Origin of the sequence: Actinocatenispora rupis (assembly GCF_016861975.1) — a bacterium.
Lineage (GTDB): Bacteria > Actinomycetota > Actinomycetes > Mycobacteriales > Micromonosporaceae > Actinocatenispora > Actinocatenispora rupis.
Genome location: NZ_BOMB01000041.1, coordinates 57,672 through 113,264, shown reverse-complemented (window position 1 = coordinate 113,264; position 55,593 = coordinate 57,672). Strand labels below are relative to the sequence as shown.

At 70.9% G+C, this 55,593-nt stretch carries 57 protein-coding genes and 1 pseudogene (2 of these 58 running past the window's edge); 30 read left to right on the top strand and 28 right to left on the bottom strand.

Features of this window, described 5'->3' with window-relative positions; translation table 11 throughout:
- The 4 genes from Aru02nite_RS31255 to Aru02nite_RS31240 form a co-directional block, all read left to right on the top strand.
- Positions 1–56 carry the 3' portion of a hypothetical protein gene (locus Aru02nite_RS31255; protein WP_203663700.1) on the top strand. It extends 1,078 nt beyond the left edge of the window, so 56 of the gene's 1,134 nt are visible here — the last part of the coding sequence; the start codon falls outside the window, past its left edge; it ends in the stop codon at positions 54–56.
- Between the two features lie 304 nt (positions 57–360).
- On the top strand, positions 361–1,344 hold the full coding sequence (locus Aru02nite_RS31250) for an endonuclease/exonuclease/phosphatase family protein (protein ID WP_239077064.1): 984 nt from the start codon (positions 361–363) through the stop codon (positions 1,342–1,344).
- Between the two features lie 196 nt (positions 1,345–1,540).
- Positions 1,541–2,002, top strand: coding sequence for a hypothetical protein (locus tag Aru02nite_RS31245; RefSeq protein WP_203663698.1), 462 nt, complete (start codon positions 1,541–1,543; stop codon positions 2,000–2,002).
- A gap of 151 nt (positions 2,003–2,153) precedes the next feature.
- Positions 2,154–3,107: a phosphotransferase family protein gene (locus Aru02nite_RS31240; protein WP_203663697.1), complete on the top strand. Its 954-nt coding sequence runs from the start codon at positions 2,154–2,156 to the stop codon at positions 3,105–3,107.
- Between the two features lie 31 nt (positions 3,108–3,138).
- On the opposite strand, the gene Aru02nite_RS31235 is transcribed toward Aru02nite_RS31240, so the two are convergent.
- A complete protein-coding gene (locus tag Aru02nite_RS31235) occupies positions 3,139–4,155 on the bottom strand; it encodes a zinc-binding dehydrogenase (RefSeq protein WP_203663696.1) in 1,017 nt (338 codons plus the stop codon).
- 35 nt (positions 4,156–4,190) lie between these two features.
- Positions 4,191–4,565 carry a MerR family transcriptional regulator gene (locus Aru02nite_RS31230; RefSeq protein ID WP_203663695.1) on the bottom strand — a complete coding sequence of 125 codons (375 nt, stop codon included), beginning with the start codon at positions 4,563–4,565 and terminating at the stop codon, positions 4,191–4,193.
- 256 nt (positions 4,566–4,821) lie between these two features.
- Here Aru02nite_RS31230 and Aru02nite_RS31225 point away from each other — a divergent pair, with 256 nt between their 5' ends.
- The 3 genes from Aru02nite_RS31225 to Aru02nite_RS31215 all read left to right on the top strand — a co-directional run bounded on the left by Aru02nite_RS31225 (position 4,822) and on the right by Aru02nite_RS31215 (position 7,686).
- Positions 4,822–6,387: an Hsp70 family protein gene (locus Aru02nite_RS31225; protein ID WP_203663694.1), complete on the top strand. Its 1,566-nt coding sequence runs from the start codon at positions 4,822–4,824 to the stop codon at positions 6,385–6,387.
- A 196-nt stretch (positions 6,388–6,583) separates the two neighbouring features.
- Positions 6,584–7,240 carry a sensor histidine kinase gene (locus Aru02nite_RS31220; protein ID WP_203663693.1) on the top strand — a complete coding sequence of 219 codons (657 nt, stop codon included), beginning with the start codon at positions 6,584–6,586 and terminating at the stop codon, positions 7,238–7,240.
- Between the two features lie 89 nt (positions 7,241–7,329).
- On the top strand, positions 7,330–7,686 hold the full coding sequence (locus tag Aru02nite_RS31215) for a hypothetical protein (protein ID WP_203663692.1): 357 nt from the start codon (positions 7,330–7,332) through the stop codon (positions 7,684–7,686).
- A gap of 378 nt (positions 7,687–8,064) precedes the next feature.
- Here Aru02nite_RS31215 and Aru02nite_RS31210 read toward each other — a convergent pair whose 3' ends face one another.
- Positions 8,065–8,718, bottom strand: a complete 654-nt coding sequence (locus tag Aru02nite_RS31210) for a LysE family translocator (RefSeq protein ID WP_203663691.1) — start codon at positions 8,716–8,718, stop codon at positions 8,065–8,067.
- Between the two features lie 99 nt (positions 8,719–8,817).
- On the opposite strand from Aru02nite_RS31210, the gene Aru02nite_RS31205 reads away from it, so the two are divergent.
- Positions 8,818–9,345 carry a CGNR zinc finger domain-containing protein gene (locus Aru02nite_RS31205; protein ID WP_203663690.1) on the top strand — a complete coding sequence of 176 codons (528 nt, stop codon included), beginning with the start codon at positions 8,818–8,820 and terminating at the stop codon, positions 9,343–9,345.
- 225 nt (positions 9,346–9,570) lie between these two features.
- On the opposite strand, the gene Aru02nite_RS31200 is transcribed toward Aru02nite_RS31205, so the two are convergent.
- A complete protein-coding gene (locus Aru02nite_RS31200; protein ID WP_203663689.1) occupies positions 9,571–10,494 on the bottom strand; it encodes an aldo/keto reductase in 924 nt (307 codons plus the stop codon).
- Here Aru02nite_RS31200 and Aru02nite_RS37360 point away from each other — a divergent pair.
- Together Aru02nite_RS37360 and Aru02nite_RS31190 are read left to right on the top strand one after the other, a co-directional pair.
- Positions 10,436–10,915 (top strand): Lrp/AsnC ligand binding domain-containing protein, encoded by a 480-nt coding sequence (locus tag Aru02nite_RS37360; RefSeq protein WP_308446285.1) that lies wholly within the window; start codon positions 10,436–10,438, stop codon positions 10,913–10,915. The genes Aru02nite_RS31200 and Aru02nite_RS37360 overlap by 59 nt on opposite strands.
- Positions 10,916–11,032: 117 nt before the next feature.
- A complete protein-coding gene (locus Aru02nite_RS31190) occupies positions 11,033–11,920 on the top strand; it encodes an aminoglycoside phosphotransferase family protein (protein ID WP_203663687.1) in 888 nt (295 codons plus the stop codon).
- Between the two features lie 399 nt (positions 11,921–12,319).
- Here Aru02nite_RS31190 and Aru02nite_RS31185 read toward each other — a convergent pair whose 3' ends face one another.
- Positions 12,320–13,345, bottom strand: a complete 1,026-nt coding sequence (locus Aru02nite_RS31185; RefSeq protein ID WP_203663686.1) for a hypothetical protein — start codon at positions 13,343–13,345, stop codon at positions 12,320–12,322.
- Positions 13,346–13,438: 93 nt separating this feature from the next.
- Complete coding sequence (locus Aru02nite_RS31180) at positions 13,439–15,409, bottom strand: elongation factor G (protein ID WP_203663684.1); 1,971 nt, start codon at positions 15,407–15,409, stop codon at positions 13,439–13,441.
- A gap of 646 nt (positions 15,410–16,055) precedes the next feature.
- Here Aru02nite_RS31180 and Aru02nite_RS31175 point away from each other — a divergent pair.
- Both Aru02nite_RS31175 and Aru02nite_RS37355 read left to right on the top strand, forming a co-directional pair.
- Complete coding sequence (locus tag Aru02nite_RS31175; RefSeq protein ID WP_203663682.1) at positions 16,056–16,763, top strand: GntR family transcriptional regulator; 708 nt, start codon at positions 16,056–16,058, stop codon at positions 16,761–16,763.
- Positions 16,756–17,568, top strand: coding sequence for an arginase family protein (locus Aru02nite_RS37355; protein WP_203663680.1), 813 nt, complete (start codon positions 16,756–16,758; stop codon positions 17,566–17,568). Before Aru02nite_RS31175 ends, Aru02nite_RS37355 begins: the two co-directional genes overlap by 8 nt.
- 262 nt (positions 17,569–17,830) lie before the next feature.
- Here Aru02nite_RS37355 and Aru02nite_RS31165 read toward each other — a convergent pair whose 3' ends face one another.
- Complete coding sequence (locus tag Aru02nite_RS31165) at positions 17,831–18,466, bottom strand: TetR/AcrR family transcriptional regulator (protein WP_203663678.1); 636 nt, start codon at positions 18,464–18,466, stop codon at positions 17,831–17,833.
- Positions 18,467–18,582: 116 nt separating this feature from the next.
- On the opposite strand from Aru02nite_RS31165, the gene Aru02nite_RS31160 reads away from it, so the two are divergent.
- Positions 18,583–19,152: an NADPH-dependent FMN reductase gene (locus Aru02nite_RS31160; RefSeq protein ID WP_203663676.1), complete on the top strand. Its 570-nt coding sequence runs from the start codon at positions 18,583–18,585 to the stop codon at positions 19,150–19,152.
- Positions 19,149–20,324, top strand: coding sequence for a serine hydrolase domain-containing protein (locus Aru02nite_RS31155; RefSeq protein ID WP_203663674.1), 1,176 nt, complete (start codon positions 19,149–19,151; stop codon positions 20,322–20,324). The genes Aru02nite_RS31160 and Aru02nite_RS31155 overlap by 4 nt, the downstream gene beginning before the upstream one ends.
- 340 nt (positions 20,325–20,664) lie before the next feature.
- Here Aru02nite_RS31155 and Aru02nite_RS31150 read toward each other — a convergent pair whose 3' ends face one another.
- Entirely contained in the window at positions 20,665–21,135 is a 471-nt protein-coding gene (locus tag Aru02nite_RS31150; protein ID WP_203663672.1) for an SgcJ/EcaC family oxidoreductase, read from the bottom strand.
- 145 nt (positions 21,136–21,280) lie between these two features.
- Here Aru02nite_RS31150 and Aru02nite_RS31145 point away from each other — a divergent pair, with 145 nt between their 5' ends.
- Positions 21,281–22,249, top strand: a complete 969-nt coding sequence (locus Aru02nite_RS31145) for an Lrp/AsnC family transcriptional regulator (protein ID WP_239077061.1) — start codon at positions 21,281–21,283, stop codon at positions 22,247–22,249.
- Between the two features lie 57 nt (positions 22,250–22,306).
- On the top strand, positions 22,307–23,104 hold the full coding sequence (locus tag Aru02nite_RS37665; protein ID WP_373325027.1) for a response regulator transcription factor: 798 nt from the start codon (positions 22,307–22,309) through the stop codon (positions 23,102–23,104).
- Here the strand turns inward: Aru02nite_RS37665 and Aru02nite_RS31135 are convergent.
- Positions 23,101–24,504: a DUF7824 domain-containing protein gene (locus tag Aru02nite_RS31135; RefSeq protein WP_203663668.1), complete on the bottom strand. Its 1,404-nt coding sequence runs from the start codon at positions 24,502–24,504 to the stop codon at positions 23,101–23,103. The genes Aru02nite_RS37665 and Aru02nite_RS31135 overlap by 4 nt on opposite strands.
- Positions 24,505–25,173: 669 nt before the next feature.
- Here Aru02nite_RS31135 and Aru02nite_RS31130 point away from each other — a divergent pair.
- The 3 genes from Aru02nite_RS31130 to Aru02nite_RS31120 all read left to right on the top strand — a co-directional run bounded on the left by Aru02nite_RS31130 (position 25,174) and on the right by Aru02nite_RS31120 (position 27,062).
- Positions 25,174–25,506 (top strand): PadR family transcriptional regulator, encoded by a 333-nt coding sequence (locus Aru02nite_RS31130; protein WP_203663666.1) that lies wholly within the window; start codon positions 25,174–25,176, stop codon positions 25,504–25,506.
- Entirely contained in the window at positions 25,503–26,219 is a 717-nt protein-coding gene (locus Aru02nite_RS31125; protein ID WP_203663664.1) for a permease prefix domain 1-containing protein, read from the top strand. The genes Aru02nite_RS31130 and Aru02nite_RS31125 overlap by 4 nt, the downstream gene beginning before the upstream one ends.
- A 225-nt stretch (positions 26,220–26,444) precedes the next feature.
- On the top strand, positions 26,445–27,062 hold the full coding sequence (locus Aru02nite_RS31120; protein ID WP_203663663.1) for a dihydrofolate reductase family protein: 618 nt from the start codon (positions 26,445–26,447) through the stop codon (positions 27,060–27,062).
- A 581-nt stretch (positions 27,063–27,643) separates the two neighbouring features.
- On the opposite strand, the gene Aru02nite_RS31115 is transcribed toward Aru02nite_RS31120, so the two are convergent.
- The 3 genes from Aru02nite_RS31115 to Aru02nite_RS31105 form a co-directional block, all read right to left on the bottom strand.
- Complete coding sequence (locus Aru02nite_RS31115) at positions 27,644–28,129, bottom strand: RICIN domain-containing protein (RefSeq protein WP_203663662.1); 486 nt, start codon at positions 28,127–28,129, stop codon at positions 27,644–27,646.
- 97 nt (positions 28,130–28,226) lie between these two features.
- Positions 28,227–28,556, bottom strand: a complete 330-nt coding sequence (locus Aru02nite_RS31110; RefSeq protein WP_203663661.1) for an SH3 domain-containing protein — start codon at positions 28,554–28,556, stop codon at positions 28,227–28,229.
- Between the two features lie 623 nt (positions 28,557–29,179).
- A complete protein-coding gene (locus Aru02nite_RS31105; RefSeq protein ID WP_203663660.1) occupies positions 29,180–30,010 on the bottom strand; it encodes a class I SAM-dependent methyltransferase in 831 nt (276 codons plus the stop codon).
- Positions 30,011–30,218: 208 nt separating this feature from the next.
- On the opposite strand from Aru02nite_RS31105, the gene Aru02nite_RS31100 reads away from it, so the two are divergent.
- Entirely contained in the window at positions 30,219–30,602 is a 384-nt protein-coding gene (locus Aru02nite_RS31100; protein ID WP_203663659.1) for a hypothetical protein, read from the top strand.
- Positions 30,603–30,802: 200 nt separating this feature from the next.
- Positions 30,803–31,087, top strand: coding sequence for a hypothetical protein (locus Aru02nite_RS31095; protein WP_203663657.1), 285 nt, complete (start codon positions 30,803–30,805; stop codon positions 31,085–31,087).
- A gap of 228 nt (positions 31,088–31,315) precedes the next feature.
- On the opposite strand, the gene Aru02nite_RS31090 is transcribed toward Aru02nite_RS31095, so the two are convergent.
- The 10 genes from Aru02nite_RS31090 to Aru02nite_RS37350 all read right to left on the bottom strand — a co-directional run bounded on the left by Aru02nite_RS31090 (position 31,316) and on the right by Aru02nite_RS37350 (position 42,015).
- Positions 31,316–31,615 (bottom strand): hypothetical protein, encoded by a 300-nt coding sequence (locus tag Aru02nite_RS31090; protein WP_203663655.1) that lies wholly within the window; start codon positions 31,613–31,615, stop codon positions 31,316–31,318.
- A 490-nt stretch (positions 31,616–32,105) separates the two neighbouring features.
- Positions 32,106–33,422 carry an oligopeptide/dipeptide ABC transporter ATP-binding protein gene (locus Aru02nite_RS31085; RefSeq protein WP_203663653.1) on the bottom strand — a complete coding sequence of 439 codons (1,317 nt, stop codon included), beginning with the start codon at positions 33,420–33,422 and terminating at the stop codon, positions 32,106–32,108.
- A complete protein-coding gene (locus Aru02nite_RS31080; RefSeq protein WP_203663651.1) occupies positions 33,406–34,509 on the bottom strand; it encodes an ABC transporter ATP-binding protein in 1,104 nt (367 codons plus the stop codon). Before Aru02nite_RS31080 ends, Aru02nite_RS31085 begins: the two co-directional genes overlap by 17 nt.
- The gene (locus Aru02nite_RS31075; RefSeq protein WP_203663649.1) at positions 34,506–35,519 is read right to left on the bottom strand and encodes an ABC transporter permease; all 1,014 of its coding nucleotides are present in this window, start codon (positions 35,517–35,519) and stop codon (positions 34,506–34,508) included. The genes Aru02nite_RS31080 and Aru02nite_RS31075 overlap by 4 nt, the downstream gene beginning before the upstream one ends.
- Entirely contained in the window at positions 35,519–36,526 is a 1,008-nt protein-coding gene (locus Aru02nite_RS31070) for an ABC transporter permease (protein WP_203663648.1), read from the bottom strand. Before Aru02nite_RS31070 ends, Aru02nite_RS31075 begins: the two co-directional genes overlap by 1 nt.
- Positions 36,527–36,552: 26 nt before the next feature.
- Positions 36,553–38,124, bottom strand: a complete 1,572-nt coding sequence (locus Aru02nite_RS31065; protein ID WP_203663646.1) for an ABC transporter substrate-binding protein — start codon at positions 38,122–38,124, stop codon at positions 36,553–36,555.
- A gap of 232 nt (positions 38,125–38,356) precedes the next feature.
- Positions 38,357–38,563, bottom strand: a complete 207-nt coding sequence (locus Aru02nite_RS37660) for a helix-turn-helix domain-containing protein (RefSeq protein ID WP_373325026.1) — start codon at positions 38,561–38,563, stop codon at positions 38,357–38,359.
- 133 nt (positions 38,564–38,696) lie between these two features.
- The gene (locus tag Aru02nite_RS31055; RefSeq protein WP_203663642.1) at positions 38,697–39,647 is read right to left on the bottom strand and encodes an endonuclease/exonuclease/phosphatase family protein; all 951 of its coding nucleotides are present in this window, start codon (positions 39,645–39,647) and stop codon (positions 38,697–38,699) included.
- A gap of 343 nt (positions 39,648–39,990) precedes the next feature.
- On the bottom strand, positions 39,991–40,371 hold the full coding sequence (locus Aru02nite_RS31050) for a cupin domain-containing protein (protein WP_203663640.1): 381 nt from the start codon (positions 40,369–40,371) through the stop codon (positions 39,991–39,993).
- A gap of 69 nt (positions 40,372–40,440) precedes the next feature.
- A complete protein-coding gene (locus tag Aru02nite_RS37350; protein WP_203663638.1) occupies positions 40,441–42,015 on the bottom strand; it encodes an HD domain-containing phosphohydrolase in 1,575 nt (524 codons plus the stop codon).
- Positions 42,016–42,997: 982 nt separating this feature from the next.
- Between Aru02nite_RS37350 and Aru02nite_RS37700 the strand changes: the two are divergent.
- Positions 42,998–43,222, top strand: a pseudogene (locus Aru02nite_RS37700) (IS3 family transposase); the annotation flags it as partial.
- A gap of 77 nt (positions 43,223–43,299) precedes the next feature.
- Here Aru02nite_RS37700 and Aru02nite_RS31040 read toward each other — a convergent pair.
- From Aru02nite_RS31040 to Aru02nite_RS31030, 3 genes are read right to left on the bottom strand one after another with little or no spacing between them, the layout of a single operon-like run.
- Positions 43,300–43,668 (bottom strand): cupin domain-containing protein, encoded by a 369-nt coding sequence (locus Aru02nite_RS31040; protein WP_203663637.1) that lies wholly within the window; start codon positions 43,666–43,668, stop codon positions 43,300–43,302.
- Between the two features lie 3 nt (positions 43,669–43,671).
- Positions 43,672–44,163: a YbaK/EbsC family protein gene (locus Aru02nite_RS31035; RefSeq protein ID WP_239077060.1), complete on the bottom strand. Its 492-nt coding sequence runs from the start codon at positions 44,161–44,163 to the stop codon at positions 43,672–43,674.
- On the bottom strand, positions 44,150–44,458 hold the full coding sequence (locus Aru02nite_RS31030; protein WP_203663636.1) for an ArsR/SmtB family transcription factor: 309 nt from the start codon (positions 44,456–44,458) through the stop codon (positions 44,150–44,152). The genes Aru02nite_RS31035 and Aru02nite_RS31030 overlap by 14 nt, the downstream gene beginning before the upstream one ends.
- A 288-nt stretch (positions 44,459–44,746) precedes the next feature.
- Between Aru02nite_RS31030 and Aru02nite_RS31025 the strand changes: the two genes are divergently transcribed.
- Entirely contained in the window at positions 44,747–45,331 is a 585-nt protein-coding gene (locus tag Aru02nite_RS31025) for a TetR/AcrR family transcriptional regulator (protein WP_203663635.1), read from the top strand.
- Between the two features lie 338 nt (positions 45,332–45,669).
- Here the strand turns inward: Aru02nite_RS31025 and Aru02nite_RS31020 are convergent, their stop codons facing one another.
- Positions 45,670–46,383 carry a type 1 glutamine amidotransferase domain-containing protein gene (locus tag Aru02nite_RS31020; protein ID WP_203663634.1) on the bottom strand — a complete coding sequence of 238 codons (714 nt, stop codon included), beginning with the start codon at positions 46,381–46,383 and terminating at the stop codon, positions 45,670–45,672.
- 28 nt (positions 46,384–46,411) lie between these two features.
- On the bottom strand, positions 46,412–47,191 hold the full coding sequence (locus Aru02nite_RS31015; RefSeq protein ID WP_203663633.1) for an acetoacetate decarboxylase family protein: 780 nt from the start codon (positions 47,189–47,191) through the stop codon (positions 46,412–46,414).
- Positions 47,192–47,544: 353 nt separating this feature from the next.
- On the opposite strand from Aru02nite_RS31015, the gene Aru02nite_RS31010 reads away from it, so the two are divergent.
- Positions 47,545–48,495, top strand: a complete 951-nt coding sequence (locus tag Aru02nite_RS31010; RefSeq protein ID WP_203663632.1) for an NAD-dependent epimerase/dehydratase family protein — start codon at positions 47,545–47,547, stop codon at positions 48,493–48,495.
- A 183-nt stretch (positions 48,496–48,678) separates the two neighbouring features.
- Here the strand turns inward: Aru02nite_RS31010 and Aru02nite_RS31005 are convergent, their stop codons facing one another.
- Positions 48,679–49,560 carry a LysR family transcriptional regulator gene (locus Aru02nite_RS31005; protein WP_203663631.1) on the bottom strand — a complete coding sequence of 294 codons (882 nt, stop codon included), beginning with the start codon at positions 49,558–49,560 and terminating at the stop codon, positions 48,679–48,681.
- 284 nt (positions 49,561–49,844) lie between these two features.
- On the opposite strand from Aru02nite_RS31005, the gene Aru02nite_RS31000 reads away from it, so the two are divergent.
- The 6 genes from Aru02nite_RS31000 to Aru02nite_RS30975 form a co-directional block, all read left to right on the top strand.
- Entirely contained in the window at positions 49,845–50,438 is a 594-nt protein-coding gene (locus tag Aru02nite_RS31000; RefSeq protein ID WP_203663629.1) for a maleate cis-trans isomerase family protein, read from the top strand.
- A gap of 3 nt (positions 50,439–50,441) precedes the next feature.
- On the top strand, positions 50,442–50,996 hold the full coding sequence (locus Aru02nite_RS30995) for a dihydrofolate reductase family protein (protein WP_203663628.1): 555 nt from the start codon (positions 50,442–50,444) through the stop codon (positions 50,994–50,996).
- Between the two features lie 121 nt (positions 50,997–51,117).
- Positions 51,118–51,681: a dihydrofolate reductase family protein gene (locus Aru02nite_RS30990; RefSeq protein WP_203663627.1), complete on the top strand. Its 564-nt coding sequence runs from the start codon at positions 51,118–51,120 to the stop codon at positions 51,679–51,681.
- A gap of 371 nt (positions 51,682–52,052) precedes the next feature.
- Entirely contained in the window at positions 52,053–52,910 is an 858-nt protein-coding gene (locus Aru02nite_RS30985) for a ZIP family metal transporter (RefSeq protein ID WP_203663626.1), read from the top strand.
- A gap of 605 nt (positions 52,911–53,515) precedes the next feature.
- Entirely contained in the window at positions 53,516–54,817 is a 1,302-nt protein-coding gene (locus Aru02nite_RS30980) for an MFS transporter (RefSeq protein ID WP_203663625.1), read from the top strand.
- A protein-coding gene (locus Aru02nite_RS30975) for a carboxypeptidase-like regulatory domain-containing protein (RefSeq protein WP_203663624.1) crosses the window boundary here: on the top strand, positions 54,814–55,593 show its 5' end (the start). 795 nt of this gene lie beyond the right edge of the window; the window shows 780 of its 1,575 coding nt (coding positions 1–780); the start codon lies at positions 54,814–54,816; its stop codon lies off the right edge, out of view. The genes Aru02nite_RS30980 and Aru02nite_RS30975 overlap by 4 nt, the downstream gene beginning before the upstream one ends.

The following is a 55,593-nucleotide window of genomic DNA, read 5'->3' as shown; positions in this document are numbered from 1 at the left end:
GGTGCATCGGGCTCGCCGTGACCCTGTTGGTCGCCGCCCGCCGACGCCGCAGCTGACCTCGGGCCGGGTGTGGCCCGGCACCACGTTCGGGCGAGGACTCGCCGGTAAGTGACCGTTGAGGCCCACGGGCGACTGCCGACGCGGAGGCACTCCTCGCGGCGCTGTCGCTCGCGCGGGTCGAGCCGTGCGGTGGCGAGGATCCCGAGTACGAGGCGGTGGTCGACTGCGTGCAGCCGTACGTCAGCGTCGGCCACGGCGGCGCCGTCGACACGATCACCACGCGGGGGACCGCCGGACCTGTCATCGGCGTATCGACAACCGCATACGTTCCGGCAACATCGGGGCGCGTTGACTGGCCGCATGTCCACGACCCTGCCCCGCCTGACCTCACCCGCACCGCCGCACCGGTACCGACGTACCCGCGTCGGTCCCTGGCGCCGCGGCCTGGTGCTCGCGGCGCTGGCGCTGCTGCTCGGCCTGCTCCTGGTGGGACACACGTGGATCCCGAACCGGAACGGGCACCTCGGCAGCCTCGTCGAGACGTTCCTGCCGTGGTACGGCCTGGTCGTGCCGGTGCTGCTCGTCGGGGCGCTGTGCCGCCGCTCCGCCACGGCGGCGGTCGCGGTGCTGGTGCCGGCGCTGGTGTGGCTGAGCCTGTTCGGCGGGCTGCTCGTCGACAAGGCCGGGCCGGGCTCCCAGCTCACCGTGGTCAGTCACAACGTGGGCGCCGGCAACCCGGACCCGGCGCACACCGCTCGCGTACTGGCCGCGTCCGGCGCGGACCTGGTGGCGCTGGAGGAGCTGACCCCGCAGGCCACGGCCACGTACGAGGCGACGCTGGCCGGGACGTACCGGTACCACGTGGTGCGGGGGACGGTCGGGATGTGGAGCAGGCTGCCGTTGTCGGACGACGGGCCGCCCGGCCAGATGGACCCGTCCCGGGCGATGCGCGCGACGGTGACCACGGACCACGGGCGGCTCGCGGTGTACGTGGTCCACCTGTGGTCGGTACGCGTCAGCCCGGGCGAAGGATTCTCGGCCGGCGGGCGGGATGCCGGCGCGGACGCACTTGGCGCGGCGCTCGCCGCCGATCCGGCCGAGCGCGTCCTGGTGCTCGGCGACCTGAACGGCACGCTGAACGACCGGGCGTTCGCCGGCCTCACCGCGCAGCTGCGTTCGGCCCAGGCGGTCGCCGGTCACGGGTTCGGCTTCAGTTGGCCGGCCACGTTCCCCGTGGCCCGGATCGACCAGATCCTGGTACGCGGCGTTCAGCCGACACGCTCGTGGACGCTCCCGGCCACCGGCAGCGACCACCTGCCCGTGGCGGCCGGGATCCGCTGGTGACGTCCCGCCGCGGCGCATCAGCGCCGGAGCGAACGAGGGCCATCGGCACGCGGTACACCATGATCGTCTGTCCGACAGCTTCCGTGAGCGTTTCGGTTCAACGACCGGCGACTGGTGAGGTGACGGTCCCGTCCAGGTGTTTCACACCGGCTCATCGGCGGATGTGGCGGGGTGCGGCCGCTGCTAAACCGGTCTGGTGACCACCGACCAGTACGGCGTTCCGCACGCCATGTTCGGATACATCGATCCTGACTTCGACTTCTTCGGTCTCATCGGCCGCGTTACAGCTCTCACCGCTCTGGTCGAGCTTCGGCTGTGGCATCTCACCACCGCTCTTCACCAGAAACCGCAGGAGGAGTTCGCGACCAGGTCCGCGAGCGACCTCGTTCGCCTGTCGAGAGACGCCCTCGCCACGGAGGATCCGGCGTCGCGAGCCCTCGGCGAAGCCGTGTTGGAGCGCGTACGCGCCGCCCTCGATCGTCGCAACGCTGTCGTGCACAGCGTCTACCCGTCGCCAACTCCGAACCTCGTGTACGGCTGGCGGGGCTGGCAACCGGTCGCGGAGATCAGGACGAGCGAGCGCGAACTGCGCGGGCTGATCACCGAACTGGTGGCGCTCGGCGGTGATCTCGGCGACCTGATGGTCCGGGTGTGGTGACACGTACGCCGGCGCAGCGCGTCGAACCCGTGTGCCCGGGGTGGTGCCCGCCGCGTCGGCACACGGCTGGGTCACGGCACTCGCACCGCACACGTCGACCGTCCCGGGGAACTCCGGTGCATCGACGCTTCGCGGGCTCTAGGTTCGTGGGATGAGTGCGGACGAGGACGTGCCCTTCAGCCTGTCGTACCTCGGCGCGCCGACCGGTCCGATGGTCCGTGTCCACGGCGGGTACGCCAACCGGACGTACCGGCTCGACACGGACCAGGGGTCGTTCGCGGTGAAGGAGCTGAACGTTCTCGACCGCCGCTGGACGTACCGCGCCGAGGACGTGTTCGGGTTCGAGCGGGCGGCCTTCGCCGCCGGAATCCCCATGCCGGAGCCGATCTCGGCCAGCCATCACACGCTCGTCCACCGGTGGGTCGAGGGCGAAAGGGTGCCCGAGGCGCCCGTGCCGCCGGCGTACGCGTTCGAGATCGGTGAGATCCTCGCGCGCGTCCACGCGCTCGACGTCGCGTGGCGGCATGTCCCGACCGAGGAACCGGTGGCACGGGACTGGCCCGAACTCGCCGCGCGGGCGACCGCGACCGGACAGCCGTGGGCCGACGAACTCGCCACCCAGGTCGGGACGTTCCTCGCGATGGCCGACTTCGTCGACACCTGCGAGCGGCCCGGACCGGTCGTGCTGACGCACCGGGACATCCAGCCGTGGAACCTGCTTGCTCGACAGGGGCGGCCGGTGGTGCTCGACTGGGAGCTGTCGGGGATGCTCGACCTGGCCGGCGAACTCGGCTCGACCGCGCTGAGCCTCGCGAAGGGGCCCGGCTTCGACGATGTCCGGCCCGCCATCTTCCGCACGGTACTCGACGGCTACGTGGCAGGCGGCGGAGCGCTGCCGCCGTGGGGCCCCAGTTGGTTCGCGTACGTGATCGGCGGGTGGCTGGGGCACACCCGGTGGAACGTCCTTCGCTGCCTCGCCGGCGTCGAGCCGGGCACCGGCCCGGATCTCGCGCTGTCGCACCGGTCCGTACGCGACGGGGTGCGCGGCCTCCCCGACCTGTTCGGCCAACTTCCCGAACTCGACGCGCTGCTCCGGTGCCAGTGACCGCTCACCCGCCGCTGACGTCGGACAGGCGTCAGCGCCAGGGGTCGAGCGCGAGCTTTCCCCGAGTACGGCCGGATTCGAGTCGCTGCAGCACCGTCGCCCCCTCGGCCAGGGGGTGTACCTGCGCAGCGGACGGCGCGTACACGCCGCGGGCGACGAGGGCCTCGATCTCGCTGAGCAACGACCGGTAGAGCGCCGGTGCCGCGGCGGCGAGTGCACCGATGTGCAGTCCCTTGAGCTGTACCTGGTGGGTGAAGACCAGCTCGTGGGTGGTCAGGGTGGCGTCGCCGGACGCGGCGCCGTACACGACGATGCGTCCGGTGAAGGGCTTGGTGACGGCCAGGCTGGCGGCGAACGTGGCCCGTCCCACCGATTCCAGGACCAGGTCGACGCCGCCGGTCCGGCGGGTGATCTCGGCAGCCAGGTCGGGCCGTCGGCTGTCCAGTACCTCGTCGGCGCCGAGAGCCGTGACGGTGTCGTGCTTCTCCGGCGAGGCGGTGGCGACCACGCGCGCGCCGTAGTGACGGGCGAGACGGACGGCGGCCTGCCCCACGCCGCCGGCCGCGGCATGGATGAGGACGACGTCACCGGATCTGAGGCCACCCAGCGGTTTCAGCGCCGCCAGGGCGGTGATCCAGTTCAGTACCAGGCCGAGGGTTTCGGCGTCGCTCCAGCCGGACGGTACGGGAAGTGCACCCGCGGCCGGCATCGTCATGAACTGCGCGAAGGCGCCCGGGCCGGCGCCGACCACGTGGGTGCCGGGCGGCAGCGGGTTCTCGATGCCCGCGCCGGCCCCGACGATCTCGCCGGCGGCCTCGAAACCCGCCACGTACGGGGTTTCCGGACCTCCGCCGTACGTTCCCCGCGTCTGCATGACGTCGGCGAAGTTGACCCCGGCGGCACCGACACGGATCAGGTAATCGTCAGGCCCCGCGGTGGGGCGCGGTCGATCGGTCGTGAGGGTCAGGTCCTCCGGTCCCCGATGTGTCCGCTGGACCAGCGCCCGCATCGTCTGCCCGCTGGTGTTCCGCCGCCCGTTGGTGTCCATGCGGCGACCGTAGGACCCTGACACTTACGTCAAGGTCAAGTACGGTCCGCGCTCGGCACCGTGCGCCCGCGCAGGTACGCGTCGAGCGCCGACTGCTGGGCGCTGAGCGTCGCGATGCGGGCGGCGAGCCGATCGCGGAAGCCCTGCACCTCCCGCAGGAACTCGGCGCACACCGGATCCGTGCCGGTGGTGGACCCGTCGCCGAGGTGGGGGAGCAGTGTCCTGATCAGCCGCACGGGCAACCCGGACTCCAGCAGCGTACGGATGACGAGTACCCGGTCGATCGTGGACTGGCAGTAGTCGCGGAACCCGTTGCCGCACCGGCCCGGGACGATCAGCCCCTCATCCTCGTAGTGCCGCAACGATCTCGCACTCACACCGCTGGCCCTGGACGCGTCGCCGATCTTCATACCCGGAGCCAACGCCGGAATGCACCGCAGGCTTCCGCCCACACCGTCGACGGGGACGATCCGGCGTCGGCAGCATGCCGCCCGGCCGCCGTCGCCGCCCACATCGTCGGAACGCCGTCACCGCACCACTTCCCGGCGGTACCACGTCCATCCCGGGCGACGGCGCCAGTGTGTCGGCGGCGCCGGGAAGTATCGCCATGGACGCCGGGAGCCGGCGCGCACCGGGTGCGATGCGGCTCGTTGGTAGGTTGCGGCCGTGACGGATGCGGCGCTGGCGATCGACCTGGGTACGTCGAACACGGTCGCCGCGGTGCGTCGACCGGGCGGGCGTACCGAGCAGGTGTTGTTCGACGGCTCGCCGGTACTGCCGTCCGCGGTGTTCGGGCAGGACGACGGGACGCTGCTGGTCGGGCGCGACGCGCTGCACGCCGCTGCCTCGGCACCGGAGCGGTTGGAACCGAACCCGAAGCTGCGGATCGACGACGGCACCGTCCTGCTCGGTACCGAGATGCCGGTGCCGGAGCTGTTCGCCGCGGTGCTTCGCCGGGTCGCCGAGGACGCCGACCGGTGCACGCCCGGCGACATCGGCACCGTCGTGCTCACCCATCCCGTCACCTGGGGCACCCGACGCCAGCAGACCCTCGTACGGGCGGCGGAACTCGCCGGGCTGCCGGAGCCGATCCTGCTCGCCGAGCCGATCGCCGCCGCACGCCACCACCTGTCCGACCACGCCGTCGACCACACGGCCCCGCTGATCGTGTACGACCTGGGCGGTGGAACGCACGACGTGTCCGTCGTCCACCGCGACCAGGTCCTCGCCTCCGACGGTCTGCCCGACACCGGCGGGCTCGACATCGACGCCGCCATCCTGGCCCACCTGGACGCCACCTACCGCCACCGGAACCCCGACGCCTGGGCACGCCTCCGTCACCCGGCGACCGCCGCCGACCAGCGGCACCGACGTCACCTCCTCGACCAGGTACGTACGGCCAAGGAACTGCTGTCCCGATCCGCGCAGACCTTCGTGCACATCCCGCTGCTGGACATCGACGCGCCGCTCGGCCGCGAACAGCTCGACGCCATCGCCCAGCCAGTCGTCGACCGCACCGTCCGCGCGACCCGTGCCGCCCTGGCCGCCGCGGGGCTCGATGTTCCCCCACGCGCCGCGCTGTACCTGACCGGAGGCGCCAGCCGCATGCCGCTGGTGGCCAGCACGCTGCACCGGGCGCTGCGCGTCCCGCCGGCCGTCACCGAGCAGCCGGAACTCGCCGTCGCCCGCGGCGCGCTGGTGGCGCTCGCTCCCAACGCCGGGCCTCGCGAGCCGGCCGCGCATCGGGTCGCCGTCCGACCGGATCCGCGCTCCGCTCCCCACGCCGACGGAGCCGCGCGCTCCTCTCCCCACGACGACGGAGCCGCGCGCCCCTCCCCACACGACGACGGAGCCGCGCGGTCCTCGGCCGCTGATCGAGCCCGTACCCCACCGGAACCATCGCTCCTGGTGCCACAGCCGACCATCCGACCGAGCCGCGCCGAGACCGCGAACCAGGACGCCGAGCATCTTCCGGTACTGCTCTGCGTGACCACGCTCGCCGGCGGCCTGCTCATCACGTCCGGATTGATCTACGCATCCGACCTCGCGTGGTGGGCGGCAATCCTCTGCGCCGTGTTCAACACGATGAGCGCCGTCATCGTCTGGGCTGGCGCCGACGCCCTCATACAGCGGTTCCTGCGCCACGACGACAGCTCGAATCGCGCAGCCATCGTGATCGCAGCGGCCTACTACCTCGTCACGACGGTGGCGCTGCTGATCCGCGCGAGCTGAAGCGGCCCAGTGTGTGACCAGCCTCAACTGTCGGCCGTGTGGTGCGGGCACTGGCGCGGGTCGCCAGGGTTGAGCGTGACGGCGTCCGCGTCGGTGACGCCGTACTGGCGGTCGTCCTGGCTGTGCTGTCGGTGGTGGCCGAGGACCCGTCCGCGGGGGTGCGCCACCTGGACCCGGCCGGGTACGCGTTGACGGTGTGCTGCGCGCTGGCGGTGTCGCTGCGGCGGCGGTGGCCGAGGCGCAGCGCCGACGCGTCGCCGCGGAGGAACGGCTCCGGCTGGCCCGGGAACTGCACGATGTCGTCGGGCACAGCATGGCGAGCATCGCGGTGCTGTCCGGCGCGGCGCTGCACGTGCTGGATGCGGACCCGTCGCCGGTGCGTACGGCGCTCACCTCGATCCGTACCACCAGTCGGGACGCGGTGGCCGAGCTGCGGGTGGCACTGGGGCCGCGGACCGAGGGCGGTCCCGATGTGCGGCCAGCCGAGCGGGTCACCGGGCTGGACCGGTTGGACGACCTGCTTGCCGCCGTACGGGCCGCCGGTGTCTCCGTCGACGTGATCCGTACCGGCTCGGCGACGTTGGTGCCGGCGGTCGATCACGCGGCGTACCGGATCGTGCAGGAGTCGCTCACCAACGTACTGAAGCACGCCGGTCTCGGTGCCGCCGCCACGGTGCGCATCACGTACCGGGACGGCCTGGTCGAGATCGAGGTGTCCAACGTCGGCGACGTGCCCGCGCTCGACGCCGGTGGAGCCGTACGGGATCGAGGGCAGGGACTGACCGGGATGCCGGGTCCGGTCTGGTCCGGCCGCGCCTACTCCCGACGGAGTCGCCCGCGCCGGACGGCGTAGCCGGCAGACCCTTCCGCGGGCCGAGGAACGGACCGGCATCGAGCACGAGGCTCGGGGTGAGTACACACGCCCCGAGAACGATCGACACGGTGCGGCGCTGGCCCGCCATCGCCGCGCTGACCTGGGCGATCGGATACACCCTGGTACGCCTGTACTGGGCGGTCGGCGGCCGGACCGGCTACCCCGGGCCGGGCGGCGTGCCGCACGGCATCGACGACCCGGGCGTACCGACCGGCGTGCCTGGACCGTTCGACTGGCGTGGTGTGGCCGCCGGGCTGGTGCTGGTCGTGCTCGCACTGGCGATGCTGCCGCCGCCCACCGGCCCGGCGTTCCTGCGGACGTACCGGCGCCTCCGACTGCCGAGGCCGGTGGCGATCGCCGGGTCGTGGGCGGCGGCGATGCTGTACTTCGCGATGCCGATGTTGATACTCGACCTTTGCGGCTGACCCCGTTGGCGTCCGTCGCCGTCGACCCGGTCCGGTTCGCCGCCCGGATCGTGCTTGCTGTCGACGCAGCATCCCGTTCGTGTTCGTGGCCCCGCAGGCGCTGTACGACATGTTGCGCGGTGCACCCGCCCAAGGCTTGTCGAACTGGGTTTTCGCGTGGCGTACGGGTCGTTCGCCGCCTGGGGCGTGGCACTCGCGGCGGCGACCCGCCAGTACTCCCGCACCACCGGCCGCGCCTGCGTCGCGGTGCCGGCCGGTGACCGGTGCGGGGACGCCGCAGGGTACCCGCGCTGAGATGGTCCCCGGCTACGCCCTGCCTGCGGTACGCCGGGAAAGGTTGGTACGCAAGGGATCGGGCCGCAGCGGCTGCGGCGTGCCCTAGCTCGGCCGCCACCCGGTCCCGGTGGACGTGACCACGTCGGCGACCAGGAGCGCGGAGAGCACCGCGAACGTGAGGCCGGCGAGGACGGTACGCACCTGGCCGGCTCGCGTACCCGGTGCCAGCGCGGCGCCGAGTCGCCCGGCGGTGAGCCCGATCGTGCTGTCGACGGCGAGCCCGACGAGCAGGAACAGCACGCCGAGCAGCAGGAACTGTGCGGTCACCGAGGCGTGACCGGGGCGTACGAAATGGGGCAGGAAGGCGGCGAAGAACAGGATCACCTTCGGGTTGGTCAGGTTGGTGAGCGCCGCGCGCACCAGCAGGCGGCCGTCTCCGGGGGCAGGGGCGGCGGCGGGCGCCGCGGCGCGGGCGGATCGCAGCGTGCCGACCGCGAGCCAGGCGAGGAAGCCGGCGCCGGCCAGGCGTACCACGACGAGCGTCCAGGGTGCTGCGGCGACGACCGCGGCGAGACCGAGCGCTGCGGCCGTCACGTGTACGACCATGCCGAGCGCCATGCCCGTCGCGGACAGCACGCCGGCCCGCGCGCCGCGCGCGGTCGCGGCGGCCACGATGTACGCCATGTCCGGTCCCGGCGCGATCGTCACGAGGAGCACCGCGAGCAGGTAGCCCGGGAGTACCGCGGGGTCGATCATCATCCGCTCCGTAACGCACTGACTTCACTTAGCACCGTACGCCCGGCGGACCGCGCCGCGCAACGTACTTCGGGATTCCAGTGCGTTACACTGAGAGGCATGTCGGTGATCGTCGAACCGATGCCGCTCGCGTCGCTGGTCACGCTCGTGAACGAGTGGGGCACCCGGCCACGCGAGGTCGCCGGCGAGCAGACCCGGCCGTACCCGGCGGTCGCCGGGCTCGACCTCGGCGTGCCGTCCGGGATCGACAGCGACGACCGGGCGCTGACCCGCCTCGCCGACCGGATATACCCGGTCTTCGCCGCCACCGGCGGGCGGGAGCGGACCGAACTGCTGACCGCGCTGCTGCGCGCCTCCGGCGTACGCCCGGTCGTGCATCTCGCCGACGGGCGGCCGGCCGCCGGCTGGTCGGTCACCGCCCCGCGGTACGCGATCGCCGCCGCGGCCACGCTGGCCCTGCGCGACCACCTCGCCCGTTACGGCGGCGCCCGTCTCGGTACGTGCGCCGGCCGGGACTGCGCCGACGTCTACGTCGACGCCTCGCCCACCCAGGACCGGCGGTACTGCTCGGTCACCTGCCAGAACCGGGCCCGAGTCGCGGCGTACCGGGCGCGGCAGCGCGGCTGACCCCGCGGTGAAGGGCGCTGGTACCGCTCGTGGCCTGCGCCCTGGTACCGGTGTCGTTGGTGCTGTCCAACGGCACCGGCCGCGGCAGGTCGCCCCCGCCGACGGGCGCGACACCGAGTCTCGTCGGCCAGCGTGCCTACCTACGCCACGCTGGCCGGTCCGGAGACGCACCGACTGTCGTCGAGTTGTCGACCTGCACCATTCACGTTCGCTGGGGGCGTCCCTTCACGCCGCGTCCAAGGTGGCCATGTCGTCCTCGGTGAGCGTGGTGGTCACGCCGGCCCAGCCCTGCTCCAGCTGTTCGATGGTGCTCACTCCGACGATCGGGGTCAGCCGCGGCCGGCCGGATGCGAGCCAGGCGAGGACGACCTGCCCGGGGCGCAGGCCCCGCTCGCGTGCGACGGCGGTCAGGGCGTGCCGGCGTCGCTCGTTGCCGGAGTGCTGGTACTCCTCGCTCAGCGGTCGATCGGTTCGGTCGTAACCGCCGAGCAGTGTCGCGGTGTAGACCCAGCCGGAGATGTCCGGGTTCCTCCGCAGGAAGTCCAGGCCGTCGTCGCTCAGCATTCCGAGCGGAATCGGCTGACCCTCGACCGGTTGCCTCGGCAGCGGTTGGAAGTAGGAGTAGCGCTGCTGGTACGCACTCGGTTGCGTGAAGCCGTCTCGTTCGGCTGTGGACCGGATGCGTTCGAGCAGCCACGACGGATGGTTGGAGATCCCGTAGCGGCCCACCAACCCGTCGGCCACCAGACCGCCGAACGTTGCCACCAGCTCGTCGACCGACACGGTGGGATCCTCCACGTGGGCCCAGTAGAGATCGACCGCGTCGACCCCGAGTCGCTCCAGGCTCGCCTCAAGGGACCTGCGTACCGCGTCTCGACCGAGTCCTTCCAGGTGGTCGGGGAAGCCGCCGCGGCGGGTCGGCTGCGCGCCGACCTTGGTACTGATGCGTACGTCGACTCCCGGGTTGGCGCGGAGCCACCGTCCCAGCAGCGCCTCGCTCTGACCGCCGAAGCCCGTGTCGGAGGTCCAGAAGCTGTAGTTGTTGGACGTGTCGAGCCACCGACCGCCGAGCTCGGCGTACCGGTCGAGGATGGCAAAGGCCGACCGCTCGTCGACCCGGGTGCCGAAGTACATCGTTCCGAGAGCCATGGTTGCTGCGTGCATGGACGCACGTTCGCACCTGGACCGCGCTCCAGGTCAAGTACCAGCAGACGGGGTGCGAGTCGTAGCTCGGGAGCGCCCTACTGCGTCCCGACGACGCTCCGGCGCGCAGTCGACGGGTCCCCCGATCGCACCGGTCGCTGTGCAGCCGCGCCCGCCGGACCGTGCGGTGATCGAAGCGTTCCAGACGTTCGTGGCGAGTCTGCCGGAGGTGGTGTCGTACTTCGTCATGTCCGGCAGCGACGACTTCCTGCTGCACGTCGCGGTCGCCGACAACGATCAGCTCAGCGCCTTCATCCTGGATCGGCTGACGCAGCGGCGGGAGATCGTGCACGTGCGTACCTCGGTGATCTTCAGCCACGTCCGGCGGCCCGTCGTCGTACCGCTGCGGAGCGGCGAGGATTCCTGACCCGTCGGTACGCGGCAGCCAGGCCGAGCCGCGTGCTGCTGCTCGGGGCCTGCGATCCGCGGCCCGGTCCGGTTTTCGGGTTGACCAGCGACCTCGACCTCCATCTAGGCTGGCGGCTTGAGCTTCGAGATTCCCGACCAGGTCCGCAGGACGGTCGTCGCCGACGGGAACGAATCCTGGCTGGACGAGCTGCCGGGTGTGGTCGAGTCGCTGGCCCGGGAGTGGTCCCTGAGGATCGGGTCCAGCCTTCCGGGCGGCCACGCCGCCCTGGTCGTCGGCGTCACGCTGGTCGACGGGACGCAGGCGATCCTCAAGATCGGTGTACCAGGCCGGGACGTCGGGCCCGAAGCCACGGCGCTGCGCATCGCGAACGGAGAAGGCTGCGCCCAGCTGTTGCGCGAGGACCTGGGCCGACGGGCCCTCCTGCTGGAACGCCTCGGGGCCCCGATGTACGACACCGTGACCGATCCTGCCAGCCGCCACACCTTGCTGTGCGATGCGGCGGTACGCCTGTGGCGCCCGATCGGTCCCGACGTCGACCTGCCCACCGGCGCGAGACTGGCCGAGCAGTACGCCGATCGGCTGCCGAGGCTGTGGGAGCAGGCGGGGCGACCGTGCTCGCCGGCCACGGTGGCGGACGCGCTGGAGTGCATGGATCGTCGGCGTCGTGCCCACGACGATCGCACCGCGGTACTGGTCCACGGTGACGTTCACGAGATGAACGCGCTGCAGGCGGATGACGGCAGCTACAAGCTCGTGGATCCGGCCGGGTTGCGGGCCGAGCCGGCGTGCGATCTCGGCACCATCGTGCGCTGCAACCCCGACCTCGGCGACGACCTCTGGGCGCGAACCGAGCAGCTGGCGTCCCGTACGGGCGTGGATGCCACTGCCATCTGGGAATGGGGAACCATCCACCGGGTCGTCAGCGGCGTCTACGCCTGCAGTATCGGCTTGCAACCCTTCGGCGACCTGTTGCTCGCCGAAGCGGACCGCCGCACGGCGTAGCCCCTCCGTCTGTCCACTGTCGACACTGAGCAGGCCACCGCGCACGGTCTCCACATCGCGCAGCAGTCTCCACTGTGGGAACCGGTGCGCGTCGACACCCGGTACGACACGACGCTGTTCGCGGCCGGCGGGGTTCGCCTCCCGGATCGTCGCGTTCCTCGACGAGCTGCACGAACGGCCGCCCGTCGCCTGTCCGACGGACGGTGAGCCGCCCGCGTGGCGGCCGCCGCGTGGTTCGAGGCGGCACGGGATTCCCTTCGGTGCCAAGGGTTTCCGGCTTCGTAGCCCGGCCGAGCATGCGGTACGCGAGCGGGTCGAGCGCGGCGACGGCGCGCGTGCGCCGCTGCGTCGCCGAGTGCGGACCAACGCCACCGCACCGCAGGCGGGACAGTCTCGCGGTCAGCTCACCTGGACCAGTGGAACTGCCTGGCGGGCGAGTGAGGTGGCGAGCCGCTCGCCATCGGTACCGGTCGCTTCGATCGTGACGATCGCGTCAGCCCGCCGTACCAGGACCGTGTGGTCGTCGGGATCCTCCTTGGTGCCGGCGCACGCCTCGTCGCCGAGGTGCTGTACGGCGACGGCGTTGAGGTCGGCGCACGCGGTGGCGAAGTCCCGCATCGTGACCGCGACCGGGGAGGAGAACAGGATGCCGTGGTCGTGGTCGACGGTGGCGCTCAGATAGCTGACCGGCTGCCCGTCGCTCCGGTCCTTCGACCAGAACTCGCAGTCTTCGTAGTGCGACATCGTGGTGGAGCCCGACGGGCCGTACCGCACGGACTGGTACTCCTTGAGCGCGGGTTGGAGGAGCGCGCACGCGTGGGGCGTCGACGTCGCGGTGGCCGTCCACGGGCCCACGACGCCCCCGGACAGCGTTGCCGTCATCCCCAGCGCAGCCAGCAGGACGGGCACCCACAGCAGGTACGCCAGGGAGACGGCGGGCCGCAGCGCCGGCCTGGTCGCCCCGACCGGCAGCCAGGCTTGAATCTCGGCCAGCTCGCGCCGGAACCGCTGGTCCGGCCACCACGGCGGCGCCACCGGCCCGGCGAGCGTCACCGCGCGCCCGTGTCGTCGGGACAGCCGTACGTTCCACCCGACCGGCGTCCACCGTGCCCGTACACCGGTGACCTCGGGCCATGGGACCGCGACGGTCGACCGGGCCGGTCCGAACGGCACGTTCGTGATGCCGCCGGGGCCGACCAGGACCCGGCTGCGGTCGGTCGCTGCGACGAGTACCGCGGCCAGCACCACCACGAAACCCATCAGCGCCAGTACGAACAGCAGCAGCGTCACGTCCAGCGGCCCCGCGTCCTGCCCGGTCAGGAGATGCAGGATCGCGGTGAGCGTGAGCACCATCGGCAGTACGCCAAGCGCAAGCAGGGCGTACCGCCCGCGGTGGTTCCGGTACTCGGTGGGGGCAGGCGTCATGGCGGCCATCGTCTCGGGCCGACGCAAACGCCACAGCCACCGCTGTCCGCTTCGCCCAGCGCCGGCGCCGACCAACCACGTGAGCGCGGCCGGTCAGGCGTGGTGCCGGACGTGCAGCAGGTACTCCTTGCGGTTGAGCGGATTGTGGTCGGTACGCTCCCGGGTCGGCACGGTGCCGGTAACGGGCTGGTAGTGGTCGAAGGAGGACTCCAGGTCCGCCTCGCCGCGGGTCACGGCCGGCAGCCGCTGGCCGAGCGCGTGCACCGATCCGGCGGGGATCTCGCCGGTCACGACGCCGATCCGGTCGTACGTCTCGGTGCTCAGCGGTACCGACCGCAGGCGGGACAGTACCGGCAGGACGGCGGGGATCGTGTCGGCCGGCGCCTCGATCCGGAACAGGTGCACCGGCTCGTACACCTGGGTGCCGGCGCGGGCCAGGGCGCTCATGAGTACCAGCGGGGTCAGGGCACGGAAGTCGCCCGCCGAACTCGACCACACGCTCCAGCCGTACGGCGGGGGCGGCACGAAGCCGGAGTGCGTCATGGTCACCAGGCAGTCGACGACCTGCCAGCCGTACAGTCCCTGGTCGAGCGCGGCCCGTGCGGACTCCTCGACCGCCCGGAAGAACGAGTACGGCAGCGAGCCGAGTTCCACGCCGAGCCGGAACCGTACGCCGGAGTCGACCGGGCCGGGCTCGACGCGCAGCCCGACCGTGGCCCGGAACGGGTTGCCGTCCTGCCCCATGACCTCGACGGCGCTGCCGACACCGACCGGCCGCTCCACCCGGATCGTGGTGGTCTCCCGGAACGTCACCGCCAGCCCGTACTCGGCGGCCAGGGTGGCCTGCAGGACCTCCTTCTGCACCTCGCCGTAGAGCGAGACGACGACCTCGTGGTGTACGTCGTCGCGGCGCAGTCCGATCAGCGGATCCTGCTCGGCCAGCTCCGTCAGCGCGGCGTACAGCGCGCCCCGCTGCGCGGACTCGCGCGGCCTGACGGCGGTCTCCAGCGTCGGCGGCGCGAAGTGCGCACCGTCGCCGTCGGCCCCCGGTACGCCGAGCGTGTCGCCGATGCGCGCGCCGGCCAGCCCGGTCAGCGTGGCGATCTGGCCGGCCGACACCGACTCCCGCGGTTGCGCCGGTCCGCCGTCGTACACGCGGATCGCCGTGACCCGCTCGACGAGCGTCCGGCCCTGCACGTCGCTGCCGTACCGCAGGCGGTCGCGTCGGCGGATCGTGCCGGACCGCATCCGGACGTACGCGATCTTCTCGCCGGCCGGCCCACGGTCGATCTTGAACACGCTGCCGGACACCGGCCCGTCGGCGGTACCGCCCGCGGCCGGCAGCAGATCGCGGAGGGCGGCGACCAGGTCGGGCACGCCGGCGCCGGTGACCGCCGAACCGAACACGACCGGGTGCACCAGACCCCGACCGGTCTGCTCCGCCAGGGCACGACGCAGCACCGACTCGGGCACCGGCTCGTCCTCCAGGTACGCGGTGAGCAGCGCGTCGTCGTGCTCGGCGAGCGGCTCCACGAGCCGACCGACCGGGTACGGCTCGTACCGGGCGGCGCGGGTGCCGGCGCCGTGCACGGTGCCCAGCGCGACGGCTCCCGGCGCCAGCCTGTCGGTGACGGCGGCGAGTACCCGGTCGGGATCCGCGCCACCGCGGTCGATCTTGTTGACGAACAGCAGCGTCGGCACGCGTAGCCGGCGCAGCGCGCGCATCAGTACGCGGGTCTGCGCCTGGACGCCCTCCACGGCCGAGACCACCAGCACCGCACCGTCGAGTACGCCGAGCGCCCGCTCGACCTCCGCGATGAAGTCCGGGTGACCCGGGGTGTCGATCAGGTTCACGGTGCGCCCGTCCAGAGCGAACGACACCACCGCCGACCGGATCGTGATGCCGCGCTGCCGCTCCAGTACGAGCGTGTCGGTCTGGGTGTTGCCGTCGTCGACGCGACCGATCTCGTCGATGACGCCGGCCGAATACAGCAGCCGCTCGGTCAGGCTGGTCTTACCGGCATCGACGTGCGCCAGGATGCCGAGGTTGAGCGTGTTTGACACGTGTCATGTCCTTGCGGAGAGCGAACGGTACCGGACGGGTGGACACGGCAGCGGCTCGCATGTCGTTCTCCTGACGCTCGAATGGTTCCCGGACGGCCCCACCGGCCGACCGGGGTCGGCGGGTGGCCGTGCGTCGATTCTGCCCGGGTAAACGGTCGCGGCACATCGTGATATCTCGGTATTCACGGCGCCGCGCCGACCGTGCGACCAGCCGGACCTGGTACGGGTCGACGGACTGCCGCGGGGCGCCCGCTGACTCCTCGACCGCCGCGGGCCGAGTCGCCCATGCCTCCTCTGTACGCAACGGCGCATGACCTTGGCAGGGCCCGGCTGTCGCGGCCCTGCCGACGCCTTGTCTGATTGTCGGGCAATATGGCAATCTGATGATCGCTACGTCGGGTGTCAGAAGCGAGGAGGCTTTGGTGATTGTTCGGCTCGTTGCCGGCGCTGACCTCCGGGGCGACGCTGGACGCCGGACTGCTGAAGGTTCGGTGTTCGGCGGGTCGACTGCCGTGGCGCCGGGCCTGCCGTACGGCCGTGCCGCGGAAGGCGCACCTGTCGACCGGCCCGTCTCGGGCGTCCAGGACGCACCCTCGGACGACGAGTACGGCGCAGGCAAGGACGCGGTACCTGGGGGAGTGGTGAGGTGACGAGCCCGATCTCCGGCCTCGGCGCGGGTATCCAGCGGCAGAGCACCGCAGCGCAGGCCACCGACGCCGTCCGGAACGCCATCCTGTCCGGACGGCTGCCACCCGGCACTCCCTTGCGTGAAGCCGCTCTTGCTGCCGAACTCGGTGTCTCCCGCAGTACGGTGCGCGAGGCCGCGCGGATCCTCGAAAGCGAGAGTCTGGTTCGCTACCAGATGAACCGCGGCATCGTCGTCGCGGACATCACCGGGCCGGACGTCGCCGACATCTACGCGGCGCGCGCCAGCGTGGAACTGGCCGCGGTCGACGCCCTCACCGAGCATCGCGACCCGGTGATCTACCAGAAGCTGGCCGACCTGGTTGAGCGGATAGAACGGGCCTTCGAACGCGGCGACACCACCGACGCGCTCGACGGCGACCGGCTCTTCCACGCCACCCTGGTCGCGGCCACCGGTAGCCCCCGGCTGCGCCGCTTCCACGCGGCACTCCAGCAGGAACAGCGCCTCGCTCTGGCGTTGGCCGAGCGCTCCCGCCGGGAACTCGGCCGTACCGCCGACGACCACCGCCAGCTGCTGGACGCGCTGCACCGCAGTCCCGAACACGCCAGGGCGGAACTCACCGCGCACCTGCAGTCCGGTGCCGCGGAACTGCGACGGCTACTCGACCTGCTCGCCGACCGGAACGAAAGAGGGACACCCCGTGGCTGACGACAACACCGGCGGCGCATGGGATCCGATCGTCACGCCCTGGCACCTCGACGAGCACATCCCGGCGTTCCCGATCCCCGCCACCGCCTCCGAAGTACTCCGCCCGGATCTGCCCGCCGGCCCCGTCGCCGCCCGGATGAGCCGGTTGCACCGGGCCGCCCTCGACGCGGTGACGCCCGCCGCCAGGCCCCTGGTACTTTCCGGCGACTGTCCCACCACCCGCGCGGCGGTAGCCGGACTGCAACGCCGCCACCACGACCTGGCCGTACTGTGGCTGGACGCCCACGGCGACTTCAACACCCCCGCCATCTCGACCAGCGGCTACCTCGGGGGCATGGCACTGGCCATGCTGACCGGCCGTACACCCGGCCTGTTCGACGACACGCTCGGCCTGCGGCCCATCCCCGACACCAGCGTCGTACTCGCCGACGCCCGCGACCTCGATCCCGCCGAGCGCGACGCGTTGAGCGCCAGTCACGTCCACCGCGTGCCCGCCGACCCCGCCGCGGTGGCCGCCGCCCTCGACCGGCTCGGCCCCGTCCCCGTCTACCTCCACCTCGACATCGACGTCATCCACGGCGCCGAACTGCCCGGCGCGCGTTTCCCCTCCGGGCCCGGCCCCTCCCTCGCCCAGATCGAGGACTGCCTGGCCGCCGCCTGCGCCACCGCCACCATCACCGCCGCGTACCTCGCCTGCGCCTGGCTCCCCGACCACGTCAACGACCACGCCACCCGTACGACCATCACCCGTCTCACCACGGCACTCGGCGCCAACCTGGCATGGCCCTCGCACGCCGGTACCTGAGCGTCCGACGAGACACTGGCGGGTTGGGTCCGGGAGCCGACGGCACCGGCATCTCTGCTGGCGCCGCGGGCCGGCGCGTCGAGGGAGACGTCCGCGCCGACATCGGACGCCGCCTTTGCGTTGGCGTTCAACGGAAGTACCGATCCGCCGAAGTCCCCGGCAGCCGGATCTCCGATGGCGACCCGCGCCGATGTGTCCCGGCCCGGTGACTTCCGCGCGGGACGGCACCAGCTCGTACCAGGAGATGGGGTAGCGGTGTGAGTCAGGGCCGGGGTGCGGTGCGGTAGTAGGTGAGGAACATGTCGACGCCGGTGGTGATGAGCCGGTCGGTGAGGTCGGCGTCGAGGCGGTCGCCGTACGCGGCGTGGACGATGTGCGGGTAGAGCACGAGCGAGTAGTACTGCATGACCGCGAGGTCGGGGTCGGGGATGCTGAGGTCGGGTTGCCGGGACAGCGCCTCCGCGAGGGGTTTGGCGAACCGGTCCGGGCCGTGGGCGCGCCAGGCGCGGCCGAGGTGGGGGAACCGCCGTGACTCGGCGGCGATCAGTGCCCGCAGCGCCGGTAGGTCGGAGCGCGTGATGCCGTCGACCCAGCCGCGCGCGGTGCGTACCAGCACGGCGCGGATGTCGTCGCTGTCGTGCAGGCGTTCCAGCATGGCCTGCATGGTCTGCCCGAGCGCCTGCTCCAGCGCGTCGGTGACCACCTCGGTGAACAGCTCGTCCTTGTTGCTGAAGTGGTTGTAGACGGTCACCTTGGAGACGCCGGCGGTGGCCGCGATCTGGTCCATCCCCGAGGCGAAGCCCTGGTCGAGGAACACCGAACGGGCGGCGCGGACGATGGCGGCCCGCTTGCGGGCGGCGCGCTCACCGGTGGGGACGTGTTTGGCGCTTGGGCTCATGCGAGAACCCTACCGCAATCTGAACTGAACAGTTGAGTTCAGATGTACTGTCCTGTACAGTTCAGCTCGAACCCCGGGGCTGGCGAGAAGGCCCCGAACGACGAAGGCGGATCACCATGCGCACCATCCTCGGCATCTCCGGCAGCCTGCGGGCCGACTCCCACAACAGCGCCCTGCTGCGAGCCGCCCAGCGGCTCGCACCGCCCGGGGTGGCCGTCCAGATCTACGACGGCCTGGGCGACATCCCGCCGTACGACATGGATCTCGACACGCCGCAGGCGCGGCCCGCCGCCGTGCAGGCGCTGCGCGACCGCGTGACCGCCAGCGACGGTCTGCTCATCGCCACACCCGAGTTCAACTACTCGATCCCCGGCGTACTCAAGAACGCGATCGACTGGGTCAGTACCGACTGGACCGGGCGGGAAGGCGAGCCGCTGCGCCGCAAGCCGGTCGCCGTGGTCGGGGCCGCCCCGACCAACTTCGGCTCGGTCCGCGCGCAGCTCGCGCTGCGGCAGGTGCTGCTGTGGACCGACTCCGACGTGGTCGTCAAGCCCGAAGTCATCGTCTTCCGGTCGCACGAACGGATCGACGCGAACGGCGATCTGGTCGACCCCACCACCGTCGACCTGCTCGGCCGACTGCTTGCCGCGCTCGTGGCCAAGACCGGCGCGGCGGTCGCCGCATGAAGCCGTACGAAGGGCCGGACGTGCAGGGCAGCGTCGCGGCCGGCTTCGAACCGGTACGCGACGAGTTCGCCGCGGTCGCCACCGCGGAACCCGATCCCGGCGCGCAGCTGGCCGTGTACCTCGACGGCCGCCTGGTGGTCGACCTGAGCGTCGGCGACGAGGTGCAGGCCGACTCGCTGCTGCCGCTGTACTCCTCGGGCAAAGGTGCGGCACACCTCGTCGTGGCGCTACTGGTCCAGGACGGCACGCTCGAACTCGACCGCCCGGTCGTGACGTACTGGCCCGAGTTCGGCGCGGCCGGCAAGGGCGGGCTGACGGTGCGGGATCTGCTGACCCATCGGGCGGGGCTGGTCGGTGTCGACGGCGGGTTCACCACCGCGGAGCTTGCCGACGACAGGATCATCGCCGAACGGCTCGCCCCGCAGCGTCCCCACTGGCGACCCGGCTCCGCGTACGGCTACCACGCGTTCGTCGTCGGGGCGCTCACCGGGGAGGTGGTCCGCCGCGCCACCGGGCACTCCATCCAGCAGCTGTACGACCGGCACATCCGCGCGCCGTACGGGCTGGACTTCCACCTTGGGCTGCCCGCGTCGGCCGAGGACCGCTACGTGCCGGCCCGGCCGATGCCGCCCGAGCAACTGGCCACGGTCACGCCACCGGCCCCGCACAGCCTGGCCGGTATCGCCTTCAACCTGAACGCCACGCCACCCACCGACCTGGTCGAGTTCGCCAACACGCGCGCCGTACGGGCGCTCGGGCCCACCTCGTCCGGCAGCGTCGGCACCGCGCGCGGACTCGCCCGTATGTACGCCGCGTGTATCTCCACAGTGGACGGACGCGCGCCGCTGCTGGGCCCGGCCACGCGCGCCGCGTTCACCGACCGCACCACCGCCGGTGTCGATCTGGTCACCGGGGAACACGACCACTTCCTGGTCGGCTTCGAGGCGCAGGGCGTCCGGTACGCGATGCTCGGCCGCGACGCGTTCGGCCACAGCGGCGCCATCGGCGCCCAGTCGTTCGCCGACCCCGCCAGCGGCATCGCGTACAGCTACACGCGTCGGCGCTTCGTGGCCGGTGGAGGCGGCGGGGCGCCGGAGAACACCCGCCTCATCACCGCCGTACTGCGGGCCGTGCACGACCTGCCCGGCAGTACCGCCAGCGGCGACAAGTAGCTGGTCGGGTGTGCGGTCGAGGTGGTGGGCCAGCGATCGTCGGCGTTCCCGTCGCGGTGCATCGCCGAGAGAGGTCAGCAGGTCGACCGCGACGGGAAGCCATGCTGTGCGGCAGCGCCCGGCGACCGGATGTCGTTGTGGCGCTTCGAGATCCGTGCGCCGCCGCGCCACCGACCAGGCGGCCACCGCGCCGTCGGTCGCCGCCGCGATCTCCGCCGCCACCTCCTGGGTACGGCGGTGTCGTCGATCGTCCGGCGGATTTCCGCGATGGCCTCCGCGTCCAGCCCGCTGAGCAGCTTGCCGACCACCGGTGCCACCACCCGCCGGCACGCGGTTGTCGTCACGCACCACCCGTCCGGTACATGGATGCCGTCGATGTGGGCCGGGGCGCCGAACTGCCGCCCTTGCCGACGTCGTCAGCGTTCGGAGCTCGGCGCCACCACCGTGTTGTGGAACGACGCGAACCGCCAGCCACCTTCTCGTACCGCGGTGAGGGTGATGGCCAGCGCCTCGGGCAGGGCGTCGACCGTACGCCGACGGCGACGACCAGCGCCACATCCGGCGCCAGGTACGTGACCTCATACGGGGCCGGGTCAAGGTCCATCCGGGCACCCCGGAGCGGTCCGGCGAACAGGTCCCGATGCCGGGCCTCGATCGCCGCCCGGCCGGTGACGCGCCGCCCCCGCCAGCTGACAAACTCGGCGCCGTCGGTGAAGCACTCGGCGAAGGCGGCGGCGTCGCCCCCGTTCCACGCCTCGATCATGTCGTGTAACAGCCGTCGGACCTCGCCGTCGCCCTGCCGTGCAGCCATTGTGCCACCTTCCTCGTACCGATGACTTCCGTTGCGGGACACCGGAATCGGCCGCGTCCCGCCCTCCTACGATGGGGCAGTGGCGGCGTATGCAACGAGCCGGCGACGCAACCGTGGCGGTAACCGCCAGGCAAGGGGCGCACCAGTGGCGGGATCCGACACCATCGACAGTCTCGACCGGAAGCTGCTGCACGCGCTCCAGACGGACGGCCGCGCCCGGTTCAGCCGGATCGCCGCCGTGCTCGGCGTCTCTGACCAGACCGTCGCCCGCCGGTACGCGAGCCTGCGCGCACACCACGGCGTACGGGTGCTGGGGCAGGTGGACGAGACGCGCGTCGGGCGTACCCGGTGGATCCTGCGGCTGAGCTGCACGCCGGACGCCGCGGCCGGATTCGCCACCGCCCTCGCCCGGCGCGCCGACACCCGCTACGTCGGCCTCACCTCCGGTGGTACGGAGGTGCTGTGCGTGATGGCCGCACGTACGCCGGCGGCACGCGACACGCTGCTGCTCGACAAGCTCCAGCACACGCCCCGGGTCACCGCGGTCGACGCGCACTGCGTGTTGCACACGTTCTACGGCGGGCCGTCCGGCTGGTTCAGCAAGTCCGCAGCGCTGACACCCGAGCAAGTCGACGCGCTCGCGCCGCCGCCGCTCCATCCGCCCGACGATCCCGTCTCCCTCGACGATGTCGACGAGCGCCTGATCGACCTGCTCGGCCGGGACGGTCGCGCTCCCGTCAGCGCGCTCGCCGTCGCCGCCGAACAGTCCGAGTCCTCCGTACGCCGACGGCTCGACCGGCTCCGCCGCACCGGCGCCGCGTACTACGACCTCGACGTGGGGACCGAGCTGACCGGCCAGTACCTCCGGGTCGGTCTGTGGCTCGCCGTCGCACCGGGAGACCTCGCCGCGGTCGGCGCCGCGCTCGCCGGGCACAAGGAGATCGTCTTCGCCGCCGCCACCACCGGCGCCCCCAACCTCGTCGCGGTCGCCCTCTGCCGCGACGCCGCCCACCTGTACCGCTACCTGACGGCGACGCTCGGCCCGCTGCCCGTACGTGCGGTCGAGACGGCGCCGATCCTGCGCGAGGTCAAGCACCTGGCGACACGCCGGTAGCCGGCATGGAAAGGGGTCGCGCGGGCCCTGTGCGGGGCTTGCGGCCAGGCCCGGGTGATGCCGCAGTGTTGCCGGCCGGGACCGACACGTACGCGAGTCGGATCGGTGGCGTCCGTACGGGGACCTCGCCGTGCTCGACCGGACCCGAGACGTTGCCGACCAGGCGCGCCGGATCGCCGGGGCGGTCGGTTACATGACGAAGGCGGCGACCGGGGACGAGATCGGGCGCGCGGTGCACGCGGCGGCGGCCGGGCAGACGGTGATGGACCTTGCGGTGCAACGGAAGTTGCTCGCCGCGGCACGACGCGCGCCCGGCTCGGTCACGCCGCCCGACGTGGGGCTGACCGGCGGGAGGCCGAGGTGCTGGCACTCATCGGCGCCGGGCGTACCAACCGCGAGATCGCCCGCGAGCTGTACGTCACCGAAGCCACCGTGAAGACGCACGTCAACCGGGTGTTCGCGAAGACGGGCTGCGACACACGTGCCCGCGCCGTCCGGTACGCCCACGACCACGGCTACACCGCCCCGGCCGACCGTGGCCCGGGACGCCAGATCCCTTGGTACGTCGGCAGATCGCGCAGGCTCCGTCGAGTGCGCAGGCACGTACGGCCACACCGGTCGCGCCAGACCAGTCGGACGAGGAGGCCACAGAGGGGCTCCAGAACGCTCGGGTCGAGTCTCGCCCTTCAGGCACGCATCCGGGCCGAGGTCTTGATGCGATCGGCGCGGCGGGAAGGTTCCGACCCAGCTTCCATGGCGGGCTTCCACGTTGCTTGCCAAACAACTGTGGTCGTGCGCCGGGTGGACCGGTTCGGGTCCGTCCGCCGCCCCTGCAGGGCGTTTCCGCCTGGCTAGCTGGCCGAGGTGAGGATGGTGTGGAGGCGATGCGCTTCCCTCTTGAGCCGGCCGGTGGAGTGCGCGGAGAGCTGGGCGACCTGTGGGATCACGCCGCGGGCGCCGCAGAGTTCTGCGTTGTGGGAGGCGATCGCGACCAGCCCAGCGAGGCCGGGCGCTGGGGCACCGCTGAGCAGGCCGGGGAGCGCCGCGGCGAGCAGGTCCCACACGAGGTCGTGGGCGCCGGCGTGGGTGAGGTCGGTGAGCGCGGTGGCGAGCCGGGTGGGTTTGACACCCTTGAGGCCGACCAGGTCGGCCAACTGTCGGCCCAGCATCGCCGGGTCGAGTTCGCCCCGGTCGGACAGCAGCAGCGTTGCGTCGACGGCGCCGGCGCGGTCGTCCGGGCTCTGGGCGCCGAGTGCGTAGCCGACGGCCAGGTGGACGGCGCTGCCGGCGGGTCCGCGTGACCTGACCAGAGCGGTGAGCAAAGGGCTGGTGCCGGACCGGTTGTGTATGGTGTTCACGGCGATGCGGCTGAGGCACCAGGTCGCGACCAGATCCGGCTGGGTGGGGATCACTGCCGGCCAGTGCTCGGTGCTCTCGGTACCTGCGGCGAGTTCGGGTACTCCGTCGCCGGCGTGCAGGGTTTTCAGGAGTCGGTTGAGCGGCCTGGAGACCGGAGTGGGCACCGTCGTCGCGGCGACCGCGGCCAGGAGCCGTCTCACGCCCAGCCAGGTTGGCGACAGGCCGCTACGTCCGGGGCCGGTGATGGTCGGCGTCGGCCGTGGGAAGGCCGGCCCGCCGGCGTGCAGCCAGTGCGCGAGTCGGTGGCCGTGGTCGGAGCGCAACGCGTTGGCGGCGGCGATCGTCTGTTCGGATGCGGTCCCGTGCAGGCGAAGGAGTGCCTGGCTGAAGTCGATGTCGCCGGGCTCGACCCGGGCGTGTTCGTAGGCGCTGAGTCTGGCGACGAGGTCGGCGGGTTCGATCGTGCCGTCGAGGTGGCTCGGTGTGGCGAGAAGGAACGGCGGTGGTCCGGTGACCAGCTGGTGAGCGGCCTCGACGAACCGTGCCGCCAGTACGGTTCCGAACGGGGTGAGGTCCTTGCCGCCCAACGGGGAGCGGGGGTCGCGGTAGGCGTGGGTGATGTCAGCGGCAGTGAACGTGCCGAGGGCGGCCTGAGCCACGTATCCGAGATGGGCGGGGATGCCGTCGTCGGCGGTGTCGGTACGTGCCCAGGTGTGGCTTGCCAGCATCGGTTTGAGCGCGCCGGCCAGCGCTTCCCGGTCGTGGTGTGCATGGCGGACCAGGCCGTCCAGCGCCTGTTCGAGGGTGGGCACGTCGGTCGGGCCGACCAGGATCGTCGAGACCCGTTCGACGAGCTCGGCGAGGCTGGCTGCGGCCGACGGCATCCGCTCCGGCATCAGGACTCCTGTCGTGGGTGAGCTGTCCAGTCGACCACGGGTGCCGCACGCCTCGGAACGCGGCCTGGGCGGTGGCGCGGGGCACGGTAGCCCGGCCGCGACGAGGGCGAGGATACGGGATCGGTGCAGCCGGCCTGGCCGCCGACCGGCCGTCGTCTCCTGCCGGTAACTCTCCAGCGCGGGCGACGCATCGGTTGCTGTCACCCTGTCTCGGGTCTCCCTGCGTCCCTCGGTCGGACTCATCGGTTGGTGTTGCGGGGCATGGATCGGCCGCGGAACGGCGACGTGATCCGTAATGTCGTCGCTCGGTTCGCAGCGCAGCCCGGTGCGGCGTTGCCATGTTCTGGTCGGCGTCTGGCGACGCAGGTGCAGCGGTCGGCCGTTCGAGCTGGGCGCCATCGCCATCAGCCACCAATGCGCGACGGCTGGGCCTGCCCCGTGTGACCCCCACGCCGCGGGCGGGCGTCCTGCGGACGCCCAGGTGAGTGTCGGTGGCGTCGTACACGCACGTGCAGGTGCGGCGTCGATGTCCCGGCGATCGCACCGGTCCGCACGGTCGCAACCACCACCGACCCACGTACGACGGTGCGCGTCTCCGCCCGATCACGGTCGAGCCACGAACGCGAGCGTGCGTTGACGACGCGAACACCAATACCTAGCTTGTTAGGTATGGAGCTTCGAGGGCACCTGGACCTGATGCTGTTGAACAGCGTGCGACAACTGGGATCCGCCCACGGGTACGCGATCATCGTCGCGCTACGGGACGGGTCCGACGGGGTCTTCGATCTACCGGAAGGCACGGTGTACCCGGCGCTGCACCGGTTGGAGCGCGCGGGCCTCGTGGACAGCGACTGGGACACCAGCGGCCCCCGACGCCGTCGCGTCTACCGGCTGACGCCGGACGGCTCGGCGGCGCTTGCCGCGAAACGTCGCGAGTGGCAGGCGTTCGCACACGGGATGCGGGCGCTGATCGGACCGATGACCGCGGAGGGACTGGCATGACCGACAGCGATGTGGACCGGTACCTGGACCGCCTCTTCGACCGACTCGCCGGTACCGGTGGGGCCGGCCGTCGCGCCCTGATCGAGGTCGAGGATCACCTCCGTACCGCCGTTTCCGACCGCGTCGAGGGCGGCATGTCGCGCGAGGACGCCGAACACGCGGCCGTGGCGAGCTTCGGGGACGTCCGGATGGTTGCGCGACGGCTCCGCGCCGGGTACCGGCGGGCACAGTTCGCCGTGGCGGCGTCGAGTGCCTGGCTTGTCGGCGGTCTCGCGTGCGCGGTGGCGGCGGCATCCGTACTGCTGACCGTGGCCGACCGATGGTGGGAGGCAATGCAGGGGCCGGCCTGGGGTGACTGCCTGGAGTCCTCGCCGTGCGACCCGGCCGGCGAAACCGCCTTCCTCCTGCCAGTCGGCATCGCACTCGCCGTGGTGTCGGCAGTGCTGCTCCTGAGCCGTCGCGTACTTCAGCGGCGTGCGCTGCTCGCGCCGAGCGCCCGCCGGTTGCCGGCGCTCCTCGCCGTACTGTGCGCCCTGCTCACGCCGGCGCTGCTGACCGGCTTCGGCAACCCGCTCGGGGTGAACCACGCCGTCGTTGGAGGCTCCGGACCCGGGCTCTTCCTGACGGTCGTCGCCTCGGCCGTGACCACAACGGCAACCGTCGCCGCACTCGGCTGGGCGCTGCTCCGTCGGCGGCGCCGGGTACAAGCCTGACCCCGGCCGCACTGGTCCGCGGCCGCCGCAACCGACTCACCGTGTAGTCGACACGCTGCCGGCGGGCGGCCCGGCGGTGCCGGTCTCCCGCCCGGAGGTTCAGGAACGAACAACCGCATGAGGCCCCGGGGCGAGCCGCGCCGCGCGCCGCCGATGAGTTTGGCGCTGTGGTTCCGTCTGACCAGGTAACGACCGACCGGGACGGTTGACCAGGGAGTTGTGACGATGAAGCTGACGACCATCACGCAGATCTCGACCGACGGCGTGATGCAGGGGAACGGCCCGTCGGAGGTGGACCGCAAGGCAGGGTTCGAACGGGACGGATGGGCGATGAGGTACTTCGACGACGAGGCGACGACGTTCGTCGAGCAGGTGTGCCGGCGCGCCGACGCGTTCCTGTTCGGCCGGCGTACCTACGAGATCTTCGCCCCGTACTGGGGTGCGATGGGGCCGGGCAGTGGACCCATCGCGGACTCCTTCAACAGCAGACCCAAGTACCTGGCGTCGAACACGCTCACCGAAGCGCAGTGGGCGGACACGACCATCCTGTCCGGTGACCTCGCGGCCGCCATCCGCGAACTGAAGGCGACACCGGCAGGTGAGCTCCAGGTCCACGGCAGCGGCGCGCTGGTCCGGTGGCTGCTCGCCAACGACCTCGTCGACGAGATGATCCTGCTCGTGTGCCCGGTGGTCGTCGGGCAGGGCACCCGCCTGTTCCCCGACAACGGCACCGACATCGCGCTCGACCTGGTCGAGACGCGAGCGTTCCCGAAGGGCATCGTTCTCCAGGTGTACCGTCCGGCGGGCCGCCCGCAGTACACGAGCGCCGCACCGACCACGTGACAGGGGAGCGGCACGACCATGCGCGTCAGTACGCGGCAGTGCATCAGACGTTGTCGGGACGGGGTCGCATCGAGGCTTCTCCCTGCCGCGCACCGAATCTCTACGACTGCGGCAGCGTCCGCGCATCCGGCCGAGGCATGGAAATGCGGCGGGTTGGGGCTTGTTCGAGCCGGACGGTGTCGTCGGCGCTGGCGTAGGCGAGTTCCGTGCGGCACCGCCCGGCGCCCACGTCCGTCGTCGCGTACGCCGGTGGTCGAGTGCCGCGCGACCCGAGTGCTGGAACGCTTCCGGCGGTCCACCTGCTGCGTTCTCGCCGTCTCTCCTGGCCGCGTTTGCGCGCCTCACGGTGCGGCCGCGCTCTGGGGCGGTCCCGTCGGTGCGACGCAGCTGTGCGCCTGAGATGTGGCCACCGTGCAGGAACTCGGCGTGTGTCCCCGCGTTCGATGACCACCGGGCGCAGACATGCTCGTGTTCCCGGCGATCGGGCCAAGTCGGCGTGCAGCGCCGGGCTTGCTGGGCCCTGGCGCTGGCCCGGCATCGGGCGCGGCGCTGCCGGATCCTGTGCCCGATGCCGAGGTACGTCACAGGTGCCAACGCTGATAGTTCGTGCCGTTGCAGGCGATCGCGCGCAGCCCGTGTGCGCGGCTGTCGTCCAGGCACCGGCCCGTGTTGAGGTTCTTCAGCTCCGCCCACGCACCGTGCCAGATCACCCGCCACCGCTGGTACGACTGCCCGTTGCAGGAGTACGCGCGAAGGTTGTAGGTGATGCTGTCGTCGACGCAGAGCCCGGTGATGTAGCTGCTGAACTCGTCCACTCCGGTGCTCCAGGTGTGCGCGATCCAGAGCTGGTAGCCGGAACCGTCGCACGACCTCGACTGCAACGCCTGGTTGGGCCGGTCATCCAGACATCGCCCGGTGTTGGCGTCGCGGAGGATCCGCGTGGAGTTCGCGTGGGCCACGTCGGTGGTCACCACGGTCATCGCGACGAGCGCGAGTGCCGTCACCATCATCAACCTGGTCAGTCGGATGCCGACCCCGTCCAGGGCGTGTCCCGACGCTGCTCGCATGTCCTTCTCCTTCCGTACCAACGCATCTCGTGTTCGGCGTTGGACCACCGGGCCGGCGCGGTGGATCGCAGTGGTGCCAACGGTTTCGCTGCTGTGGTCAGTTCGGCGAGCACCACGCCACGTACCTCGCCGCGATGTAGGCGGTGGGCCTGCCGGAGCGGATGTACGTCTCCCACTCGTCGTTCGGGTTGCTGGGCTGGTGGAGACCGTTGCTCTGGAACAGGAAGCCCTTGTTGACCTGGCCGAGCGACGGGTACTTCACGCCCGGTCCGGTGCGGTAGTTGACGTTGTTCGCGTCCACCTCGCAGGTGTACGCGGCGGCTGGATGCACGGTCACGTCGGCGTAGGCCGGCTGGGCGAGCGCGAGGCCGGTGACCCCTGCTGCCGCTGTCGTGGCGACCAGTGCGATCGCGGTTCTGGTACGCATGTGCGGGATCCCCTCAAGGATGTGTGGCCGGATCGGTCAGCCCGTCGGACGGCGGGCAGGTGGCCGCCAACGTAGGTCGGTCCCGGATTCGTACGCCAGCGATGGGCCGTGACGTGACGGACCCGGTACCCGTCTGTCAGCCCGGCCGCGCCGTGACAGCGGCTCGGCGAGGCCACGGGCTGGGCGGTGGGCCGTGGCCGGGGCGCTCTGGTGGCTGATCTTGACGCCCAAGCGGTCGGTCGGCCGAGCTCCGGAAGTCGGCCGCACATGTCGGGAGGCCGGGTTCGGTGTGCGCGCAACGAGGGCTCGTTCGACCTGGTACGGGAGCGTCCTGGATGCGGTCACCACACCCGCCCAGCACCTCGGCGCCAGGTGCGGCCACGCCATGACCCGAGCCCACCGCGGCCCTGGATCCTCACCGCCACAACGATTCTGGTGTCGGCCTGATCGCGAAGTCCCGCACCGCGCCGGCCGGACCGACGGGCGACATCGTCCTCGGCGCCGCGACCCTCCTGCGGATCATCAGCGCCGCACTGCTGGTCCGCGTCCTCCGCTGCCGCAAGCGATGTTGACCGCACACGTTCCTTGCCTGCCAGCTGCCGCACAGTCGCAGGACGGCCCACTCAGCGGTGGGCGGTGACGAGCCATGCCGCGGCGCCCAGGCGTACGCCGTCTGGGCCCTGGTGCGGGCGCAGCGCGCTTTCCAGCGCTGCCGCCGCGGCGCCGGCCGTGGCGTCGTTGGCATCGGCCAGGAGCCCCCGGGCGGCGGGCGTGCCGAGGTAGTACGCGATGGTGTCGGTGGTGTCGGTGCCGATGAGGAGCTGTTCGGTCAGGCCGGTGACGGTGATGTCGGTGAAGCCGGCGCCGGTCAGCAGCTCGCGGATGTGGTCGGGGTCGGCCAGCGAGAACGGGCCGGGCTCGCCGGGTGCGGCCAACTGCGGTGGCTGGGTGATCGAGGCGACCGCCCCGATCGGAACGGCGAGGAAGTCGTTGCGGGCCGCGTCCTGCCAGCACAGGAACGCCAGTCGGCCGCCGGGGCGCAGCGTCGCGGCCAGAGCGGCGAACGCGGTCTGTGGATCGTCGAAGAACATCACGCCGAAGCTGGACACCACCACGTCGTACGCGGTCTCGAGCGGGTCGGTCTGCGCGTCGGCGTGCCGGAACTCGACGTTCGTGACGCCGGCCAGCTTCGCCAGCCGCCGGGCCTCGGCGAGCATCGGTTCGGACAGGTCGACACCGAGCGCGTGCCCGTCGGGCGCGGCTGTGGCCGCCGCGATCGTCGTGTCGCCGCATCCGCACCCGACGTCCAGGACGGAGTCGGTACGGGTGATGCGGGAAGCGGCGAGTAGCGCGGCGGTCAGCGGGGCGCGCATTCGCTCGTGTCGGGCACGTTCGGCGATGAAGTGCTGCCCGCTGTTGCCGTTCCACGCCCGTGCCTGTTCGGTGTTGGCCACTGTCCGAACCTCCAGGTTCCTACGATGATGTCCATCTCTACCGGAACTGCTCGCCACGGTCACCGACCCGCACAGCCGGACCGAGCTCTCGTGGATCAGTACGAGACTCATACAGGCTGCACCACAGGTCCTGGTGACGGACTGAGATCACCGCAGGCGGGTGTGCGTCGAGGCGCAACGGCGCGCCGACACAGTAGTGTCTCTCCCCATGACCGCCGCTGGCCGCCACCTCCAGGCTCTTCTCTCGGCGGCCGACGATCCCGCGGAAGCTCTGGCCGCGCTCCTTGCCGCAGGCGGCTGGGAGGCCCTGGGTGAGGCGGACCGGCGCCTGGTGGCCCGCAGCATCGACGAGCGGCGACGCGCCGAGCCGGCCGCACCGGTCGAGTCCGACGGCTGGTACGCCGTCCGCACCGCCGACCCGGCCGCGGTGGCCGACGAGTTCGGCCTCGCCGTCCGGTTCCCGGTGACCCTGCGCTGGGGCACGGCGGCGCTGTACGGCGATCCCGACTCGTTGGTGTTCATCTCGCCGGTACTGGACGGCTGGACCCTGGTGTTCGACGCGCTCAGCCCCGGTACCGCGTCGAGTCCCTGAGCGGCCGCTTCGGCCAGGGCCAGTACTACTACCGGTTCGAGAGTTTCACCCGCTGGGTACTCGCCGAACACGGCCACGTCGTCCGCGACTACAACAACGAAAACCCCGACGCCCGGCGCGGAGATCCCCACCCCGCCGAGGCCGGCTTCCGCCTGCCCCACGAACTGCCCGGCGATCCCCGGCTGGACCGGCTGCGCGAGGTGGGTGCCGCCCTCCGCGCCGACCTCCCCGACGTTCCCGAGGACGCGGTACGCGCCTGGTACGCCCACGTCCGCCGGGCAGCCAAGCTCCCCCCGCAGGACCTGCCCCGTGCGGCTCTCACCGACCCGGCCGCCTTCGACCACCTGCCCGGTCTCGACCGCCTCGGCCGGGGCACCTGCACCGTGAGTACGGTGGCCGCACGAGCCTCGGTCGATCCGTTCGCCCTCAACGACCGCACCACCGTGTACGGCAGCGGCCTGCTGTGCCGCCGCCCTTCAGCCTGAATCCGTGGCTTGGCTTGCGGTGCTTCAGGCGGGCCCTCGTTGCCATATTCATGTCACCGACCGCAGAACGCGCGCGCAGCAAGCCAGTTCGGGAGCAGTCGTGTCAGGTCTGCTCGTGGTGATGCAGTTCGCCCACAACGGGGTGCTCGTCTGTGCCGGACAACGCGCGGCGATGGAGTCGTTCTTCGGCCTGCTGTCGAACAATGTGCTCAACCCATGCCTCGCTGATCAGTGCGCGCGGAGGTGCAGGACCCAGTGGCGTCGGCGGCGGTGCCAGCCGTCGGCATCCGGCCCGGACCGTCTGAGCTGTCGGACTCGGCTGACGGCCGTGACGGCCAAACGAGCCGCGCTCGCCTGGCTGATCCGCGGGTTCAGAAACAGCGTGGCCGTCTTCCTGTCCGCCACCAACAGCGCGTCCCACTGCTCGAACAACTGGTGCGGCCACCACTCGAAATACATGTCGACGGTCCCGTTGACGCTCGGAAACTGGTCCAGGGGTGTTGGCGCCATGCTCGTGGATTGCTTCACGATGGTCCCTCTTCGCCCAAGCGGTCGGCTGCCTCCCCAGGTGACTGCATCGAGAGCGATAAATCTGTCTATCCCCATTGGACAGACTGGGCCATCCATCGTTCGGCCGGAGAGGACTCGGCCAACAGTGGCCGGTCGGCGCCAGAGCACGCCGCGGCGTCGGCTTCTCTTGCACTTGGCCACGTGAGGTCCGGTCCGACCGCCGGGCATCCGGTAACACCGCGATGTTGTCCGGCGACTCCGACCGCGCGCCGAGGACTCGTACGGGTAGGTAGGCAGCAGGTCGGGGCAAGAAACGACTTCTCGCCCGGCAGGTGTTGCCCGGACGCGAGGGCAGGCACCCACAGCGCACCCCTGCCGTCCACTGTCAACAGTTGTTGTCGGGGAACTGGCTCGCACCAACGTGCGGCGAACAAACCCGAGCGGGTCAACGGCGTTGGAGAAGTCGCCTCGTCGACGACATCGTCCTCGTCAAGGGCGGGACGGCCGGTCACGGGGTACGGTCCGACACCTGTGCGTCGGGGGAGAGGTTGGCGTCGTAGAGGTGGCAGGACACCGCGACCTCGTCCATTGGCAGCAGGTGGGGCTCCACCGGGGGCGCGAACTCGATGACGACGCGGTCGCCGTCGATCTGGATGTCGGTGACGCCGCGCCAGAACGGTTCGGCCGGATCGACCGCGCGCATCTCGGTCAACAGATCCAGGAGGCCCTGGGCGTTGGCCGCGGCGCGGATCTGTATCCGCCGGCCCGGCGTGTCCAACTCGGCGAGGTCGGCGAACAGCGACTGTTCGGCGCGGTACCGGTCGTCGCCGATGCGGGTCCACCGCGACTCCAGCAGCGCACGCAGGTCGCGGGCCTCCCACCCGCACGGGCCGAACGCGTGCGGGCAGCGGGGATGGAAGGCGCATCCGGTCGGCGGGCGGGCGGCGTCGGGAATCTCGCCGCGTGGCAGATCCCGCATCACCGTACGCGAGGGATCGGGCTCCGGGATCGCGGCGAGCAGCGCCCGGGTGTACGGGTGACGTGGCTCTGCGAAGATCTGTGTGGTGGGCCCGATCTCGACGATTTTGCCGAGGTAGCAGATGGCCACCCGGTCGCAGAAGAACTTCGCGGTGGCCAGGTCGTGGGTGATGTACAGGTAGGTCAGGCCGAGGTCGCGGCGCAACTCCAGCATCAGATCGAGGATCTTCGCCCGGACGCTCATGTCCAGCATCGACACCGGTTCGTCGGCCACCAGGAGGCTGGGCCCGCTGATGATGGCGCGAGCGATGACGGCGCGTTGTTTCTGCCCGCCGGACAGGTCCGCCGGGTACTTGCCGAGGAACTGCTCGACGGGGACCAGCCCGACGCGTTCCAGTGCCTCGACGACGCGGCGGTGCCGGGCGGCGGGCGTGGCGGCCAGACGGTGTATGCGTAGTGGGTGGCCGATCGCGGTACCGAGGTCCATGGCCGGGTTCAGCGCGGCGTGCGGATCCTGGAAGATCATCTGGAGGTCGCGGCGCAGCCGGCGGAGGTCGCGTTCGCGGGCCGCGCCGATGTCGCGCCCTCGGTACAGGATCCGGCCGCTGGTGGGGCGTACCAGCCCGAGCATGGCCCGGCCAAGGGTCGTCTTGCCGCTGCCGGATTCCCCAACCAGTCCCAGTACCTCGCCCCGGCGCAGCACGAACGACACGCCGTCGACCGCGCGTACGGCGCCGGTGTCGCGGCCGAGCAGCCGGGCCGCGGCGGACCCGCCGAGCCGGTAGTGCACGGACAGGTCACGTACCTCGATCAGCGCGTCGTCGGTGGGGTCAGGCTTCGTCGGCAACGCCGATCGCCCCTTGCGTCAGCCGGGCGTCCATGCCGGGCGGTACCAGCGATTCCGGTCCGTGCAGCCAGCACGCCGCTCGGTGCCCGACGTCGACCTCGACATCGACGGGGTCGCGTGCCGGGCACACCCGCATCGCCTCGGGGCAGCGCGGGTGGAACCGGCAGCCGGGCGGCGGATCGACCAGATCCGGTGGGGCGCCCGGGATGTAGTGCAGTTCGGTGGTGGCGAGCGAGATCGTGGAGGCCAGCAACTCCCGGGTGTACGGGTGGGCCGGCGCGCCGAACACCTGCCGAACGTCGCCCTCTTCGACGATGCGACCGGCGTACATGACGGCGACGCGGTCGCACGACTCGGCGACGATACCGAGGTTGTGTGTGATCAGCAGCAGCGCGGTGGCGAAGTTGCGGCGCAGGTCGGCCAGGATCCTGACGATCTGTGCCTCGACCAGGACGTCCAGCGCGGTGGTCGGCTCGTCGGCCACCACGAACGCCGGCCGCAGTACCAGGGTGAGCGCGATCATGATCCGCTGTCGCATCCCGCCGGAGAACTCGTGCGGGTACGACCGGTAGCGGGTCGGTGGGATCCCCATGCCTCGGAGGGCGGACAGCGCGCGGTGGCGCGCCTCGTCCCGAGTCAGGTCGGGCTGGTGGGTGTGCAGGGTTTCCTCGAAGTGCTCGCTGACGCGCATCAGGGGATCGAGTCGGGTCAGCGGTTCCTGGAAGATCATCCCGTGTGCCGGGCCGTGCAGGCTACGCAGCCGGGCCGGTGACATGCCGATCAGGTTGCGGCCCTGGAAGCGGATCTCGCCGTCGGTGGCGGCGGCTGGTGGGAGCATCCCGAGCAGCCCGCGGCCGAGCGTGGACTTCCCGCAGCCGGATTCGCCGACAAGACCGAGCGCCTGGCCCGGAGCCAGGTCGAGGCTCACCCGGTCCACGGCACGGACCGGTCCGCGGTCGGTGCCGTACCAGATCCGCAGGTCGCGTACGGCCAGCAGTTCGGTGCTGGTCCGTGCCGAGGATTCGCTCCGGCTGTCAGCGGGTGGTGCGTCTTCGGGTTCAGGCGGTCGATCCCGGTCTGCGCTCATGGCCGGTCCCGGTGGGTGCGGGGGGCCAGGGTGGCGGGCAGGGGCGGCAGGAGGACCCGGCGCAAGGGTCGGGTGCGCAGGGTCGGGTTGAGGGTTTCGTTGAGTCCTTCACCGGCGAGGGTCAGGCCGGTGACGAGCAGGACGATCGCGAGCCCCGGGTACAGGCCGGTCCACCAGATCCCGGCGCCGGCGTCGGCGACCGCGCGCTGCAGGTCGTAGCCCCATTCGGCGGCCTGGGTGGGCTGCACCCCGTAGCCGAGGAAGCCGAGGGCGGCGAGAGTGAGGATCGCGTCGGCGGCGTTGAGGGTGCCGATGACGGGAACGCTCTGCACCACGTTGGTGAACAGGTACCGGCGCATCACCGTGATGGGTCTGGCGCCGATGGCGCGCGCCGCTTCGACGTACGTCGCCTCCTTGGCGCTGACCGTCGTGTTGCGCACGACCCGGAAGTACTGAGGGATGTAGACGACGGTGATGGACAGGGCCGCGGCGGTGACCGTGCCGCCGATCAGTCCGGACAGCAGGAACGACAGCACGATCGCCAGCAGCAACGACGGGAACGCAAACAGCGCATCCATGACCAGTACGAGGCTCCGGTCGAGCCAGCCGCCGAGGTAGCCGGAGACGAGGCCCAGCGGGACGCCGACGAGCAGGGAGATGACGACCGACTGCACCACCACCTCCAGCGCGGTACGGGCGCCGAACACCACCCGGGACGCGACGTCCAGCGACTGCACCGTGGTACCGAACAGATGTGTGGCGTCCGGGGCGCCCTGCTTGGGGAACGGGTGGCCACCGGCGGAGTACTGGTCGAAACGGTACGGCGCGATCCACGGCGCGAACACCGCCAGGACCACGAACAACACGCTGATGGCCGCGCCGGCCCACAACAGGATCCGGGCGATGCCCCGCGCCGACCGGACGGGCGACAGCACGCGGCGGATGCCGCGGCCACCCTGCGGTGCAGGCTCGCGGGGTTCCTCGACCGGTTCGACGGACAGCTGCGACATCAGTACCGCACCCTCGGGTCGACCACCGCGCTGACCACATCGATCAGCAGGCTCACCACCACGACCGCGACCGCGAACACGGTGATGATGCCCTGCACCGCGGTGTAGTCACGTTCGTTGAGGTAGTTGACGAGCTGCGAGCCGATGCCGGGCCAGTTGAACGTCTCCTCGGTCAGCACGGCGCCGCCGAGCAGCAACGCGATCTGCAGCCCCATCACCGTCACGACCGGTACCAGCGCGTTGCGGAACGCGTGCCGCCCCACCACGTCCGACTCGCGGATGCCCCGCGCCCGTGCCGCCTCCACGTAGTCGCTGCGCAGGGTCTGGATGAGGTTGACCCGGACCAGCCGGATCAGGACGCCGGCCAGCAGCAGACCGAGCGTGACAGCCGGCAGGATCAGGTGCCGCAGCACATCCACGAACGAGTTCCACTGCCCGGCCAACAGCGCGTCGAGCAGCAGAATGTGGGTCCTGGTCGGCACCTCGGCCTGTACGACCGGCCCGGCCTGGTCGGAGGTCGGCAGCCAATCGAGAAACACGCCGAACACGAGCTGGAGGATCAGGCCCAGGAAGAACACCGGTGCGGCGTACGTGATGATGCCGAACAGCCGGATCCCCACGTCCGGCGGCGTGTCCCGATGCCGGCCGGCGCGCCGGCCGAGCGGCAATCCGACAGCGAACGCGACGATCAGCGCCGCCAGCGTCAGCGTCAGGGTCGCCCCGCCGTTGTCGATCAGCACCTCCCGTACGGGCCGGTTGTCGGTGAGCGTCTGCCCGAAGTTCAACGTCACCACGTCCCGCAGGTACTCGCCGTACTGCACGACGAGCGGCTTGTCGAACCCGGCGGCGTGTCGGCGGGCGGCGAGCGCGGCGGGCGACAGCCGCCCGCCGAGCGCCGCCGAGACCGGGTCACCCGGCGCCACCCGCATCAGCAGGAACACCAGGGTGACCAGGACCCAGACCATCGGCACCACCAGCGCCAGCCGCTGGAGCAGGTACCGACGCATCGACCCGGACCGCGCCGCCACCGTCGTCAGCCCTTCTTACCGACCACCCAGAACCGGAACGTGTACGACGGGTCGAGGGTGCTCTCCACCCCGGTCACCTTCGTACCGGCCACGGCGATCTCGCCGCCCTGCCAGGTGGGCACGACCGGCACGTCCTTCGCGGTCTGCGTCTGGATCTTGGCGAAGATCGCGTTGCGGGTCGCCTGGCTGCTCGACGCCTTCTCCTGCGCCACGAGGCTGTCGACGGCCGGGTTGTCGTAGCCGTTCTGGTAGAAGCCGCCCTTCACCAGGAACGGCAGCGTGTAGTCGTCGGCGTCCGGGTAGTCCGGGAACCAGCCCAGCAGGTACGCGTCGTACGCGCCCTGCTTGTACAGCGTCTGGTACTGGGTCCACTCGGCGTCCTTGAGCGTGACCTTGAACAGGCCGCTGGCCTGCAGCTGCCGCTGGATCTGGGTGGCCTCGTCGGCCAGGTTCGGCCCGTAGTGGCTGGGCGTCCAGCCGAGCGTCAACGCCACCGGCGTCTTCACCCCGGCGCTGGCCAGCGTCGCCTTCGCCTTCGCCACGTCCGGCGAGGTCCCGTAGGTGTCCTTGTACGACTCGGTCGCACCCGCCAGCCCGTTCGGAATCAGCGAGTACAACGGCTTGACGGTGTTGTTGTAGGCGTTGGACGCGATCGCCTGCCGGTCGATCACCTGCGCCACCGCCTTGCGCACGGCGGCGTTCCCGCCCACGGCGGTCTTGAAGTCGAAGACGACGTAGCGGATCTCGGTGCCCTTGCCCTCGATCACCGACAGCTTCGCGTTGCTCTTCAACGATGTGAGGTCGGTTGGCGACAGGTTCCGGTACGCCACGTCGACCGAGCCCTGCTGGATCGCCAGCTTCAGCGCGGACGGCTGCGCGAAGTAGTGCACGATGAAGCCGCCGTTGGACAGCTTCTCGTCGCCGCTGTACTTCGTGTTCGGCTTGAACACCGCCTGCTGCCCGGCCTGGTACTTGCTCAGGACGTACCGGCCCGAGCCAATGACGTTGCTGTCGGCCAGCAGCTTGCTCGCCGGGAAGACCTTGTGGTCGACGAGCGCGCCGGCGGCCGTGCTCAGCACGTACGGGAAGGTCGCATCGGCCTGGTTGAGGGTGAAGACGACCGTCTTCGCGTCCGGCGCGGCCGTGGACTTGAGCGAGCTGAACAGCGACGACGGCCCGTTCGGGTTCTTGATCGCCAGCATCCGATCGAACGTGAACTTCGCGTCGGTCGCGGTGAGCGGATCTCCGTTGGAGAACGTCAGCCCACCACGCAGCACGCAGCGGTACGTCGTCGGATTGCTGAACGAACAGGTCGCCGCGTCCGGCTGGGGCGTGGTCGAGCCGACCGGGATCTTCAGCAGCGTCTGGTACATGTTGTACATGAGTGTCCATGACCCGAGGTCATAGGCACCCGCAGGATCGAGCGAGGTGACCTTGTCGGTCGTACCGAGCACGATCGTCTCGTTCGTCTTGCCCGTGGTACTGGATGATGTATTGCCCCCGCCGCACGCCGCGAGCGTGACGGCGAGAACGCTGAACGCGGCAGCCGCCGCGAAAAGGCTTCCTCGTCGCGTCACCGGAACACTCCATGTTCGGGCCGCCGGGCCGGCCCCATGCCGCCCACGGCGGCAAGCCTCAACATGCGGGAACCTAGTCCTCCGGCACGCGAAGCGACAGCCGCCGCAACGCTTTGTGGCCCAAACGCCACCGGTACGCGCTCACATCACCCGTTCGGTCGACAGCAGGGCCGCCGTCCGCCGGTGCGGACTTGCCAGGTCCGGCTTCCCGAGCGGTCGCTCCGGTCTCGCTTCATGCGCCTCGGCGCACTGGCGACATGCCGTCGGTGCGTCTCAAGTACGCCGCGATCGTCCGGGCCGACCAGGGCTGGCGGGTGCGCGTCAGGGCGACGATCCGCGCCCTGGCCCGCGGATCGACCTGCCGGTGCGCTCCGCCCCGCCGACGCCCGACCAGACCCGCAACACCCTGTTGCCGGTGGCGATCCGGGCACCGGTCCACCGTCGGCGCCGAGACCCACGCCACGACCACGATGTCCTTCCGCCGCCTGCTTTCGTTGCGCCACAACACAATCCGCGGCCGGAAGCGTCGACCCGGCCGTCGAGGTCAACACCCTCAAACGACGCACGAGGCGCTAGCCGACGGTCACGGTGGCGTCGGCGTCCACGATGCGGTGGTCCGAGCAGGGCAGGTCACGGTGCGCGCCGCAGATGCTGCCGATCGGTTGCGGGTCCTCCCAGTAGCTGATCAGCCGGTCGGCGCCGGTGAAGACCATGTCGACCTTCCGCGCCTGCCCGCAGGCGCCGCCACCGACGTCGTTCTCGGTGGTCTCCTCGCCCCACCCGGGGCAGATCGGGTCCTGGTCGTCGAGTTCGTGGTAAGCGCCCGAGTTGTTGCCGTTGTTGACCGTGTCGACGGCCGGCACGTACCACGGGTCGAGGGGCGTCTCGTGCGGCTGGACGTTGAAGTCTCCGGCGATCAGGACCGTGCCGCCGGCTGCCCGGTAGCCGTCGAGGACGCCGCGCACGTAGTCGAGCTGGCTCTGCTGGTACGACTGGACCGTGGTGATGTGCGTCGTGCAGAACCGGACCTGCGGCGTCGCCTTCACCGCCGCGCACAGCAGCTTGCGCGCCTTGGGCTGGCCGTCCGACGGCAGCGTGTACCGGTCGGTCGTACCCAGCGGGAACCGGCTGAACAGCGCGATGCCGTACGCGGTGCCGGCGCAGATGGTGGGGTCGCCGGCCGGCAGCATCGGCTCGAACCGGGCGAAGTTCAGCGGGTCCTGCGGCCAGCCCATGTTCTGGAGCTGGTCGATCATCGCGTCGTACTGGCTGTGGCACATCTCGTTGACGGAGACGAAGTCCGGGTCGCGGTAGCTGATGGAGCCCCGCATCGCCTCGATGATCCCGTCCGTCGTCGAGCCCAGGTGGTACGCGTGCCCGGCGATGTTCCAGTGCCAGATCCGGTACGACACCGTGGTCGACGCGGCGGCCCGCTGCGCGGGGACGAGTGACACCAGGAGCGCCGCGGCCACCAGCGCCACCACCGCCAACAGCCGATCCGCCGCACGAGGGAATGTCACCATGACAGGCAGAATATCCGACAAATATCCTCAACGGCAGACCTGAGTTTGACGAGAAGTTTCAAGCCATTCCACAGTGGACCGCGGTGCAGACCGCCGAGCCGGGCCGCCGTGTTCAGGTTGCCTCATGGTCCACAGTGGACGCACGCCGCGGTTGACGCCGCCGAGCCCGCACACCGCCCCACCGTCCACAGTGGACATACGTCGCGGCTCGCACCGCCGGGCCCTGCACCTGTGGTACCCGGTCCGGCGGTGCGAGCCGCCCGCCTGGCGCGGAACCCGCGCGGGGGCTGATCCGCGCCCTGTCTCCCTCTCGTACTGGACCGTCCGGCGCGGGCGGCTCCGCTCATCGCGGACCGCTCATCGCTTCCATGTTGCGTGTCATCGTCTCGGTCACCGTGTGCAGCTCGTCGGCCGGGCTGAACTGCACGTACTCGGTGCCGGCGGTGACGCGCGGGCTGTGCCCGGGCGCCACGTAGAACGCGTCGCCCGGTTCGAAGGTCTCCTCGCCGTCATCCGAGGTGAAGGTGACCCGGCCGGACAGTACGTAACCCCAGTGCGGGCAGGTGCAGCGGTTCCCGGGCAGGCCCCGGAGCAACGGCGCGACGTCGATGTCCTGCTTGAACGCCACGATGTGGATGGTGTATCCGGCCACGTCGTCGGCCCACTCGACAACGGGGCCGTGGTCCTCGACTCGCGCCGCGTCGGTCTTCGACACTCTGGGCATCGTCCGCTCCTTCCGTGTGGTGGAACGGTGTCGACGCTAGGCGCGGGACCGCCGCCGGGCATGAGGCGTTCACCCCATCTTCGCGGGCTCGTCCTCGGGCAGCAGCCCGTGCCGCACCGCGTACAGGCCGGCGGCGGCACGGGTGGAGGCGCCGATCTTGGCGTAGATGTGCTCGACGTGGTTGCCGACGGTCTTCGAGGTGATGACCAGCCGTGCCGCGATGTCCTTGTTGGACAGCCCGCGCGCCAGCAGCCGCAGCACGTCGACCTCGCGGCGGGTCAGCCCGCCCGGGCCGTCCAGCCGGCGCGGCACCGCGTGCCCGGCCGCGCCGAGTACCGCGGCCACCGCGTCGGCGTCCAGCCGGCCGGCGCGGGCCTCGTCGCGCAGCCGCGCGCGGGCCTCCTCGGGGTCCAGGGCCGGCCGGTACGAGCGCGGCTCCCGCATCGCCCGGTACACGTCGGCCGCGCCGAGCAGCCGCGCCGGCAGCGGGATCGCGGTACCGGTCAGCCCGCGCGGATACCCGGAACCGTCGAGGCGTTCGCGGTGCATGGCGGCGAGCCGGCCGAGCGGCGCGAGCGCCGGCGACTGCCGCAGCATCCGCTCCGTCAGGTACGGCTGCATCCGCGCGCGTTCGCGTTCGCCGGCGCCGAGCGGACCGGGCTTGTCCAGGATCGCGTTCGACACGCCGAGCCGACCCAGACCGTGTACCAGCCCCACTCGCCGCAGCTGGGAGATCTCCGCCCGGGACAGGCCGACGCGTACACCGGCCGCGGAGGTGAGGTCGGCGACCGCGGTGCCGTGCCCGAGGAAGTACGGGGACTTCAGGTCGACGAAGTCGGCAACGGCGCGCAGCGCGGTGTCGATCGCGTCGCCGGTGAGGACCACGGCGAGCGCCGGTTCGGCGTCGATGACCGCCTCCCAGGTGCCGACCGCGCCGAGATCGGCCAGCAGCAGGGGAGCGTCGGCGTACAGCAGCCGGGCCAGGTCCGGGTCGAACTGGCGGCCGGCGCGCTCCCGGACCGTACGCCGGGCGGCGGTCACCCCGCCGAGCCGGTGCGCGACCTCCACGTACTCGGCGATCTGGGCGAGCCGGGCGGCGACTGGTACCCGGTCACCGGCGCGTTCACCGGGCCAGCCGCGCCCGTCCCACTGCTCGTACGCGCAGGTCAGCGCGTCGAGCACCGGGTACGGCAGGCCGAGTCGTTCACCCAGCGACCGGGCGAGCCGGCCGTGGTACTGAAGCATTCGGTCGACGTCGCGGTGACCCGCGATGGCAAACTCCAGGCCGATCCGGAACCGGCGGAGCACCGGGCTGCCGGCGCCGAGCAGCCTGATCCCGCGGATCGCGCCGCGCAGGCCGTACGGCTGCCCGTCGTACTTCCTCGACTTGAACGCGATGTCGTCGCCGAACCATTTGGCCTGTTCGTGCGCGTCCGTATGGCATCCGACGTTGATCAGCAGCGCGGTGTAGTACACGACCGCGCGCTGCTGTTCGTCGAGACCGGCCCGTTCGGCGAGCCGCAGGGCGATCAGGCACTGTCGCAGCACGTGTTCCATCGGCTGGCCGAAGCCCAGATCGATGCCCAGCGACAGCGCGGCAACCAGTTCGGCCAACCGGGCCGGCTCGGGTGGCTCACCGTCCACCCCTCCACGGTAGGCGCCCCCGCCCCAAGGCGCGGTCTCCTCGCCCGGCGACCCGCTCGCGGGCGGCACTCAATGTCCGGGCGTACTCACCGACACCGCTCCTGAGCCGGGCCGGTCGTGCACGCCCATCGACCCAACGCGACGCCTCGCCCGTGTGCCCGACATGTACCCGAGCGGCTCAGGTGGGGAGGTGTCTGTGTGGTGAGCCGTTCGTGGTGGATGCGGGTGCCAGCGGTTGGTGGGGCGGGGCCGGCCTCAGGCGGTGAGTTCGGGGACGTGCTTGTTGAGGGTGGAGCGGCTGACGCCGAGTTCGGGAAAGCTTCGTGCATGTGAGTCCGTGATCCTTGTCCTCAACACCGCGTGCTGCATGGAAGCTGCGCGGTTCGGAAGCTGGCGGGCTTGACATACCTGGGGCGTGGCGCCCTGCTTCCCGGCAGAGTTCTTGCTTGTCGTTCCGCTCCCCGGCGGCGCGGTCCTCGGCTGGCGCGGTCTCGGTCGTCATGCGCGAACGGTAGGACGCAGGGCTCAGACGACCTGGTCTGCACGCGGCCTTCCAGCCGAAGATCGTTGCCAGCGCGCGGAACTGAATCCGTTAGCTGCCGTAGGGCAATCAATCCAGGACGGGCAGGGTGGATCTCGGCGCGGTTTCCTCAGCGGCGCTGGGCGATGCATCAGAGGAGACGTCAAGGTCCGGGGCGACTCCTCCGATACATCGCTGACACGAGGGTAACCGCGATCGGCTCAACTCGCCCGTTGGTCGCACGCCAGGATCCGTTCGCACACCCACGCAACCGTGGCGGCATAACCGATCACGGGCGCCCGCCAGGCGCCGTTACATGCACCGTGGCGCCCATGGTTTGCGCCATCGCGTCGATGCGATGTTTGTTGCCTATAGGCAATCATCGGCGCGGTTCTTGGGCGAGGTCAACTGCCGCCCGCCGGTGCAGATGATCTGCTCCGCGACCCGGCGCGGCGGACGGGATTTCACCGCACAGCGGCGAACACGGGGTACCTGACCGACATCACCGAACATCCCACCGCCGAAGGAAAGCTGTGTCCGTGCGCGATCAAAGACCCGTGGCGCAACCGGATCGTCGGCTGCGCCATCGACTCGCGGATGACCTCGCAGCTGGCGGTCGCCGCGTTGCCGCACGCGGTGCGCCTGCGTGAACCGGCCGGCACGACCGTGCACTCCGGCAACGGCACGACGTTGTACCAAGGCGGCCGACCGGGCGCCCCACGCGCCGGCGGTGCCGCGGCGGCCGCATGCCGTACCGGCGCGGGTCAGTCGCCGGTGGGGGAGACACCCGCCTTCTCGATCATCAGTACGGCGCTGCGCACCGGTACGACGGGCCGGTGCCGCAACCCGGCAGGCACGCTGAACGCCTGCCGTGGCCGCAACTCCACGGTCGGCCGGCCGTCCAGCTCGATCCGGAACAGCCCGTCGAGTACGAAGAAGAACTCGTCCTGCTCGTCGTGCCGGTGCCAGTGGAACTCGCCGCGCATCACGCCCAGCCGGACCAGCACATCACCGACCTGGACCAGTGTCTGGTTGTACCAGTCGTCGGTGACCTGGTCGATCAGCGCCTGCACGTCCATGGTCTCCAGCGCTCCGAACAGCGGCGCAAGATGGATCGCGTACTCGTCGGGCACGGGTCAGCTCCGTTCGGCGATGGGCGCGACGCGGGGTGCGGCGAGCCGGGTGTAGTCGGCGGTGGCGAGCGCGATCGACCGGTCGAGCCGGGCGGCGTTGAAGTACAGCTCGGGCGCGTCGAGCAGGCCGGGGTCCGCGACCAGTTCGAGCCGGGGATGGTAGCTGAACGGCAGCACGGTGCCGCTGACGCTGCCGGCCAGTTCCTCGGCGCGCGCGGTGTCGGCGAACGCCACGTACGTCCCGCCCAGCAGGTCGCGGACCGCGCCGAGGTTCAACCGGGCGTCACCGGGCACCACGGCCAGCACGTACCGGGTCTGCTTCTTGCCGACCTTGACCATGACCACCAGGCACTTGGCCGCGTGGGCGACCGCGTTGCCACGCAACTCGCTGACGCGCTCGGTCCGGCCCTCCGGCGCGTGGTCGATCAGCCGGTACGCCGCGCCGCCCGCGTCGAGGTCGGCGACGAGGCGGTCGTACAGGTCACCAGTCTCCACCCAGCATCTCCTTCGCCGCGGCGATCCGCTTCTCGTCCCGCCGGTAGAACACCCACTGCCTGATCCGCGTACCGCGCACCAGCCCCGCCCGGCTGAGTACCTTCAGGTGCTCGCCGCACGTCGGCGCGCTGACACCGAGCTTGTCGGCGATGAACACCGAGCACACGCCGTCGGTGACCAGGTCGCCGTCGCGCTGCGGGGGGAAGTGCGCGGTCGGGTCGCGCAGCCAGTCGAGGATCCGCAGGCGCTTGTCGTTGGCGAGCGCCTTCACCACGTCCAGGTCCACGTCTGCCACGAAGGCATTATGGCAATTTGCTAATTAACTGTCCAGTGCCGCTTATCCGACTCGACGGCGCGGACCAGGGCCGGGTTGGTGCGCGTGGGACGGTTCGGGCGGTGATCATGCGGGTTGTTTCTCTCGTCGCCGAAGCGGACTCAACCCGGTCCTCTTTGCTCCGGCGGCCAACGACGCTGAGTTCGTGGTCGCCTGCTGCGGTGCGACGACCGGGGGATGGGTGATGTCGCAGCCGGGCTGGCCGTGTACTTGTCAGAGTCGGCATCGGCCGAAAACTAGGCTGTGAGCATGGTTGAGAAGGCACCGTCGAGTTATCACCACGGGGATCTGCCCGCGACGCTGGTCCGCTCGGCCATGGAGATGCTCGACGAGGACGGCGACGTCGAGCTGTCGTTGCGCGCTGTCGCGCGCCGTGCGGGCGTCTCGCCCGGTGCACCGTACCGGCACTTCCCGGATCGCCTCTCGCTGTTGTCGGCCGTCGCCGCGGTCGGCTACCGGGAACTGATGGCCGATCTGGTCTCCCGGCACCCGGAGCCGAAGACCGCCGATGACCTGGCCGGACTTGCGGTCGGGTATGTCGAGTTCGCGCTGTCGCGGCGTGGACTGTTCCGGGTGATGTTCGCCGAAGGATGCGACCGGACCAGTCCGGATCGGGTGGCTGCGGTGGAGGCTATCCACGCATACCTGGGTGCGGCGGTGGAGCGAATCTTCGAGACCGACAACCCGCCCGCGCTGGCGACCGGCTTGTGGGCCGCTGTCCACGGCCTGGCCTTTCTGCATGTGGACGGCAAGCTCGACACCACCTCCGAACAGACGATCAGGGATCGGGTCCGGCAGACCGTCAAGGCACTCTTGTCGGCAAAGCTCGTGTGACCGATCCGACGGCTCCGCGTCGATGGCGGCAGTCGCTTCAGCAACCGCATCGCAGCAGGGGCAACGCAGGCGGCTGCGGCCATGCCCCAGCCGCCGGGCAGCCCGGCGGGAACCTCTCGCCCACGATCGTCTGAAGGTCGATGTTGCTACGGCAGCCGATGCCGGAGTACCTCGACCCGTGTCGTGGCCTGGTGTGGCCGGCATCGGCGAGGACCTGTGCGGGCGAGTGTTCACCGGATGACTCGTGCAGCTCCGCGCAGGACGAGGCGAGGCTACAGATGCGGCGCGATCGGTGTGGAGTCTCGGCCCTGGTGTGCTCCGTTCGTGGCGGTGGCGAGTCAGCCGACAGCCGCCTGACGTTGCAGGTCGGCGATGACCTGGCGGGCGAGCTTCGCCGAGGACTGCGGGTTCTCGCCGGTGTAGAGGTTGCGGTCGCGGACGATGTGCGGGCGCAACGGGATGCCCTTGGAGTAGTCGGCGCCGGCCTGCTTGAGCCGGTCCTCCAGCAGCCACTTGGCCTTCCACGCGAACGGGTTGAGGCGCTCTTCGCGGTTGGACAGTCCCGTCATCCGATAGCCCTCGAACGGCCAGCTGCCGTCGGGGTTCTCTGCCGCGAGTGCCGCGGCCGGCGCGTGGCAGAGCAGCGCGAGCGTGCGCCCGGACTTCACCCGCTGGGTGAGCAACGCCCCCGAGACCGGGTCGACCGCAAGGTCTTCCATCGGTCCATGCCCGCCGGAGTAGAAGACCAGGTCGAAGTCGTCGGGATCCATGTCAGCGAGGTTCGCCGGCTGGTCCAGTACCGGCTGGAGGCGCTCGACCTCGGCGGCGATCTTGCGGGTCTTGTTTGGCAGCCCGCCGGCGATGCCGAGGCTGAGCTTGTCGATGACCGGCTTCTTACCCTCGGGCGTGGCCACTGTGACGTCGAAGCCCGCGTCGATGAACAGCTGGTAGGGGACCGCGAATTCTTCGGCCCACACCCCGGTCGGGTGAAGCGTGCCGTCGCGCAGGGTCCAGTGGCGTGCTGCCGAGAGCACCATCAACACGGACGTCATGTCTCATCTCGTTTCGCCGCAAGGGTGATCATCGGGTGGGAAAGGAGACCGGCACCGGGATGTGGAGTGCGTTCTGGCATGGCGTGAACACGTCCAATCGCAGCGGGCGCTTCGGTCTGAGTGACCGGATGTCATCGCTCAGGCGTCCCGATCCGAGCGTGAGCCGCACATCCTTGGGTAGCAGGACATTGCCGAACACGAGGTTGTTCGTCTGGCTGAGCGTCTGGTGCCAGCCGTCGTTCAGCTCGGTGTACGAGGTGAGTGTCGACACGCTGCTCCCGCTGGGTACGCGCTTCTGCTTCGGGGTGGCCGCGTACAGGTCGATGTCGGTGCCGCCGTCGTCGTTGGCGACCCGGGCCTTGGTGTGGCGCTCGTCGATGTCGACATCGATGTCGGTGACCCACTTCGGGAACCCGTAGCCGTCGTGACCGCGTACCTGCGCGATCTCGGTGTTCACCGGCAGGGAGAGCACGTAGCTGTACAGCTGGTCGGTGCCCAATGCGGCCAGCAGGTCCACCGGCGGAAGGCTGCCGTGCCGGACCTCCTTGACCGCGATCCCGACGGTCGCTTCGGTGTAGAAGTCGATGTCGCACACGTCGTAGCGGCAGACGATCACCGAGAACAGCCCGAGCCCGGGCGCGACCGTCAACGGATCCAACCCGCTCGGAAGCCGACTGCGCCTGCCGGCACCTGCATGGTCCGCCTGCCGAGCTCGACCTCGACGGTCTCGGCGTCGGTCGTCATGTTGCCCTCCCGTGCACTGGTCGGCCGGCGGTGTGGTCCGGGAAGCAATGTAAGCAACGATCACTTTAGTTCAGGGATGGCCAGGCGGTGGTGGTGTTGCGCGAACGCGGTCCCCGCGAGGTCGACGGTGCACTCGGGTGCCGCGGGACACCTGGGCGTGCTGGCGACGCTCCGGAGGAACTGACGCGAGGGCGACGGGCGCGGTAGCGGCTGCTCGGCCATGTGCCGATGGGTCAGTTCGGCGCCGTTGGGTGCTCTTTGCGGAGATGCTAGATCCCCGCTGGTGGGACGGTCATCCCGTGGTTGCCGCTGTCGCATGACTGCCGCTACGCTAATGTAAGCACTGTAAACATCAGCGTGCCGGCCGATGTACAGCGAGGAGACGGTCGCGGGCACGCAGGAGAGAGCAGACCGAGAATGCAGACGATCCTGGGGGCCAACGGCCAGATCGGCGTCGAACTGGCGCGCGAGTTGCGCCGCGCCCACACCGACGACCTGAGGCTCGCCAGCCGCACTCCGCGCAAGGGGCACGACGCCGACGAACTGATGCCCGCTGACCTGCTCGATGCGAAGCAGACCACGGAGGCGGTCGCCGGCAGCGAGATCGTCTACTTCACTGCCGGGTTACCCGCGAACACGCAGCTGTGGGAGGCGCAGTTCCCGACCATGCTGCGCAACGCGCTGGACGCGGCACGGGCCGCGAGAGCGCGGTTCGCCTACTTCGACAACACCTACATGTACCCGCAGGACGACCGCGTACAGACCGAGGACACCCCGTTCGATCCGGTGGGGCGCAAGGGTCGGGTACGGGCCGACATGGCGGCGACCGTCCTTGCGGAAATGGCGCGCGGGGACATCCCCGTGCTCATCGCCCGAGCCCCGGAGTTCTATGGTCCCGGCCGCACGCAGAGCTTCACCAACGCGCTGGTCATCGATCGCCTGAAGGCAGGGAAGAAGCCCCTCGTGCCGGTACGCGACGATCGGCGGCGCACCCTGATCTGGACCCCGGACGCCAGCCGCGCCCTGGCCGCCCTGGGCAACGCCTCCGACGCCTACGGGCAAACCTGGCACCTTCCCGTGGACGACGCCCGACCCACGTACCGGCAGTTCGTCGCGATGGCCGCCGAGTCATTCGACGCGAACGAGAAGTACACCGTGATTCCGAAGTGGGTGCTCAGCGCGGCCGGCATCGTCTCCGCGCAGGCGCGGGAGATCCGGGAACTGCTGCCGAGGTACGCCCAGGACAGCATCTTCGACGCCTCGAAGTTCACGAAGCGGTTCCCCGAGTTCGCTGTCACCACCTTCAGCGAAGGGCTCGGCGCCATTCGCGCGCGGACCAGCGCCGGGCGGGCAAGTCCCACGGCGTGAACGGCGCTTGACTTCCGCTCCCGCGCTGCGACTCGGCGCTGTTCGCTGACGCGACTCAGCCCACGCCGTGCGACCGAACGCGAGCGGCAACCTCCAGGTAGGCAGCCGCTGTGATCCGTCGAGATGCTGGCGGGAGCCCGACGCGACCGGGCGTCGGCCGGCCGGGACGTCTGTGGGACGAGATCAGGTCGATGGGCGCATCTGCTCGACCACGTCGATGAAGCTGTCGCGGTCCGGGTTGTCGACGCCTTTGAGCGCGGCGAGTGCGCAGCTGGAGGGCGGCAGGTCGGCCAGAGGGATGGCGACGACGTCGGGGTGGTGGAAGTGGGCCGCGAACGGCGCGACCGTGGGGTGCACGAGACGGCCTCGGGCGAGCAGGTAGAGGAGTTGGGCGTTGTCGTCGACCTCGGCGTCGACGAAGTGGATCGGCCGGCCCGACGGCGTACGCGGTGGGCAGGTCGCCTCGGCCAGCTCCGGGGTGAGTCCGTAGGGTCGCCTGACGTCGTGGTCGGCGAGGTCCTCGACGCTCAGGACGGTCCGGTCGGCGAGCGGGTGGGTGCGGCCGACCATGACGACGCGCTGATCCGCGACGCTCAGCGCAGGGCCGACGACGATGTCCGGCTGGTCGAGCGGGAGCCTCGTCACGACCAGGTCGATCTCGCGCCGACGCAGCGGGCCCAGGCGGTCGTCGAACGGCGTGGTGCTCAACTGCACGCTGGCTCCGGCGTAGGTCGCTTCGAACCGCTCGATGGCTCGGCTCAGGACGTCCACGCCGGAGGCGGCGTTCAGCAGCCCCACGCGTACCACGCCGGGCCCCGTGTGGCGGAACCTGGCTGTGTGCAGCACCAGGTCGAGGCCGGCCACCGCCGGGGCGAGTTCACTCTGCAGTACGCGCCCGGCGGCGGTCAGGTCGACGACGCGGCTGGTCCGGTTGAAGAGCCGTTGGCCGCCGAGCTTCCGTTCGAGGGTGTTCAGCACCTGGCTGACGCGGGAGGCGGTAAGGCCCAGTCGTTCGGCGGCGCGTCCGAAATGCAGTTCCTCGGCGAGCACCAGGAACAGCCGCATCTCGCGCATCTCCACGTCCGGCATCGATGAGCGACGCTACACGATGCGCACAGCAGATCGGCGTTGATGATCCCTGCCCGCGCTGTGAGGCTCGGGTCATGGACATCGGCGACAGACCCACCAGGGTGGGCGTACTGACACCGCATGCGACGCCGGGAGCCGACGCCGAGCTTCCGGAGATGGCCCCGGGCCTGGTGCGTGTCGGGACCGCGCGGATTCGCGCCGCGGTTCCCGGCGTCGGCGTCTCCAGGCCGCGTACCCCGGCGGGAGATCTTCGCGCGCAGGTGACGCCCGAGGCACTGGACGAGGCCGCCGCGGCGCTCCTGCCGGCCGTCGACGTACTCGCCGTCGCCTCGACGAGCCTGGGCTACGCGCTCGGCCACGCTGCCGAGTACGAGCTCGTGGGTCGCCTTCGCGCGCGCTGGGGCGTACCGGTGTGCACCACCAGCCTGTCGGTGGTGTCGGCCCTGCGGTCCCGGCACGTCCAGCGGATCAGCCTCGTCCACCCGCCGTGGTTCGGGCAGTCGCTCCACGACCTGGGCTCGCAGTACTTCCGCGGCCAGGGCTTCGACGTCGTCGACGCCCGGCTGGCCCCGCTGCCCGACGACCCGGACCAGGTCGAGCCGGCGATGGTCGTCGAGTACGTCGCGCAACACCTGTGCTCGCGCGCGGACGCCGTGGTCATCGGCGGGAACGGCTTCCGGGCCGCCCGCGCGATCGACGCGCTGGAGGCTCGGACCGGACGCCTCGTCCTGGAGGCGAACCAGGTGCTGCTCTGGTCTGTTCTTCGCAGCGTCGGAGCGCCGACCATCGCGGCCGGTTTCGGCAGGATGCTCGGCCCCGGTGAATCCGACGGCCACACGACCAACGAGAGGTGAGCCATGCGAGACGTCGTCTTGTACATGTCGATGTCCCTGGACGGGCTGGTCGACAGCGACCGCGAGCACCCCGGGATGGCGATCCCGGAGGACGGCGAACTCAAACGGTGGAAGCTGGACCGGATCAGTACGGCCGGAGCCCATCTGATGGGTCGGACGACCTACCTGCAGATGGCCTCGGCCTGGCCGCAGTCGGACGACCCGTACGCGGCGCCGATGAACGACATCCCGAAGATCGTGTTCTCCACGACGCTCCCCGACGCCGAGGCGTCCTGGCCGACCACCCGGGTCGCGCGCGGCGACCTCGCGAGCGAGATCGCCGCGATCAAGGCCGAACCCGGGCCGGACGTGATCGCGTGGGGCGGTGCGCGATTCGCCGGCTCGATGGCCGCGGCGGACCTGATCGACGAGTACCGCCTCCTGATCCAGCCGCTGGTCCTGGGCCGCGGCCTGGCCTTGTTCGACCAGCTGCCCGCGTCGCGGCACGTGACGCTGGTGGAGGCGAGGCCGTTTCCCAACGGCGTCGTACTGCACACCTACCGGCCCCGGCGTGGCTGAGGGATCGGTCGACTCCGCCGGGCACGCCCGGTACGGCGGCGGCAGCGGGGGAGGCCGTTTCCCGGCGTACCGCCTGCCTGCGGTCCGGCACAGCGATCAGCAACGAACGGGAGGATGGATCATGACGGTGGTCTACACGCACCTGTCCACCTCGGTCGACGGGTACGTCTCAGGACGCGGCGCGCGGGCCGGCCGTGGACTCGGCGACGGGTTCCGGATCTTCGACTGGCTCTCCGACCGCAGCGCGCCGAACCGGGCGGTGGCCGACTACGGCGGCACCCGTACCGGTGCGGTCGTGTCGGGGCGGAACACCTACGAACACGCCGACCGCTGGGGCGGCGGCAGCATGCAGCCCGACGCGCCGCTGTTCGTCGTCAGCCGTGACCCGATCCCGGACGCAGCGCCCGGCCAGACCATCGTCACCGACGGGCTGGAGTCGGCGATCCGGCAGGCCATCGCGGTCGCCTCGGAGTCCGGCAAGGACGTCAAGCTCGCCGCAGGTGCGACGACCACCGAGGCCCTGAGACTGCGACTGCTGGACGAGATCGTGATCAGCCAGGTCCCGGTACTCCTCGGTGGCGGGATCCCGTTCTTCCGGGAACTGCCCGAAGCGATCGAACTCGAATGCACGTCGGTCGCCGCCAACCAGGGCGTCACCCACCTGACGTACCGCGTCGTCAAGTGACGGAGCCTCGGCGCCGGTGGGTGATGCACCCGCTGTGAACCGGACCGGCCACGCGGGCGGCGCACAGACGATGATCGCCCGCCCCCCGCTCGCGCATCCTGGTCTCCGCCGGGGCGTACCGACCGCGGAAGCGTGGTTGCCCGATGCCGCAGTGGATGTTGGTCCCCCGGGCGCCGAAGCTTCTTCTGCGCTGCGGCGGATGCTCCACGGGGCGCCCTTGACGGGGTCGCTGGCCTTGCGCCACTCGTTCCGGCGCCGACCGGTGCTGCCAAGCGATCGGGTCGGCGCTCGCCGGATCCCAGGATTTGTTAGGTGAGCCTTGGCTCGCTTACGCTCTGCGTGCCTGCGTCGCCGTCCTGCTGGAGTGCACTGTGTCCGCGTCGAAGATCGCCCTGTTGGGTCTGATCGCCGGGTTCACCATCTTTCTCGGCCTGCCCTTGGGGCGACTGCGTAACCCGGCACCGCGGATGCGGGCTCTGCTCAACGCCGGCGCTATCGGCATCCTGTTGTTCCTCCTCTGGGACGTTCTCGCGCACGCGTGGGAGCCGCTCGACGCCGCGCTGTCCGACAAGCACTATGGCGGTGCCGTCCTGGACGGCCTGGTACTGGCCGGTGGCGTCGCGGTCGGTCTCCTCGGGCTGGTGTACTTCGACCGCTGGGTGGCCGCCCGCCGGTCCCGTACCACCGCGCCGTCGCCGGTGCCAGCCGCACCGGCCGCGCCGGGGTCGGTAGGTACCGCGACCGCCACGCTCCCGGACACACACGCCCGGGCAACGGCACGGCAGCTCGCGATGCTGATCGCCGTCGGGATCGGGCTGCACAACTTCGCCGAGGGCCTGGCCATCGGCAACTCGGCTGCACAGGGCGAGATTGCCCTGGCGGTCTTGCTGATCATCGGCTTCGGCCTGCACAACGCCACGGAGGGCTTCGGGATCGTGGCGCCGATGGCGGCCGCGGGTACCCGCCCGTCCTGGGCGTACCTGGGGCTGTTGGGCGTGATCGGCGGTGGGCCGACCTTCCTCGGCACCCTCGTCGGCCAACGGTTCACCAGCGAGGCCGTGAGCGTCGCCTTCCTCGCCCTCGCCGCTGGCTCGATCCTGTACGTCGTGATCGAGTTGCTCGCCGTCGCCCGCCGGTCGTCAGCCAAGTACCTCACCGCCTGGGGCGTACTTGCCGGCCTGCTCCTCGGCTTCGCCACCGACGCGATCGTCACCGCCGCCGGAGCGTGATCCGGACGGCATCCTGAACCAGATCGGTGCCGGCCGGTGGAGTCGCCGGCCAGCATCGTCGCTGTCGTCGAACGGCGTCACCCCTAGTTGCGCGCCCCCGGCCTGCTGGCGCTCAGTGGTGGCGCTTCGCGTGAGAAGGCAACCGAGCGCTGGGTTGGACACCCCGGGTTGCCGTGGATGCAGGTGGGCCGATCCCTGTCTACGCCCGGACATCCGGTGTCGGCGGTGGCCGCAGCCTGTTCCGGTCCACGGGTCAACCCGAAGAACGACTCCATCGACTAACGCCTCGACACCGATGCCGGATGGGCCATCAAGCGCGGCAGGGCGGTCGCGCGCGCCGGATGGGGCTGTTCTGTCGCTACGTATCGGCATCTACCACCGGACACCAGTCCTGGTGCCGGTAGCGGCGTTCGCCGCGGGGCTGGTGGCCGCGATCGCCGGACGGCCGCTGTGTGCTCGGGTGGGCTGACGAGACGACTCTTGCGCGGCTTCCACGACCGTGATAGTCCTTAGTTTCGATAAATGGAATACATATTCGAAATATCGAAAACTGACGGATCACGGCTGGCGCACGAGGAGAGGCACCGTGAGTACGGAGCGAGACAGTGGCACGGCGCAAGGCCGCCCTCGCGGCCTCCGTCGGCACCCTCCTGGAGTACTACGACTACTACCTGTTCGGGCTCTCCGCGGCGGTCGTGTTCCCGAAGCTGTTCTTCCCGGACTCCAGCCCGCTCGCCGGGCAGCTGTACTCGTTCGCCGCGTTCGCCGTCGGCTTCATCCTGCGGCCGATCGGCGGCATCGTGCTCGGCCACATCGCCGACCGGGTCGGCCGGCAGAAGGCCCTCGTCCTGACGATCATGCTGATGGGGGTCTCGACGTTCCTGATCGGCGTCCTGCCCGGGTACCGCTCGATCGGCGTCGCCGCACCGATCCTGCTCGTCGTGTTCCGGCTCGTGCAGGGGTTCTCGACCGGTGGCGAGATGGGCGGCGCGACCGCGCTCGCCGTCGAACACGCGCGGGCCGACCGGCGCGGCCTGTTCGGCGCGTTGCTGCTCAGCGGATCCGGGATCGCACTGTTCATCTCGTCCGGGCTGATGAGCCTCGTGTCGTCGCTGCCCGACGACGAGTTCCTCACCTGGGGCTGGCGCCTGCCGTACTGGCTGAGCGTGGTCCTGCTCGTCGCCGGGCTGATCATCCGGTCCCGGGTACCGGAGACACCGGTGTTCGCCGCCGACCGGGACCAGGGGGTGCAGCAGCGCCGGCTCCCGTTGCTGGACGTGCTGCGCCGGCCGAAGCCGCTGGTCCTGGGCGTACTGTTCGGCTTCGCCAACAGCATCGGCGGCTACGTGCTGACCGTGTACGGGCCGGCGTACCTGAAGGACCGCGGGTCGCCGGCGTCGGTCGCGCTGACCGCGACGATGATCGCGTCCGGGGTGCAGATCGTGCTGGCACCGACGTGGGGGATCCTGTCCGACCGGATCGGCCGGAAACCGGTGTTCCTGGGCGGCTGCATCGCGCTGGCGGTGCTGATCTTCCCGATCTTCGCGATGTTCTCGTCCGGGCGACCGGCGCTGATCTACCTGGGGATGACGCTCGGCTTCTCGGTGTGCGTCATCGCGATGTCGGCGCTGTCCCAGACGATCCTGTCGGAGCTGTTCGGCACGTCCGCCCGCGCCACCGGGGTCGGCCTCGGCTACCAGCTGACCGCCGTACTGGCGGGCGGGTTCGCGCCGATGATCGCGAGCGCCTTGACCGCCGCGGCCGGCGGCGCGTCGTGGGGCGTGTGCCTGTACATGATCGGCGGCTGCGTGCTGAGCGCCGCGGCGATCGTCGCGGTACCGGAGACCGCCGGTCGGTCACTCGCCGCCCGGCGTACGGCGACGGTGGAGGCGGGGGAGCTGACATGAAGGTGATCGGATACGTGAGCGACGAGCGGGACCTGGCGCTCGCGGGTGTCGCCGTCGAGGTGGGTGACGGAACGAGCACCTGGGTGACCACCTCGACCGCATCCGGCGCCGTACGCCTCGACGTGCCGCCCGGTAGCTACCGGGTGACGCTCGCCCGGGACGGCTACGGCGCCAAGCACGTCACCGTCGAACTCGGTGCCCGCCCGCACCGGTTCCGGCTGCTGTCCGACCGGATCTACGGGTACGTCTGGCCGAAGTGGACACGCGCCGGCGGCACCGGCGAGTTCCGGATCCACAGCCCCGAGCCGTACCGGCTGAGCCTGCGGCGCTGCGGCGCCGAGGCGGAACCGGAACGCATCATCGGCTGGTTCGACGAACACGCACCGCGCTCGACCGTGCAGGTGACGCCGGACGGCGACTACACCCGCGACGGCGTGCACTTCAACGAACGCGGCTACGTCGACCCGAACCACAAGCAGCACGTGACGGCACCGGAGCGCGGTGGGCTCTACTACTTCCACGTCGAGGGTGAGTCCGGCGTACGGTTCTCGTTCCCGTGGGTCGTCGCGCCGCGCACGCCGCGCGCCCGCATCGCCGTACTCGCCTCGACGAACACCTGGAACGCGTACAACAACTTCGGCGGGCGCAGCAACTACGTCAACGCGGCCGGGCTGCCGGCCGAGCCGGCGCTGGTGCCGCGGCTGGAGCTGCCGAGGTACCAGGAGTCGTCGTTCTCCGAGCACCAGTTCGCCGACGACGTCTACCCGCCGCTGTCG

Excerpts from the sequence above, each read along its gene's own strand:
- Aru02nite_RS31205 (WP_203663690.1), top strand. The coding sequence starts at position 8,818 with ATGTCGGTGATCGTCGAACCGATGCCGCTCGCGTCGCTGGTCACGCTC.
- Aru02nite_RS31020 (WP_203663634.1), bottom strand. The coding sequence starts at position 46,383 with ATGACGTCCGTGTTGATGGTGCTCTCGGCAGCACGCCACTGGACCCTG.
- Aru02nite_RS31125 (WP_203663664.1), top strand. The coding sequence starts at position 25,503 with ATGACCGACAGCGATGTGGACCGGTACCTGGACCGCCTCTTCGACCGA.
- Aru02nite_RS31080 (WP_203663651.1), bottom strand. The coding sequence starts at position 34,509 with ATGAGCGCAGACCGGGATCGACCGCCTGAACCCGAAGACGCACCACCC.
- Aru02nite_RS37665 (WP_373325027.1), top strand. The coding sequence starts at position 22,307 with ATGCCGCAGTGTTGCCGGCCGGGACCGACACGTACGCGAGTCGGATCG.
- Aru02nite_RS31210 (WP_203663691.1), bottom strand. The coding sequence starts at position 8,718 with ATGATCGACCCCGCGGTACTCCCGGGCTACCTGCTCGCGGTGCTCCTC.
- Aru02nite_RS31115 (WP_203663662.1), bottom strand. The coding sequence starts at position 28,129 with ATGCGAGCAGCGTCGGGACACGCCCTGGACGGGGTCGGCATCCGACTG.
- Aru02nite_RS31150 (WP_203663672.1), bottom strand. The coding sequence starts at position 21,135 with ATGGCTGCACGGCAGGGCGACGGCGAGGTCCGACGGCTGTTACACGAC.
- Aru02nite_RS31240 (WP_203663697.1), top strand. The coding sequence starts at position 2,154 with ATGAGTGCGGACGAGGACGTGCCCTTCAGCCTGTCGTACCTCGGCGCG.
- Aru02nite_RS31010 (WP_203663632.1), top strand. The coding sequence starts at position 47,545 with ATGCAGACGATCCTGGGGGCCAACGGCCAGATCGGCGTCGAACTGGCG.
- Aru02nite_RS31200 (WP_203663689.1), bottom strand. The coding sequence starts at position 10,494 with ATGGCTCTCGGAACGATGTACTTCGGCACCCGGGTCGACGAGCGGTCG.
- Aru02nite_RS30995 (WP_203663628.1), top strand. The coding sequence starts at position 50,442 with ATGCGAGACGTCGTCTTGTACATGTCGATGTCCCTGGACGGGCTGGTC.
- Aru02nite_RS31070 (WP_203663648.1), bottom strand. The coding sequence starts at position 36,526 with ATGCGTCGGTACCTGCTCCAGCGGCTGGCGCTGGTGGTGCCGATGGTC.
- Aru02nite_RS37360 (WP_308446285.1), top strand. The coding sequence starts at position 10,436 with ATGGCAAAGGCCGACCGCTCGTCGACCCGGGTGCCGAAGTACATCGTT.
- Aru02nite_RS31055 (WP_203663642.1), bottom strand. The coding sequence starts at position 39,647 with ATGGTGACATTCCCTCGTGCGGCGGATCGGCTGTTGGCGGTGGTGGCG.
- Aru02nite_RS31155 (WP_203663674.1), top strand. The coding sequence starts at position 19,149 with ATGAAGCCGTACGAAGGGCCGGACGTGCAGGGCAGCGTCGCGGCCGGC.
- Aru02nite_RS31120 (WP_203663663.1), top strand. The coding sequence starts at position 26,445 with ATGAAGCTGACGACCATCACGCAGATCTCGACCGACGGCGTGATGCAG.
- Aru02nite_RS30990 (WP_203663627.1), top strand. The coding sequence starts at position 51,118 with ATGACGGTGGTCTACACGCACCTGTCCACCTCGGTCGACGGGTACGTC.
- Aru02nite_RS31025 (WP_203663635.1), top strand. The coding sequence starts at position 44,747 with ATGGTTGAGAAGGCACCGTCGAGTTATCACCACGGGGATCTGCCCGCG.
- Aru02nite_RS31165 (WP_203663678.1), bottom strand. The coding sequence starts at position 18,466 with ATGAGCCCAAGCGCCAAACACGTCCCCACCGGTGAGCGCGCCGCCCGC.
- Aru02nite_RS31185 (WP_203663686.1), bottom strand. The coding sequence starts at position 13,345 with ATGACGCCTGCCCCCACCGAGTACCGGAACCACCGCGGGCGGTACGCC.
- Aru02nite_RS31235 (WP_203663696.1), bottom strand. The coding sequence starts at position 4,155 with ATGGACACCAACGGGCGGCGGAACACCAGCGGGCAGACGATGCGGGCG.
- Aru02nite_RS31110 (WP_203663661.1), bottom strand. The coding sequence starts at position 28,556 with ATGCGTACCAGAACCGCGATCGCACTGGTCGCCACGACAGCGGCAGCA.
- Aru02nite_RS31050 (WP_203663640.1), bottom strand. The coding sequence starts at position 40,371 with ATGCCCAGAGTGTCGAAGACCGACGCGGCGCGAGTCGAGGACCACGGC.
- Aru02nite_RS31250 (WP_239077064.1), top strand. The coding sequence starts at position 361 with ATGTCCACGACCCTGCCCCGCCTGACCTCACCCGCACCGCCGCACCGG.
- Aru02nite_RS31100 (WP_203663659.1), top strand. The coding sequence starts at position 30,219 with ATGACCGCCGCTGGCCGCCACCTCCAGGCTCTTCTCTCGGCGGCCGAC.
- Aru02nite_RS31130 (WP_203663666.1), top strand. The coding sequence starts at position 25,174 with ATGGAGCTTCGAGGGCACCTGGACCTGATGCTGTTGAACAGCGTGCGA.
- Aru02nite_RS31160 (WP_203663676.1), top strand. The coding sequence starts at position 18,583 with ATGCGCACCATCCTCGGCATCTCCGGCAGCCTGCGGGCCGACTCCCAC.
- Aru02nite_RS31230 (WP_203663695.1), bottom strand. The coding sequence starts at position 4,565 with ATGAAGATCGGCGACGCGTCCAGGGCCAGCGGTGTGAGTGCGAGATCG.
- Aru02nite_RS31135 (WP_203663668.1), bottom strand. The coding sequence starts at position 24,504 with ATGCCGGAGCGGATGCCGTCGGCCGCAGCCAGCCTCGCCGAGCTCGTC.
- Aru02nite_RS31075 (WP_203663649.1), bottom strand. The coding sequence starts at position 35,519 with ATGTCGCAGCTGTCCGTCGAACCGGTCGAGGAACCCCGCGAGCCTGCA.
- Aru02nite_RS31005 (WP_203663631.1), bottom strand. The coding sequence starts at position 49,560 with ATGCGGCTGTTCCTGGTGCTCGCCGAGGAACTGCATTTCGGACGCGCC.